46 protein-coding genes and 4 pseudogenes (1 of these 50 running past the window's edge) are annotated in these 57,671 nt (G+C 68.4%); 23 read left to right on the forward strand and 27 right to left on the reverse strand.

The window, feature by feature from the left end; genetic code table 11:
- Positions 1 to 695 precede the first annotated feature (695 nt).
- A complete protein-coding gene (locus tag AB0O07_RS06730; RefSeq protein ID WP_365628086.1) occupies positions 696 to 1,418 on the reverse strand; it encodes a hypothetical protein in 723 nt (240 codons plus the stop codon).
- Between the two features lie 795 nt (positions 1,419 to 2,213).
- Here AB0O07_RS06730 and AB0O07_RS06735 point away from each other — a divergent pair.
- The 7 genes from AB0O07_RS06735 to AB0O07_RS06765 all read left to right on the forward strand — a co-directional run bounded on the left by AB0O07_RS06735 (position 2,214) and on the right by AB0O07_RS06765 (position 13,310).
- On the forward strand, positions 2,214 to 2,360 hold the full coding sequence (locus AB0O07_RS06735) for a hypothetical protein (RefSeq protein ID WP_365628089.1): 147 nt from the start codon (positions 2,214 to 2,216) through the stop codon (positions 2,358 to 2,360).
- Between the two features lie 697 nt (positions 2,361 to 3,057).
- Positions 3,058 to 3,459 (forward strand): HNH endonuclease signature motif containing protein, encoded by a 402-nt coding sequence (locus tag AB0O07_RS06740; protein WP_365628092.1) that lies wholly within the window; start codon positions 3,058 to 3,060, stop codon positions 3,457 to 3,459.
- A gap of 558 nt (positions 3,460 to 4,017) precedes the next feature.
- Complete coding sequence (locus AB0O07_RS06745) at positions 4,018 to 4,932, forward strand: hypothetical protein (RefSeq protein WP_365628095.1); 915 nt, start codon at positions 4,018 to 4,020, stop codon at positions 4,930 to 4,932.
- Positions 4,933 to 5,367: 435 nt separating this feature from the next.
- A complete protein-coding gene (locus AB0O07_RS06750; protein WP_365628097.1) occupies positions 5,368 to 6,933 on the forward strand; it encodes a hypothetical protein in 1,566 nt (521 codons plus the stop codon).
- The gene (locus tag AB0O07_RS06755; protein ID WP_365628100.1) at positions 6,930 to 7,673 is read left to right on the forward strand and encodes a hypothetical protein; all 744 of its coding nucleotides are present in this window, start codon (positions 6,930 to 6,932) and stop codon (positions 7,671 to 7,673) included. The genes AB0O07_RS06750 and AB0O07_RS06755 overlap by 4 nt, the downstream gene beginning before the upstream one ends.
- Positions 7,674 to 7,677: 4 nt before the next feature.
- Complete coding sequence (locus AB0O07_RS06760; RefSeq protein ID WP_365628103.1) at positions 7,678 to 12,261, forward strand: hypothetical protein; 4,584 nt, start codon at positions 7,678 to 7,680, stop codon at positions 12,259 to 12,261.
- Entirely contained in the window at positions 12,258 to 13,310 is a 1,053-nt protein-coding gene (locus tag AB0O07_RS06765) for a hypothetical protein (RefSeq protein WP_365628106.1), read from the forward strand. The genes AB0O07_RS06760 and AB0O07_RS06765 overlap by 4 nt, the downstream gene beginning before the upstream one ends.
- A gap of 46 nt (positions 13,311 to 13,356) precedes the next feature.
- Here the strand turns inward: AB0O07_RS06765 and AB0O07_RS06770 are convergent.
- A pseudogene (locus tag AB0O07_RS06770) lies at positions 13,357 to 13,794 on the reverse strand (hydroxymethylbilane synthase); the annotation flags it as partial.
- A 55-nt stretch (positions 13,795 to 13,849) separates the two neighbouring features.
- Positions 13,850 to 13,999 carry a hypothetical protein gene (locus tag AB0O07_RS06775; RefSeq protein WP_365630401.1) on the reverse strand — a complete coding sequence of 50 codons (150 nt, stop codon included), beginning with the start codon at positions 13,997 to 13,999 and terminating at the stop codon, positions 13,850 to 13,852.
- On the opposite strand from AB0O07_RS06775, the gene AB0O07_RS06780 reads away from it, so the two are divergent.
- The gene (locus AB0O07_RS06780) at positions 13,953 to 15,566 is read left to right on the forward strand and encodes an ISL3 family transposase (RefSeq protein ID WP_365630220.1); all 1,614 of its coding nucleotides are present in this window, start codon (positions 13,953 to 13,955) and stop codon (positions 15,564 to 15,566) included. The two genes, AB0O07_RS06775 and AB0O07_RS06780, sit on opposite strands and share 47 nt — an antisense overlap.
- An 8-nt stretch (positions 15,567 to 15,574) precedes the next feature.
- Here AB0O07_RS06780 and AB0O07_RS06785 read toward each other — a convergent pair whose 3' ends face one another.
- The 4 genes and pseudogenes from AB0O07_RS06785 to AB0O07_RS06800 all read right to left on the reverse strand — a co-directional run bounded on the left by AB0O07_RS06785 (position 15,575) and on the right by AB0O07_RS06800 (position 18,012).
- Positions 15,575 to 15,853 (reverse strand): hypothetical protein, encoded by a 279-nt coding sequence (locus AB0O07_RS06785; RefSeq protein WP_365630223.1) that lies wholly within the window; start codon positions 15,851 to 15,853, stop codon positions 15,575 to 15,577.
- Positions 15,854 to 16,131: 278 nt separating this feature from the next.
- A pseudogene (gene hemC / locus AB0O07_RS06790) lies at positions 16,132 to 16,617 on the reverse strand (hydroxymethylbilane synthase); the annotation flags it as partial.
- A gap of 17 nt (positions 16,618 to 16,634) precedes the next feature.
- Complete coding sequence (locus AB0O07_RS06795) at positions 16,635 to 17,207, reverse strand: class I SAM-dependent methyltransferase (protein ID WP_365628109.1); 573 nt, start codon at positions 17,205 to 17,207, stop codon at positions 16,635 to 16,637.
- A pseudogene (locus AB0O07_RS06800) lies at positions 17,200 to 18,012 on the reverse strand (hypothetical protein). The gene AB0O07_RS06795 and the pseudogene AB0O07_RS06800 overlap by 8 nt, the downstream one beginning before the upstream one ends.
- 297 nt (positions 18,013 to 18,309) lie before the next feature.
- On the opposite strand from AB0O07_RS06800, the gene cutA reads away from it, so the two are divergent.
- Positions 18,310 to 18,636, forward strand: coding sequence for a divalent-cation tolerance protein CutA (cutA, locus tag AB0O07_RS06805; RefSeq protein ID WP_365628112.1), 327 nt, complete (start codon positions 18,310 to 18,312; stop codon positions 18,634 to 18,636).
- On the opposite strand, the gene AB0O07_RS06810 is transcribed toward cutA, so the two are convergent.
- The 7 genes from AB0O07_RS06810 to AB0O07_RS06840 all read right to left on the reverse strand — a co-directional run bounded on the left by AB0O07_RS06810 (position 18,633) and on the right by AB0O07_RS06840 (position 30,153).
- Complete coding sequence (locus AB0O07_RS06810) at positions 18,633 to 19,931, reverse strand: helix-turn-helix transcriptional regulator (protein ID WP_365628115.1); 1,299 nt, start codon at positions 19,929 to 19,931, stop codon at positions 18,633 to 18,635. The two genes, cutA and AB0O07_RS06810, sit on opposite strands and share 4 nt — an antisense overlap.
- 259 nt (positions 19,932 to 20,190) lie before the next feature.
- On the reverse strand, positions 20,191 to 22,491 hold the full coding sequence (locus AB0O07_RS06815; protein ID WP_365628118.1) for a DEAD/DEAH box helicase family protein: 2,301 nt from the start codon (positions 22,489 to 22,491) through the stop codon (positions 20,191 to 20,193).
- Positions 22,492 to 22,520: 29 nt separating this feature from the next.
- Positions 22,521 to 23,108: an XRE family transcriptional regulator gene (locus tag AB0O07_RS06820; RefSeq protein ID WP_365628121.1), complete on the reverse strand. Its 588-nt coding sequence runs from the start codon at positions 23,106 to 23,108 to the stop codon at positions 22,521 to 22,523.
- Entirely contained in the window at positions 23,093 to 26,428 is a 3,336-nt protein-coding gene (locus AB0O07_RS06825; protein ID WP_365628124.1) for a type II toxin-antitoxin system prevent-host-death family antitoxin, read from the reverse strand. The genes AB0O07_RS06820 and AB0O07_RS06825 overlap by 16 nt, the downstream gene beginning before the upstream one ends.
- Before the next feature lie 907 nt (positions 26,429 to 27,335).
- Positions 27,336 to 28,799, reverse strand: coding sequence for a UvrD-helicase domain-containing protein (locus AB0O07_RS06830; RefSeq protein ID WP_365628127.1), 1,464 nt, complete (start codon positions 28,797 to 28,799; stop codon positions 27,336 to 27,338).
- A 76-nt stretch (positions 28,800 to 28,875) separates the two neighbouring features.
- Entirely contained in the window at positions 28,876 to 29,676 is an 801-nt protein-coding gene (locus tag AB0O07_RS06835; RefSeq protein ID WP_365628130.1) for a DUF6083 domain-containing protein, read from the reverse strand.
- A 216-nt stretch (positions 29,677 to 29,892) separates the two neighbouring features.
- A complete protein-coding gene (locus AB0O07_RS06840; protein ID WP_365628132.1) occupies positions 29,893 to 30,153 on the reverse strand; it encodes a helix-turn-helix transcriptional regulator in 261 nt (86 codons plus the stop codon).
- A 794-nt stretch (positions 30,154 to 30,947) separates the two neighbouring features.
- Between AB0O07_RS06840 and AB0O07_RS06845 the strand changes: the two genes are divergently transcribed.
- Positions 30,948 to 31,355 (forward strand): hypothetical protein, encoded by a 408-nt coding sequence (locus AB0O07_RS06845; RefSeq protein ID WP_365628135.1) that lies wholly within the window; start codon positions 30,948 to 30,950, stop codon positions 31,353 to 31,355.
- Positions 31,356 to 31,376: 21 nt separating this feature from the next.
- Here AB0O07_RS06845 and AB0O07_RS06850 read toward each other — a convergent pair.
- Positions 31,377 to 31,481: pseudogene (locus AB0O07_RS06850) on the reverse strand (methyltransferase type 11); the annotation flags it as partial.
- Positions 31,482 to 31,525: 44 nt separating this feature from the next.
- Here AB0O07_RS06850 and AB0O07_RS06855 point away from each other — a divergent pair.
- Positions 31,526 to 31,849, forward strand: coding sequence for an IclR family transcriptional regulator C-terminal domain-containing protein (locus AB0O07_RS06855; RefSeq protein WP_365630225.1), 324 nt, complete (start codon positions 31,526 to 31,528; stop codon positions 31,847 to 31,849).
- Here the strand turns inward: AB0O07_RS06855 and AB0O07_RS06860 are convergent.
- From AB0O07_RS06860 to AB0O07_RS06885, 6 genes are all read right to left on the reverse strand, one after another.
- Positions 31,833 to 32,051, reverse strand: coding sequence for a hypothetical protein (locus AB0O07_RS06860; protein ID WP_365628138.1), 219 nt, complete (start codon positions 32,049 to 32,051; stop codon positions 31,833 to 31,835). The genes AB0O07_RS06855 and AB0O07_RS06860 overlap by 17 nt on opposite strands.
- A gap of 368 nt (positions 32,052 to 32,419) precedes the next feature.
- Complete coding sequence (locus tag AB0O07_RS06865) at positions 32,420 to 33,745, reverse strand: AAA family ATPase (protein WP_365628141.1); 1,326 nt, start codon at positions 33,743 to 33,745, stop codon at positions 32,420 to 32,422.
- Between the two features lie 11 nt (positions 33,746 to 33,756).
- Complete coding sequence (locus AB0O07_RS06870) at positions 33,757 to 35,205, reverse strand: hypothetical protein (protein ID WP_365628144.1); 1,449 nt, start codon at positions 35,203 to 35,205, stop codon at positions 33,757 to 33,759.
- A complete protein-coding gene (locus AB0O07_RS06875) occupies positions 35,202 to 36,344 on the reverse strand; it encodes a hypothetical protein (protein ID WP_365628147.1) in 1,143 nt (380 codons plus the stop codon). The genes AB0O07_RS06870 and AB0O07_RS06875 overlap by 4 nt, the downstream gene beginning before the upstream one ends.
- Positions 36,345 to 36,394: 50 nt before the next feature.
- Complete coding sequence (locus AB0O07_RS06880; RefSeq protein WP_365628150.1) at positions 36,395 to 37,183, reverse strand: hypothetical protein; 789 nt, start codon at positions 37,181 to 37,183, stop codon at positions 36,395 to 36,397.
- A 205-nt stretch (positions 37,184 to 37,388) separates the two neighbouring features.
- Positions 37,389 to 37,640 carry a hypothetical protein gene (locus AB0O07_RS06885; protein WP_365628153.1) on the reverse strand — a complete coding sequence of 84 codons (252 nt, stop codon included), beginning with the start codon at positions 37,638 to 37,640 and terminating at the stop codon, positions 37,389 to 37,391.
- Positions 37,641 to 37,764: 124 nt separating this feature from the next.
- Here AB0O07_RS06885 and AB0O07_RS06890 point away from each other — a divergent pair, with 124 nt between their 5' ends.
- The 6 genes from AB0O07_RS06890 to AB0O07_RS06915 all read left to right on the forward strand — a co-directional run bounded on the left by AB0O07_RS06890 (position 37,765) and on the right by AB0O07_RS06915 (position 46,217).
- Positions 37,765 to 39,006 (forward strand): exonuclease SbcCD subunit D, encoded by a 1,242-nt coding sequence (locus tag AB0O07_RS06890; protein ID WP_365628156.1) that lies wholly within the window; start codon positions 37,765 to 37,767, stop codon positions 39,004 to 39,006.
- A complete protein-coding gene (locus tag AB0O07_RS06895; RefSeq protein ID WP_365628159.1) occupies positions 39,003 to 40,925 on the forward strand; it encodes an SMC family ATPase in 1,923 nt (640 codons plus the stop codon). The genes AB0O07_RS06890 and AB0O07_RS06895 overlap by 4 nt, the downstream gene beginning before the upstream one ends.
- A gap of 22 nt (positions 40,926 to 40,947) precedes the next feature.
- Complete coding sequence (locus AB0O07_RS06900; protein ID WP_365628162.1) at positions 40,948 to 42,204, forward strand: SbcC/MukB-like Walker B domain-containing protein; 1,257 nt, start codon at positions 40,948 to 40,950, stop codon at positions 42,202 to 42,204.
- A gap of 458 nt (positions 42,205 to 42,662) precedes the next feature.
- Positions 42,663 to 44,264 carry a Mu transposase C-terminal domain-containing protein gene (locus tag AB0O07_RS06905; protein ID WP_365628165.1) on the forward strand — a complete coding sequence of 534 codons (1,602 nt, stop codon included), beginning with the start codon at positions 42,663 to 42,665 and terminating at the stop codon, positions 44,262 to 44,264.
- On the forward strand, positions 44,261 to 45,034 hold the full coding sequence (locus AB0O07_RS06910) for an ATP-binding protein (RefSeq protein ID WP_365628168.1): 774 nt from the start codon (positions 44,261 to 44,263) through the stop codon (positions 45,032 to 45,034). The genes AB0O07_RS06905 and AB0O07_RS06910 overlap by 4 nt, the downstream gene beginning before the upstream one ends.
- 115 nt (positions 45,035 to 45,149) lie before the next feature.
- Positions 45,150 to 46,217, forward strand: coding sequence for a hypothetical protein (locus AB0O07_RS06915; RefSeq protein ID WP_365628171.1), 1,068 nt, complete (start codon positions 45,150 to 45,152; stop codon positions 46,215 to 46,217).
- An 88-nt stretch (positions 46,218 to 46,305) separates the two neighbouring features.
- Here AB0O07_RS06915 and AB0O07_RS06920 read toward each other — a convergent pair whose 3' ends face one another.
- The 3 genes from AB0O07_RS06920 to AB0O07_RS06930 form a co-directional block, all read right to left on the reverse strand.
- Positions 46,306 to 46,770 carry a hypothetical protein gene (locus tag AB0O07_RS06920; protein ID WP_365628174.1) on the reverse strand — a complete coding sequence of 155 codons (465 nt, stop codon included), beginning with the start codon at positions 46,768 to 46,770 and terminating at the stop codon, positions 46,306 to 46,308.
- 1,134 nt (positions 46,771 to 47,904) lie between these two features.
- The gene (locus AB0O07_RS06925; protein WP_365628177.1) at positions 47,905 to 49,452 is read right to left on the reverse strand and encodes a DUF4041 domain-containing protein; all 1,548 of its coding nucleotides are present in this window, start codon (positions 49,450 to 49,452) and stop codon (positions 47,905 to 47,907) included.
- A 383-nt stretch (positions 49,453 to 49,835) separates the two neighbouring features.
- A complete protein-coding gene (locus AB0O07_RS06930; RefSeq protein ID WP_365628180.1) occupies positions 49,836 to 50,678 on the reverse strand; it encodes a DUF3732 domain-containing protein in 843 nt (280 codons plus the stop codon).
- An 18-nt stretch (positions 50,679 to 50,696) separates the two neighbouring features.
- Between AB0O07_RS06930 and AB0O07_RS06935 the strand changes: the two genes are divergently transcribed.
- Together AB0O07_RS06935 and AB0O07_RS06940 are read left to right on the forward strand one after the other, a co-directional pair.
- Positions 50,697 to 50,828, forward strand: coding sequence for a hypothetical protein (locus AB0O07_RS06935; RefSeq protein ID WP_365628183.1), 132 nt, complete (start codon positions 50,697 to 50,699; stop codon positions 50,826 to 50,828).
- A 97-nt stretch (positions 50,829 to 50,925) separates the two neighbouring features.
- Positions 50,926 to 51,486, forward strand: coding sequence for a hypothetical protein (locus AB0O07_RS06940; protein WP_365628186.1), 561 nt, complete (start codon positions 50,926 to 50,928; stop codon positions 51,484 to 51,486).
- Positions 51,487 to 51,748: 262 nt separating this feature from the next.
- Here the strand turns inward: AB0O07_RS06940 and AB0O07_RS06945 are convergent, their stop codons facing one another.
- Genes AB0O07_RS06945 through AB0O07_RS06955 form a run of 3 tightly spaced genes read right to left on the reverse strand, consistent with a single transcriptional unit; the run spans position 51,749 to position 53,444 of the window.
- On the reverse strand, positions 51,749 to 52,234 hold the full coding sequence (locus tag AB0O07_RS06945) for a three component ABC system middle component (protein WP_365628189.1): 486 nt from the start codon (positions 52,232 to 52,234) through the stop codon (positions 51,749 to 51,751).
- Positions 52,231 to 52,944: an ABC-three component system protein gene (locus AB0O07_RS06950; protein WP_365628192.1), complete on the reverse strand. Its 714-nt coding sequence runs from the start codon at positions 52,942 to 52,944 to the stop codon at positions 52,231 to 52,233. The genes AB0O07_RS06945 and AB0O07_RS06950 overlap by 4 nt, the downstream gene beginning before the upstream one ends.
- Positions 52,944 to 53,444, reverse strand: a complete 501-nt coding sequence (locus AB0O07_RS06955) for a hypothetical protein (RefSeq protein WP_365628195.1) — start codon at positions 53,442 to 53,444, stop codon at positions 52,944 to 52,946. The genes AB0O07_RS06950 and AB0O07_RS06955 overlap by 1 nt, the downstream gene beginning before the upstream one ends.
- A gap of 730 nt (positions 53,445 to 54,174) precedes the next feature.
- Between AB0O07_RS06955 and AB0O07_RS06960 the strand changes: the two genes are divergently transcribed.
- The 4 genes from AB0O07_RS06960 to AB0O07_RS06975 all read left to right on the forward strand — a co-directional run.
- Positions 54,175 to 54,714 (forward strand): DUF4365 domain-containing protein, encoded by a 540-nt coding sequence (locus tag AB0O07_RS06960; RefSeq protein WP_365628198.1) that lies wholly within the window; start codon positions 54,175 to 54,177, stop codon positions 54,712 to 54,714.
- On the forward strand, positions 54,711 to 55,919 hold the full coding sequence (locus tag AB0O07_RS06965) for a hypothetical protein (RefSeq protein ID WP_365628201.1): 1,209 nt from the start codon (positions 54,711 to 54,713) through the stop codon (positions 55,917 to 55,919). Before AB0O07_RS06960 ends, AB0O07_RS06965 begins: the two co-directional genes overlap by 4 nt.
- A gap of 848 nt (positions 55,920 to 56,767) precedes the next feature.
- A complete protein-coding gene (locus AB0O07_RS06970) occupies positions 56,768 to 57,472 on the forward strand; it encodes a hypothetical protein (protein WP_365628204.1) in 705 nt (234 codons plus the stop codon).
- Between the two features lie 55 nt (positions 57,473 to 57,527).
- Positions 57,528 to 57,671, forward strand: partial view of a hypothetical protein gene (locus AB0O07_RS06975; RefSeq protein WP_365628207.1) — the beginning only. It continues 276 nt past the right edge of the window; the window shows 144 of its 420 coding nt (coding positions 1-144); the start codon lies at positions 57,528 to 57,530; the stop codon falls past the right edge of the window.

Consider the following 57,671-nt stretch of genomic DNA (forward strand, 5'->3'; position numbering starts at 1 on the left):
AGTAGAAGGTCCGGAAGTCGTCAAGGACGTCCAGGGGGCTTCGGCGGGTGTCGTTGGCGAGGGTGACGGCCATGCGGTGGCTGGCGTAGGGGAGGGCGGTGGCTGCGCCACCCGTGTTGGGGCTGCGCCCCAACTGAGAAGTGCCGTGCTGCGCACGGTAGTTCTGGACTGCGTCCAGAACGCCCTTCGCTGCGCTCTCGGGCTCGCCTTTGGTGAGCAGGTCGCTACTTGCCTTCTGGCGTCTACGGATTGAGTGAGGAGCTGTCACAGACATGGCTGGCTAAGGAGGTCGGGGGTCGGCAGGGTCGGTTCCTGAGTGTTGATTCGGATCATCTCTGGCCTGGGTCGATGATGCGCTTTGGATGTGGGCCCCTCTCCGGCAAGAAGGGAAGCCGGCCCATCCAAGCCAGTGTGGCTTGCCTGTCCCGTCTCGAGTTCTCAAAATTCTATGGAACGAGGTGCGGCAACCTCCGTGGACGGAAGGCGATTTGGATTATATCCGCTCCGATCTCTGATCCCGTTTTTTGGGGTTGACCTCGACCGGCTTCGGTAACGCGAAGCGTATAGAAAGCTCTCCGCCGTTCCAGAAATCTACGAGATCGTCACACGAGTGGCTCCTTGAATCTCTCTTCCGGTTCTGATGCAAAGACAAACCTAGCAATCTGCCCCTTTCTAGAAGTCGATTTGTTGCACTGTCAGTAGGAGTGGGCCTTCAAAACCCTTCCTCGGATATGGAGAGTCTCCATCAGAAGGAGATGGATGACGTCTTCGTGCTCTTCTCTATGAATTGGAGCGACAGCACTCCGGCCAATGAAGCCTGTGGTGAGCTGCTGGTTCATGAACTGAAGTGCCTTGTGAGCTTCCTTCAGTTCGGCCAGGCGGGCAAGGGAGTCGCTCTCCGAGACCGGAAATGCTTCTCTTGTGGAAAAAGCTGTGTCGGCGGCCTTGTCGGATCGGTATTTCTCAACTTCGGAGAGCCTGACGGGCCAGAGACCCTTAAATCGAGGGCTCAGGGCTTCGGGCTGCTTTTGCGGTGTGCTGAGGTCGGGGTGAGCTGGGCCGCTGGCGTCGCTTTGTGTCGGTGCCTCAGCAAGGAGGGCTTCCTTGGCCAGGTGCCTGGGCCGGTGCTGGTGGGCGATGGCTCTCTTGGCGAGCATTTCCTTTGCCTGACGGCGTCCCTCCCCCGTCAATGAACAAAGGATCCTCGGTGGACGGCCTGGGTGCGGTCCCGGTTCGTTCCGGGTCACGATCCACGTCAATGCAGCAAGCCTGGTGAGGATCTGCGAGACCGTACTTTTGCCCAAGCCGGTCTGCTCGCTGATCCTCGCCGCCCACGGCGAGTCGTCGGCTGAAGCGTCCAGGAGCAGGCTCAGTACCTCGACCGTAGGAAGAGTCGCGCGGATCGCGAGAGTTGTCACACGCCTACCCGACCACACCGAAGAGCAACGGTCAAGAATGAACTATGGTCAGGCAGCTCTGTGTCGAGGGCTACGTCTGCGGGGCGCGCCGCGGCCTCGTGCTCGACCTCGCTCGGGCTGAAGGGAACCTCGGGAGGCGGGCCATCACCACTTTCTTCATGCTCGCTGGTACGACCGCCGCCGGCCCTGGGCTGGTACTGGCAGCTGAGCGGCAACGAAACCCTTCCCTTCACCGTCCACTCGACTATCGCCTCACACCTGCACCGCTACGCACGAACCCGGTGCGGCGGTGTCTGGCCTGCTCTCATGACGGGCCAGGCATCGGGAAGGATGACCGCCTATGCGGCGGTGCCGTGGTGGTGGAGGGCTCGAACGCCGTCAGCCCGCTGGCGAGGTAGGCGCTGAGGCGGTCGCGATGCGGGCAAGGTAGAAGAACTGACGCTCGTCGGCGGACTCCATCGTATGGAGGAGGCGGACGATGCCAGCCGCGAAGGCGCTCACAGCAGCCTGACCGGCCATCATACTTATGGGCTCGCGGCTACCACCCGGCTGCGCGCCTTCTTCCTGCCCTATGCCCAGCCCCAGGAGCCGCCCGTGCATCCCAACGACCGCGCCAAGAGCGATGCCGTCGTCCGCTCGATGAGATTAGGGTCGAGCCCTCGCGCTGGCGGTGTTCCTCACCCTGACCATCGCCGCTTGCCTGTACACACTGAGCAGTCTGACCGGCCCCGCACTGTTTTGGTGGCTCCGCTGGCAGCCCTGTGTCTTGGCCGGCCCCGGCCAAGAGAGGTACCCATGTCCCAAGGCCTTCCCGACCTCGCCGTGTTCGATTCCGATATGGCCGACGCCGTGCTGGCCCTCGACCTCACTGTGGCTCGCCCGGCTGCCGCCGAGGAGCAGTTGGCCGCCCGTGACGCCGCCCCGGGTGAGGCTGTTGAGTAGGCGCAGCAAGAAGGACCGGGCTCGCAGCTCTGGCACCCTGCCGTCCGAGTGGGACGGCGCCAGCTGGGTGACGAGCGTCGGCGTGAAGAAGCACGGTTGGTCCGATGCTGCGCGCAGCGCCCTGATACCCGAGAACCCGGCCGCGCCAGGAAGGGTCAGGATCTACTCCGCCGAGCAGATCGCTGTGATCGTCGGGCACCCCGAGTGGTCCAAGCGTGTCCATGAGAACGACCCGGACTACTGGGAAGACCCGGCCATCCGCAGTGCTCTCCGCGAAGCAGTCGCCCGGCACAGCACGGCGCAGCCGACCGAAGTCCCCTCCGACCGACCGACCTCGCCGGAGCCGCTGTTCCTTGCGCCGCAGATACAGCCCACGCAGCAGCCGTCTGTGAACAGTCGTACGAAGGACAAGCAGCAGAAGCACGGGGGGACTACGTCTGTTCGGAACCCCGGCCGGACGGCCGCGGAACGCAGAGCACTCCTGAAAGCCGCCGAGGCCGAGGCACGGGACCGCGCCGAGGCAACCCGCCACAAGTTCGCCCACCCGCTCCCTCAGCAGAAGCCTCGCACTTCACCCCAGCCGGCCCACACCCCGCCGATGGCCACGAGCTCTCTCGCGTATCCCCCGATCCAGCCCGGCCCTCGCATCGGCGGTACCCCTGCGGCCGCCCCGAAACCCGCGGCTTCCACCGCGCCGATGACGGAGGACGAACTCAGCACCGAGTACCGGCGCCTGGTCGCTATGGCCGAGCGTCGCGCCGCCACCACCACAGGCAGGCGCCGTACGGCCGGCGCACGTCCTGTACGGATCCCGGCCTCTCGAGAGGCCGTCGTGCTGCGCAGCCGGGGGAAGTGCGAGAACCCGCTGTGTGGCGGCCAGCCCTACGACGAGGGCTTGGACGGGCAACCGCTGCTGGATGTGGACCACATCGACGACCTTGCCCTGGGTGGCGCGGACCTCCCCGGGAACATGGTGGCACTGTGCCCGAATTGCCACCGGGTCAAGACGCTGGGCCGGTCCCGCGACGAGCTGCGCGAGGTGCTCCGCCGGGTCGCCGCCCAGGCGCACGCCGATACCTGGGCACACGGCCGTACTTGAACCTGCGGGATGTCTCCCCCCGCGGAGAGTCGCTGTGGCGGTGCTGGATTGGTGTCCTGCGGGCTGGGCCGCTGACATCGAGGGGGAGCCGCACGCGCGGCTATGTGCACCAGGGGTGTGACTGCAGTGGCCAGTAACTGCTTGGCTTTGTATCTCAGTGCGGGAGTTGTTCCGAGGTGACGGCGGGAGTCACCTCGTTGGGGCCGGAAGCGATGTCAGCGACTCGGGGAGTCACCTGGGCGCTGGTCGCCGGCGCGCGGCTCTCTGGCTCTTCCTCGATAGCTGCGGGGCCTTTGTCGGCGGCGAGCGACGGCCGCAATCGGCCCGCGAGGAAGGGCCGTAGTGACTTCCGGAGTCAGTGACATTGATCTTGCGGGACCCGTGGTGGCTGGCTCCCGGAATCGCGTCGAAACGACATCCCGGAGAGTGACACAGCCAGCTGTTGGACTCCGATCAGTGTGGTGATCTGGATCACATGAGGATTTTCGGGGTGCATGGTCGGATCGAGTCCTTGTCGGGACCGAGAGGAGAAGGATCTCCACCGACAAGGAGGCGACCATGGCCACCGAGAACCCGGCGCCCAGTTACACGATGCTCGAGGACGACGGTTCCACCGCCCTCGACCTGTATGAGCGGATCCACCGGATCAACTGTGATCCGGATTCCGCCACCCAGATCACGGCTCTGTTCCCGGTCCACTGGACCGGGAACAGCAATGACGTCGTGACCCTCCAGGCGGACGGGAGCGTCGCCGTCGACATGGACGGCACGTTCGAACCGCCCGAGCCGTTCAACCGTTCCCTTCCGTCGATGATGATCACCACCACCGACGGTCGCGTGGCGGTGTTCGACGCCGCCCGCCCGGCCGGCCAGACGATCGAGTCCGGGTTCCGGTCGCTGAACATCCCGGTCCCCGACGTGATCCAGGCGTTGAACGCCCGCGAGGCCGCACTCGTCGGCGATCGACCCGCGGTTGACGCCTTCACGTCGGGGGGGCTCAGGCTGTGGAGCGGATGGAATGAGCCGGTCTCCACCGCCCTGCTCGGCAGCTGGGCGGACCCTCTCCACGAGCAGGGCCACCTGACTCCTGACGCCTTGAAGGAACTGAGGTCCGAGATCAAGGCGATCAACCGGCAGCTCACCCCGGTCTGGCGCCGCAAGGTCAACAAGTCGCGGCTGTGGCTGCTCGACACCCCGCTCGGCGACGGGCTGACCTTGTACGACCTGGTCGCCGACCAGGCTGCAGACGCCGGCGTCGAGGTCGCCTTTGAAGACCCGCGTCTGGTCGAGGTTCTGGAGGCCCTCTCCCCGGTCGAGCGAGCGGTGACTCTCGCCCTGACCCACCCCGGGGTCACCACTTGGGCCAAGGCGGCCATAGCCGCCGGTGCCGCGCATCCAGAGCGCCTGGGCGAACAGGTCCGCCGGAAGGTGAAACGGCTCGCCAAGCGCTGCGCTTCGGCTGTTAGGCGCTGATCCACTGGCTGTCGCCTGCCCGGGAAACGGCTCGGTGGTAGCCGTGGTGCAGGAAAGGTGGATCTCATGGTGCACCGAGGGCGCGGCTGTGGCTGTGCGGGGCCGCTCGCCTGCCTCGGTTCCCTGGCGTGTCCCGGGGTTGCCGAAGGGTCGAAAAGCGAGGTTGGCGGCTCCTTTCACGGTCTGCCGGGTGATGTGCGGTAGGGGATCTTTCGCCGTACGGCCTGGTCTGGAAAAGACCCAGGTGAGAGATGGTGTGCTGGGGGTGAAGTTCCCTCTTTAGGGTGTCCGCCGTTAGAGGGAACAGATCGGTTCCTTCGGGGCCTGTGTGTCATACCCCCCTGCTGCACTGCAGACATGCGAGTTACACGCTCTTCTCGTCCTGCCCACCATGGGTCCGACGAGTACGACGAGTCGGATGACGTCCTGCGGTCTTTGCTGGACCGTGAGGAACTGCGTCTGCTGTCCGCCCTTTCCAAGACCGCGGCCGAGGACGGCACATGGCTGGACCTGGTGGCGGATCCGGGGTTCGTGCGGCGTACGTCGGTACTGGCACGTGCTGCTCCTTTGCACCGCATCGACCAGCGGCAGGCATGGCAGCAGTTCCCGGTCGGCCTCTACGATCCGCGGACGCTGGCTCTGGCGGCGCTGGAGGCCGTGGTGAGCAGGCAGGGGATGGAGGTCGAGGCGACCACGGAGGACGTGGTGGGCTTTCTGACTGCCCTGGCCGGGGCGTCGGCTCCGGAGCGGGAGGAGGACGAGCACCTGGCGGTTGCGCGGTTCGTTCTTCGTGAGCTGCTCAACGATGCTCAGGGCGGTGAGGAGTTCGACGTCTCCTACAGCGATTACCGGGCTGGTCATCAGCGGGTGACGGTGTCGCTGCGGTTTTTGGAGGAGGGGTTCGGGCGGCATGGTCAGGTGGTCTTGAAGGCCACTGCTCCGGCGATCAATCTGCTGCTGGCGGGGCTGGCGTACGACGTGGAGGACGAGCAGGCGGCGACGGATGCGATGCTGCGCCGGCAGGTCAGTACGGGGCGGTGGGGGCGTGCTGAGGAGAGTGCGGCCGACAGCCTGAAGTTGTCTTTGCTCTACGGCGAGCGGGTCCGTGCGGCGTTGGAGGACACCGGGCGCAATGTGCGGGCGGTGGACTGGAAGCATGAGGTGCCGCAGCTGCTGCGTGAGGCGCGGTCCCATCTGGGTGAGCGGCAGCAGGTGGAGCGCGAGTTGATGGAGTGGACTCGGCAGGCGCGCAATGAGGTGACCGACCCCGATGTGAGGCACACGTGCGTGCGGGTGCTGCGGTTGCTGGAGCGGGCCCATCTGCGTCACACGCAGTTGCTGGCCAGTGTGATCGACGCCCGGCCGATGTTCCTGCGTTCTCAGGCCGAGCAGCGGTTCAGGCCGACGCCTCGCCTGGGTGTGGTGGGTGTGCAGGAGGACCTGCTGGAGCCGCTGCTGGAGCTCAGCCTCGCGGAGGCTGAGGTGGTGGCGAGCCTGTTCGCGGACGGGGTGGCGGGGCCCGTGGTGCCTCGCCTGCCGAGGCTGCGGGAGTGGTGGGAGCTGCTCCTAGCGCCTGTGCGCGAGGTCCGGGAGGTGTTCGCGGACGAGGAGGTGGAGCTGGTCGCCGAGGAGGCGTGCGAGCGGGGGCTGTACAGCGAAGCGGACGTCGCGGCTGTGCGTGGGGTGCTGGAGGGGGCTCTGGGGGCTCCGGTGCGGCTTTCGGTCCTGGTGGAACAGGCGCTGGAGCGCGGGGAGGAAGCGGCGGACCTTTTGGCGGTGTCGGTTCTGCAGGCGTATGCGCCTGTTCCGGTGGACTCGGAGGAGGGCGTGGGAGTGGTGGAGCTGGAGGATCTGCTCGGGGAGCGGCTGGTGGTGCTGGACGACGGGGCGGAGTTTGATCTGGGGATGCTGAGTGGGAGCGATCTGTTGGTGGTTCCTGTCCAGCCGTTGATCCCGGATCCTTCGTCCGGTGAGCGGGACCGCCAGGGGGTTGTGGCATGAGCACGGGCTACGCCTACAGTGCGGCGGATCTGGTGGATGCCGCCCGTCTGGTCAGTTTCGGTTGTCAGCCGCGTCTGCGGCCGCTCGGGGTGCCCCAGTACCGGGACCTGCTGCAGCGCTACCGCAGGGACGGGGCGTTTCGTGATGCGGTCGACGCGATGGCCGAGGGTCTGGAGACGGACCTGGTCGAGGCGCATGAGGTGGAGGGGCTGGTGCTGCACCCGCGTAGCGGGTCGTGGCTCTCCTACCAGCTGAAGGACCATCCGAAGCTGGGGGTGCAGGACCGGCTGGTGCTGGGGCTGGCCCATGTGGCGATCGCGGCCCGGGCCTACCCGTATCCGGCGGACCTGGAGGAGGAGAGCGTCAAGCGTGTCTCCTTGGTAGAGATCGACGACTTTCTTCGGAGTCTGACCGAGCGGCTGCGGCGTGCCGCGGTCGATGACGAGGGGCTGGCGGTGCCTCATGCCGAGCTGGACGCGGCCTGGCGGATCTACTCCAAGCTCTCGCCCGGACGGCCCACGGCTTCCGGCCGGCTGGCGAGGTCCAGCACCCAGTGGGTGATCAGGGAGGCGCTGGAGTGGCTGGTGAGCCAGGGGATGGCTATGCGGGCGCCTGAGCTGGGTTCGGGGCACTACCGGCTGACTCACCGGTTCCGGCTGCAGGTACGTGAGAGCGCCTCCGCGGCCGCGTTCTGCGTGTTGTGCGACATCCGCCGTGCCCAGCTTGCCGAGGAGGCGTAGCCCTGTGTACCAGATGACGACGGTGCGGTTGGAGAACACCGGGCATCGTGACGCCGGGTTCAAGTCCCTGGTCGTAGACCTGATGGGCGGCACGGTTTCGGTGGACGGCCGCCGTGTGATGACAGCCCAGGACGCGGTTTTGTGGCTGCGCAATGGCGGCGGCAAGTCGACTCTGCTCGCCTTGATCTTCAGCCTTCTCCTGCCCCACAAGCTCGACTTCATCGGGCGTGCCGAGGGCAAGTCGCTGGCAGACTACGTGCCGGGGAACCAGGTCTCCCACGTGATCATCGAATGGGGGGACTCCAGTCATCCGGAGGCCGGTCCCGTGCTGGTGACCGGCGGTGTCTATCAGTGGCAGGGCGGGCAGCGCCCTGCGGACGTGGCCGCGAACTGGGAGCGGCTCGAGCGGCGCTGGTACATCTTCCGGCCGCTCGCCGGTGTCCTGGACATGGGGACTCTCCCGGTCCGCAACACGGAGGGGCAGCTCAGTCTCACCTCCTACGTCAAGGCGCTCGAGACTGCGGGCAAAGCGCACCGGCGCCTGAATCTGGTCGTGTCCTCGGACCAGTACACGTGGGCGGAGCAGCTGGCGAACAGCGGTCTGGACCCTGAGCTGTTCAGGGTCCAGCGGGACATGAACAAGGACGAGGGCGGTATCACCAGCCTGTTCGCGTTCAAGACGTGTGAGGACTTCTCGGATTTCCTCATCGACATGGTCGTCGATGAGGCGGTACCGGAGGCGGCGCGGTCGTCGCTCGCCAAGCATGCCGACAAGCTCGCCCTGCGGCCGGACCGGGAGCTGGAGGGGCGGTTTTTGGCAGAAGCCGTCCTGAGGCTGCGACCGGTGCAGAAGGCGACGGCCGGCCTGGCCGGGGCGCAGGGAGCTCTGGGCCGGCAGGTGGCGCTCGCGCGCAGAGCGGGTGAGCACGTTCGGGGGCGGGGCGGGCAGCTTGAGCGCGAGGCCGGGGAGCTGGCCGGGAGTGCTGCCGAGGCCGGAAGGGAGGCGGAGGCCGCGGTCGCCCGGGGCGAAGAGCTGGAGCGGGAGGTGGCGGGGCTGGACGAGGCGGTCTGCCGGGCCCGTGTCGCCGAGCGGGCGAAGGCGGAGGAGGAGTGCCGTCAGGCGGCTGCGGACGCGAAGGCGCACAGCGCCGGGTGGAAGCAGGTGCCGCGGGTCCTGGAGCTGTCGGAGCACGAGGAAGAGCTGCGGGAGGTGAACGAGATGCTGGAGGAGCTCAGCGCCGAGCAGGCTCCTTTGTGGGAGGCGATGGAAGCCGCCGGTGCCCGGCTGTTCACCAGGCTCACCGGTGAGCTGGAGCACCTGGGCATGGAGGCGCCGCGTCTGCGGGCGGTTCAGGCGGAAGCGGAGGCTGAAGCACAGCAGGCCGACGATGCCCGGATGGCCGCTGTGGAGGCAAAGGGAGATGCCCGGCGTCGGGCCGAGGCCGGGCAGGCGAGGTCCGAGGAGATCGATCGGTCGATCACCGCGGCGCGCGAGGAAGGTCTGCTGCGTGGGGCTGAGAGCGTGCAGCAGGCCATGGAGCGGGCCGCCGGGGAGGAGACGGTGGCCCAGGAGGAGCAGCGCGGTGCCGAAGCGCAGCGCGAGAGGGCCCGGGTGCGGCGTAGTGAGCTTGTCGCCGAGCGCGGGAGGTGCGAGAAGAGCCTCGGTGAGGTCCAGCGCCGGCATGAGGAGGTGTGGGACGAGCTGAGCGCGGCTTACCGGGAGCGGGACGCGCTGCGGGCGGAGCCGCGGCTGGGAGAGCTGGCTGGGGTGGAGGGTCAGGGTCTGGAACTGGCGGCGGTCGGTGCGGAGCTGGTGGACCTTCTGGAGGGGCAGGTCGAGGCTGCGGATGTGGCAGCGGCCGGCGAGCGGGCGCAGGCGCTGGAGGACCGGCGTATTTGTGAGGCTCTGGAGCGGGACGGGTTTTGTCCCGCTCCGCGGGAGGTGGAGGAAGCTGTCGCCGCTCTGCAGGCAGCCGGGGTCCGCGGTGCGGTGTCGGGTCTGCAGTTCCTGCGCGATACCGTGCCCGCCCACCGGCACGACGATGTCCTGGCCGCGGCTCCCCACCTCATCGGCGGCGTGGTGGTCTGCGATCCGGTTCCCGAGACCGATCTGGCGGCTGTGGTGCGGCGTGCGGGGCTGTTGTCCTGTGGTGTGGTCGCCGTGGGCACGCAGGAGCAGGTCACGGGCCTGGGCGGGAGCGAGGCCAGGTTCATGGTGATGCCCGTCCATCCGGCCGTGCTCGACGCCGACGCCGCGGACAGGGAACTGGAGCGGCTCAACAGCCTGCTGGAAGCGCTCGATGGCCGGCTGAGGGCACTTGCCGGGCAGCGTGAGAAGGACCGGGCTCTGGCCGCACGGCTGCGCGCACACCTAAGTGCCTTCTCGCCGGAAGCGCAGGCAGCGCTGGAGCAGCGGCTCGGTCACCTCGATGAGGAGGTGACCGAACTGACCGCAAAGGCACAAGACCTCCAGGCACAGGCTGGGGCCGTCGAGGACGAGGACCGGCGTGCCACCGCCCGGATCGACACGAGCGCCAGGACACTGGCTGTTCTCGCCACGCTGATGCCCCGCCTGCGGTCGCTGGCCGCCGATTTCGACGCGCTGCCCGGCTTGGTGGAGACGGTGCGGCAGGCACGGGGCACCGAACGCGAGCAGCAGGCGCGCCTCGAGGAGCTGGCGTTGCTCTATCAGGATGCGCAGCGGCGTGCGGCGGCGGCTGCCGACCGTGCGAAGGAGTGTGAGCGGGCCATCGTGCGGCGCAACGGGGAGGTGCAGCAGCTGCGCGGCGTTCTGCCTGAGGACCTTGTGGAGCGGGCCGCACGAGCGGAGCAGCCGTCCGCGAGTCTGCGGGCTCTTGGCGAACGGTGGACGCAGGCCCGGCAGGACTGGGAGAACGGCATCAGTGACAAGGCTCTGCAGGAGCGGCGGGCCGCCGAACAGAAGCAGGTGGCCCGTTTGAACCGGGAGCTCGACAGGGACCCCGGGATCCGGCGGCTCGCGCACGTCCTGGCCGAGAAGGCGGACGGGGCTGACAGTGAGCGTCTTCAGGAGCAGATCGGCGCTGCCGAGGCTGCGGAGGCGGCTGCGGTGGAGGCCGCGAGTGAGGCCATTGTGTTGCACCGCCAGGCCCGTGAGGCGCACCGGTGTGCTCGTGAGGCCGGGGAGAGGTTCGTTCCGGCTCTGGTGCCTTTGTCTGTCGGTTGTGTCGAGGAGGGCGAGCACAGGCTTGAACAGGTGAAGGTAGATCTGCAGCAGGCGTGGGAGACCGAGCGGTACTGCCGTCTGCAGGAGGCGGCTCTGGGCAGGAAGGCGGACAAGGCAGCGAGCGATGCCAGGCTGCTGGCTCAGATTGTGAGCATGCTCGGCTCCGCCGCGGACCGCCATGAGGACGTTGCCGCCGAGGCCGGCGTCGGAGAGGAGTCGGCCGAGGATCTCACTGATGCTGTCCTGCTGGAGAACCACGGTCTGTCTGCCACCACGGCGATGGGTCTGCAGCCTGCGGACGCGGAGCGCGTTGGCGTGGAGATCACCGCGGCGGTGGAACATGCCGGCCGTGAGCATGCGGTAGCGCTGAAGGCTCTCGACAGGGCGGTGCGGGCGGTGGAGCGCCTGGCTCAGGACCCTCAGTACCTGCAGGTCGTGGACGGCAAGGTGAGGGCCCGGCTGGAGCATGCCTTGTCTCAGCCCCGGCGTCTGGCCGAGCTCCTGGAAGACATTGAGGAACGGGAACGGGAGGTCACCGCGCTGCTGGAGGAGATGGCCGGGGACCAGGCCATGGTGGTGGGCAGCTGTATGACCTTGGTCGAGTCGGTTCTGGACGATCTGAAGGAGGTCGCCCGGCATTCTCGGCTGCCCCAGGGGCTGGGGAGCTGGTCGGGGCAGCATTTCCTGTCCTTCGAGGTGAGTCACTGGCCGCGTGAGGAGGAACTGGAGCGCCGGTTGGGCAAGGAGATCGACAGTATGGTCGCCGTGTTGCCGGCCGGGGCGGGCGGGAGGGCGAGTGCGCTGCCTGAAGGCATTGCGCTGGCCAAGCGTCTGGTGCTGGCGGCTCTCGGCGGGCGGGGTAACATCGTCGCCAAGATCATCAAGCCGGCCCAGAACCTCGACGCGGTCGAGCGGGAGTCCGTGACCGGGATCCGCAGGTTCAGCGGCGGAGAAAAGCTGACCGTGTCGGTCCTGCTGTACTGCACGCTGGCCCGGATGCGGGCCGCCAAACGCGACCGTCGTATTCCCGGCGGGATCGGCACGCTGATCATGGACAACCCGTTCGGCAAGGCCAACTACGGGCCGTTCATCGCGCTGCAGCGTCGCGTCGCCACAGCGCAGGGCATCCAGCTGGTGTACGCGACGGGCATCAATGATCTGCCGGTGCTGGGGCGGTTCCCGCTCATCATCCGGCTGCGCAACGGCCTCGATCTGCGGACTCGGCGCAGGTATGTGCAGGTCACCGAGCGCTATGGCGATGCGGTGGCGAGGGCGGCGGAGCAGGCGGTTGGTGAGGGTATCGCTGCGGCGCGTCTGCTGCGCCGCAGCGATACCGAACAGGGCGGAACGGAACCCGACTCCGAGGCCGGTAAAGCGGTATGACCGCGGCCGACCGCATGGCCGGGTTTCTGGCCCGGCAGTCCCGCCAGTGTGTCGACTTCGACGCGCTGGCGGGCGCCGCCGATGAAGGGGACTCCAGCCTGCCCTGCTCCCCCGGCCGGCGTCAGGTGCTCGCCGACGCCGCCCATGAGCTGGTGAGACGCGGCCTGGCCCGGTTGCCCGCCGGGCAGAACGGATGGGACTACTCCGCGCACCCGCCGCTGCCCCTGTGGGTCAAACGTCCCTCTCTCCCCCGCGCCGCGCGCACCAGGCCGGGGCCGCGGGCGTGGGTGCCGCAGCTGTCCGGGCTCGCGGCGGTGCAGCTGACGCCCGGTGACCATGTGCTTCTGGATCCGGTCAACGCGCTGCTGCGCGACCGGCCGGACGCCGAGGTCGTGCCGGTGGCCGAGCGGTCCTACGAGCTGTACGGCGACGAGAAGTACCTCCACGGCATCGAGCGCCACCGTCTGGTCACCCGCGGGATCCTCGACGTCACCGTGCATCTGCGGGCGCGACCGGCGCCTGCCCCGCTGGCCATGTACGAGCTCGGACCGGCGCCCTGGATGCTCATCGTGGAGAACAGCGCGGCGTTCACCGGTCTGCGCGAGGTCCTGGGCGGTTGGCCTGACCGCGATCAGGTCGGATGGCTCGGGTACGGAGCGGGCGACCAGCTGATCGCCTCACTGCCCACCGCCGTCGATGCGTTTCGCGAACGGGACCATCCCGTGGACCGGCTCCTGCTGTATGGCGACCTGGATCTCGACGGGCTCGAATGCGCCCGGCAGGCCGATGTGAGGGGACGTAGGGCGGGCTTGCCCGCTCTGTTGCCCGCCGTCGGTCTCTACCGGGCGCTGCTGACCCGAACCGCCCGTGTGGTACCGACGGCACCGGCGGCTCGGCTCCGCGAGGCTGTGTCGTGGCTTCCGCTGGACATGGCCGCAGAGGTCTTCGACCTGTTGGCCTGCGGAAGAGTGCTGCGTCAGGAGGCTCTCCCGCTGCCCGTACTGCGTGCTCGTCTCGACCCAGCAGTCCCTTTGCTGGCCCAGCTGTGACGGCAGGGGCAGGGAGCGTGCCTCCTCCAGCAGCTGACCTTCTGGGTCAGTGTGCGATGCCGTCGATCAGCTCGCGTGCGCCCTGCCGCAGGAGCGCCACGGCGACCGAGGTGCCGGGGGTGGCTGGGTCCAGGCGGCCGGCCCACTCGTGCGCATGGAGCATGGCCTTGCCGTCCGGCGAGAAAACGGACGCTCTCAGCGACAGCTCTCCACTGGCCCCGGCCCGGGCGAACCCGGCGATCGGGCTGTTGCAGTGTCCCTGGAGGACGTGGAGGAACATCCGCTCGGCCTGCGTCTCGCGGAACGTGTCGTGATGGCCCAGGTCGCTGATCAGGTCGATGAGATCGGTGTCGCCCTCGCGGCACTGGAGGGCCAGGACGCCCGCGCCGATCGGCGGCATCATCGTCTCGGTCGACAGGATCTCGGTGATCACGTCCGTACGGTCGATCCGTTCCAGGCCGGCGACGGCCAGGAGCAGTGCGTCAGTTTCGTGGCCGTGACGGTTTGAGTCGGGGTCTGGCACAAGTTCCGTGAGCCGGTCACGCGTTGTAGTTGTTGATCTTCTTGTGGTGGGTGCGGAAGTCGCCCTGAAATCGTTCCTTGTGCGGGTGACGCGGCCGACATTCGGTGGTCGTGAACGAGGTGTTGTCCTGGCTCCAGGAGCTGTTGTTCCCGTCGGTCCCCGGCATCGCCGTCGCGGCCGTAGATGCGCACGGCGAGGCGATACGAGTCGAGGCCCGGTGCACGCCCGCCGGAGCCGCCTGTCCCGACTGCGCCCACTGGACGGAACGGGTCCACAGCTCCTACCTGCGATTTCCGGCAGATCTGCCCGCTGCCGGGCGACGAGCACAGCTCGCGTTGCGGGTCCGACGGTTCTTCTGCACGGCCTCGGCCTGCGGCCGACGGACATTCGTGGAGCAGGTGCCGGGACTGACCCGCCGCCACGGCCGGGTCTCCGAGCGGCTGCGCCAGGCGATGAGTGCGATCGGGCTGGCACTGGCGGGCCGGGCCGGTGCCCGTCTCGCCCAGGTCATGGGCATAGCGACCAGCCGCACCACGCTGCTGCGACGGGTGATGGACCTGCCGGACCCGATAGCGACGCAGCCACGAGCCGTCGGCGTGGACGACTTCGCGCTCCGGCGTGGCCACGTCTACGGAACGGTCGTGATCGACGCCGAGACCCATCAGGTCCTCGACCTGCTGCCCGAACGCGACGCCGCCACCCTCGCCCCGTGGCTCGCAGCCCACCCCGGAATCGAGGTCATCTGCCGCGACCGCGCCGGCGCCTACGCCGAGGCCGCCGACACCGCCGCACCGCAGGCCTTGCAGGTCGCCGACCGGTTCCACCTCTGGCAGAACATCGCCACCGCAGTCGAGAAAGCCGTCGCCGACCACCGCTCCTGCCTGCGCGACCTACCGCCGCCAAGCCCAGAACCCGAGCCCGCATGGGAGAGACCCGCCGAGGCGGCACCCGGCCAGGAGGCCGAAACGGATGACCCGACCGGCAAGTTCGCCGAACGGGCCCGCGCCCACCACACCCTCGTCCACGACCTCCTCGCCCAAGGCATGAGCCTGCGGGGCATCGCCCACCACTTGGGCTGGGGACGGCACACCGTCCAGCGGTACGCCCGTACCGCCCGCTGGCAGGACATGGTCAAGGGCCGCAAGCGGCAATTCCCCAGCAAGCTGGACCCGTTCAAGCCCTACCTGGCCGACCGTTGGGCCGAGACTGACGGACACGTGACCATCCTCAGTCTCCACCGGGAGATCACCGCACGCGGCTTCCGCGGCCACTACTCCACCGTCCGCGACTGGATCCGCCGCGACCTTCCGCAGCAGGAAGGCTTCACGGCCGCCCCACCACCACTGTCGATACGACAGGTGACCGGCTGGCTCACCCGGCATCCCGCCACCTTGGCCGAAGAGGAGAAGCTACACCGCAAGGCCGTACTCGACCGCTGCCCGAAGCTTGCCTCCGCCGCAGAGCTGACCAGCTCGTTCGCGGAGATGCTCACCACCCTCATCGGCGACCGCCTGCCCGAGTGGATCACCGAGGCCACCGACGCCAACCTGCCCGGCATCAGCAGCTTCGCCGCCGGCCTGAACAGCGATCTTGACGCGGTGACCGCGGGACTAACCACCGACTGGAACTCCGGCCCGGTCGAAGGAGCAGTCAACCGGATCAAGATGCTCAAGAGGCAGATGTTCGGCCGCGCCGGCTTCGGCCTGCTGCGTAAACGGGTCCTGCTCTCCTGAGGCTGCGGTCAGACCGCGTCCGCCACCAGTCCGAAGCCCTCCGGGAACTCCTCCAGAAACGCTCGCCGCGACGGATCAGACTCCTCGCGGGCCATGGTAGCGAGGAGGCCGAGGAACTCGTCCTGCTGCCCACGCGACAGCTTGCTCACGACGTGAGCGACGCCCTCCAGGACCTTGACGGCGTCGTCCGGATCCATTTGCTCGTCTTCACAGCCTTCGACGAACCAGAGGACATCGACCAGAGCCTCGGCCAGAGCTCGCGTCAAGGAGGGGTACGCACCAGGCATCGAGACGATCTCCCAGCAAGTCGGCGAACAGAGTCCCGTCATCTCAACACAAGCCACTGACGTCACGGTCAGCAACCGGCTCACGGAACTTGTGCCAGACCCACTCAAGGTTCTGGCACAACTTCCGTGAAACCACGCCGGCCGGACTCGCGCCCGCCTCCGGGTAAGCCGCCGACCTGCCGGTTCACCAGGAACGCCGACCTCGAACACCGAGAATCGGCTCGACTTCACGGAAGTTGTGCCAGAACCCGACTCAAACCGTCACGGCCAGTTTCGCCTGCGGCCAGTTTCTCCAGGCGGCGGTTCGCGTTGCCGCGCATCGGGACGCAGTCCAGGTGCGGGTGAGAGGCGGCGAGCTGGGCGATCCGGCGGACGGAGGAGGTGCCGATCCGGGTGCCGGCGGGCAGCTCGTCCAGGGTGAGACCGCCTGGGTGGATCAGGGCGTCGCGGATGTCGTCGCGCTTAAGGAAGGCCGCGAAGACGGTTCCGGCCGGAGGTGGCCGGTCGGCCGGGACGTCCTTGACGCAGTGGACCGCGAGGTCGGCCTCGCCAGCGAGGAGCGCAGCGTCGACCTCCTTGGTGAAGGCGCCCTTGCCCTCCACCTTCGCCAGGTCGCCCATCCACTTGTCGCCGGTGGTCTTCACCGGCAGGACGGTCGTCTTCACGTCCGGGTGGAGCGTGGCCAGCTCGGTGCGGACACGCTCCACCTGGGCGAGTGCCATGGGCGAATCGCGGGAGACGATGCGAATCAGATCACTGGGCATGAGGGCACGATAGACCCTCAGATCCTGGCGGCGACCACCAGCCCGGAGGCCCAGTTCATCGGCGTGGCATGCCAGTTGGGCACGTCGGGCAGTCGTTCGAGGAAGCTGTCAACCCGGGACTGGTGGTCGTCCGGCCACGTGGCCTGGGGCAGCATGTCGTCCACGACGTACAGGGCGCCGGGCTTGAGCAGCGCCAGGAGGTCCGGCAGCCGGAGGTACTTCCCGGGCCGGCAGTCGACGTACGCGAAGTCGAACAACCCGGATGCCTGGTTGAGCCAGTCGTCCGCGTCCGCGTGGACGAACTCGATGCGGGAGTCGCTGCCCAGGTGCCGGCGAGCGATGGCCTGGACCGACGCGTCGGCCTCCACGGTGACGAGGCGGGCCCCGGCGGTCATTCCGGAGGTCAGCCACGCGGCCCCAGCCCCGACGCCAGTCCCGAGCTCCAGGAAACGGCCGTCCGGTTTGGACGCGGCAAGGGTGGCCAGGAGGCTCCCGGTGCGGTCCACGCAGGACATGGCGAACGAGGCGTGCGTGGCGGCCGCGAGGATGGCGTCGAGCCGCGCCGGGCGCTGGTACGGCTCGTCACGCACGGCCGGCCTCCAGGTACTCGGCGACGGTCTCTGCGGCGAAGGTGAGGATCTGGTCGGCGCCGGCCCGTACGAGCATGGCCAGGTACTCGGCCGTCCCGGCCGTGCCGAGGGCCTGCAGCGCGGCCCACTCGCCGGAGGTGGAGTAGGCGACGATCGGCACCTTCTGGTCGTCGCGCAGCCGTACGAGGACATCCCCGGTCGTCATGACGGGCTGGAGGGTGAGAGAGTCCGCGCCTTCGGCGATCCAGCGGCGGGCCTGGAGGAGGGTGTCCTGCTGCGCGCGACCGGGTTCGAGCTGGAGGCCGCGGCGGTGTCCCGAGCGGGGGTCGGTCTGCATGAGTGTCTTGAACGGCCCGTACAAGGACGTGTGGATGGCGAGGTTGGGGTTCACGCCGACGTCGCGGTGTCCCTAGGCGTCGAGCGCCTGGCGCACGGCCTGGATCGAGCCGTCGAGCATGGCCGTCGGAGAGACGCAGTCGGCGCCGGCCTCGGCGTGCATCACGGCCATGGTGCCCATGAGCCGGTAGGTGCCTTCGAGGTCGATCTCGCCGGAGTTGGTGCGGAGCACGCACTGGCCGTGGTCCGTCCAGGAGCAGCCGCACACTTCCGTCGTGACAGCCGTCGCCGGTGTCGCCTTCTTCACGGCGTGGATGGTGCGGATCATGCGGTTGTCTGGGGCGGTGGCGCCGGAGGCGTACCCGTCGCGGTCGTGTCCGAAGGCGAACACCTTGACGCCGCGGATGCCGAGGTCGGCCCACCGGGCTGTGGTCGCCGGGATGCCGGAGAGCGGGACTGCTCCAGGCAGGGCGCCCGCACGGGCAGGGACAGCAGGGGCGCGCTGAGGTCGGCGGCCGTCAGCGGCGGGCGGCTGTAAAGGGCGCGGACAACATCGCGCGCCCGGGAGGGGTTGATGCCATCAGGGGTCGGCGCAGAGCGCTCGGAGAGGATGGTCATGGCCGAAGTACATGCCGACGATGCGTCGTGAAAACAGCACTCGCTGGGGATCCCCATGGAGGGGAACACGCGCCACGAGCCGTGCACTGCCCAGGGGTTGCTGCGGAGTGATCTAGTGGTGGGAAGGCCTCGTGGCTAGGCTCCGATCATGAGCGACTACGTGCAGGTATCGACCGCCACGGAGACCGAGGAGCAGGCCATCGCGCTCGCGGGTGGCGCTGTTCAGAAGCGGCTCGCCGCTGGTGCGCAGATCGCCGCTGTGAAGTCCGTGTTCTGGCACCTTGGCGAGTACGGCACTGGTGGGGAGTGGCAGATCCTCCTCAAGACCACGGCCGAGCGGTATCCTGAGCTGGAAACGTACCTCCTGGAGGCGCACCCCTGGGACAACCCCGAGGTGTGCGCGGTCCCGATCACGCTCGGGGCCGAACGGTGCAAGGAATGGATCCGGGACTCGGTTACCGGGCGGCAGGGCTAGGGATCAGCGAGCTCCAGGACCTCACGGACCTCCGCGACCTCGCCGTACGGACGCAGCCGGGCGAGTACGACGTCGATCCGCTGCCGGGGCCGGATCGACGCGACCCCCGTAACCAGTTCGAGCGCCCGGCCCGTGGTCACGGCAGCCTCCTCGACCTCTCCGGCTGTGAGGTACGCCTCCGCCAACCAGGAAAGGTAGAGAGCCTTGTCGCGTGCGTGCTCATCCGGGAACGCGGCAAGCGCGGCGGACAGCACCGGTACGGAGCGAAGGGGGCGCTGAAGCTCCGTCCAGCAGCGGCCCGTCATGATGTCCAGCTCCTGGTGATCGGCCCACGCGGACCAGTGCGGTTGCAGCTCGCCGTCCGGCGCCTCGTCCAGGGCCTTGCGCGCGGCGTGGAGTGCCTGGTCGGTGCCGATCGGCTGCTGGTCGACGGCGCAGGCCCACGCGAGACGTTCGTAGAGGAGGGCACGGACGCTCGATGGTGTGCGCTCGGTGGCCGTGGCGCAGGACTCCTGCGCGAAGGCAACGGCGGCGCGCCGGTCCTTCGTGAGCATCCCGTACGCCAGGAACGCGAGGGAGTTGCTGTGGAGGTCGCTGGCCTGTGCCTCCCGGGCATAGGCCCGGCTCTCCTGGTAGAGAGAGGCGGCGTCCCGGCCGCGGCCGCTGTCGAAGGCCGCCCAGCCTGCTTGCTGGGCCTGCTCCGCGAGGAGCGACGTCAGCCGCAGACGGGAGCCGTCCGAGAAAGAGCCGGTGCGCAGGAGGGCCTTCGTCCGCTGCATCTCGCCGAGGTAGACCCTGAACGTGTCCCCGCCGCCCAGGGTGTCGTCGAGTCGGCGGAGGCGCGCGGTGCGCTCGTGGAGGCGGTCGACGTACGAGTCGGTGACCCGGACGGGCGGCGGCTCCGACTGGTGGAGCGTAGGGAGGGTGGCGGCCAGACCGCCGGCGACCTGGAGGACGGCACGGCGGTGCATAGAGGGTCCTGTCATGCTCGGCGCAGGAGCGACGTCCGCCTCCCACGGCCGGGGAGCGAGACCGATCACGTGACCCGGGACGCGTAGGGCGTCCGCGATCTGCACGATCTTCTCGAAGGTCGTGACGCGTCCGGTTCCACGTGCGAGCTGCCCGACGCGCTCGGGCTTGATGCCGCACTCGGCGGCGATCTTGGAGTAGCTGATGCCGGCCTTCTCGCGCACGATCCGGAAGACCTGCCCGAAGTCGTGGGCGCGCAGCGCGCGCAGTACGCCCTCGTCAGCGAGGAGATCTGGCGGTAGCGCCGTGGGGGGCTGGTAGATCACCGGTCTCTTCCTGCCTGCCTAAGCCTGCACCCCGGGGCGATACAAGTGCATACCCGTGATGGGAATACCCCGCGTGCGGACGCGGGGCTTCACTCGGATTCCACCCTGTCGACAGGGCCCGGAGGCAATGTCCCCGCATGCAGGGCAAGAGGGCTGGTGAGGAGTCGCCGTCTCGACAGTATCCAACTGGACTGTGAATGCAGACCAGTTGTTTCAGTCTTTACGCATGGCCCGATGGAGGTGCGTCCGGGCACCGTGATCAGGAGTTGACGCAAGCATGGTCGATGGCACGTAGCAAGTCGATCTGGTCTGGGGTGAGGTTGTCGCCAGGGTTGCGCAGCCACTGACGATAGGTGCGGGTGTCCCCGGGCTGGGCAGGTTTCTCGGCGCGGCTGTGCCGCAGGAGGGCCTGCTGGTAGTGGCGTTGCCAGACAAGGCTCCAGGGCGGGTTCCACCAGGGGTCGATCTCGAACAGGGTATCGAGGAGTTCGAGGAAGCCCTTCTGGTCGTGGGTGGTGGGGCCGGTGTCAGGGTCGAGTTTGCTGGCGCGCTGGCGCAGGTTGGCCAGGTCGCGGCCGAAGGCTCGGCCGTCGGGGGTGGTGTAGCCGGAGGAGACGGCGAGGCCGCCGGTTTCTTCGGCGCACTGGCGGGCGTAGGTGATCAGGAGTTGGCGGGTTTCGCTGCGGGGTTCCCATACCATGCCGATCTCGTCGAGGAAGTCGGTCTGCCAGGTCTTGAGTTCGCCGTTGCGGCGTGCGGCGCGTTGGGCGTCGAGCCAGGCGGGCAGTTCGAGGAGGCGGGGGTCGGTGCCCTGTCCGGGCAGGGTGCGGGGCGGGGCGAGGTGGCCGTGTTCGTTGTGGAAGTCGGCGGCGGCGGCGGCGCCGATGGCCCAGTCGGCGGTGACGCCGCTGGGGCGGGTGATGTGGAGCTTGATGACCTGGGCGACTTCGCGGGGGGTCAGGAGGATTCCGTCGGGGCCGACGATCTCCGGGGTGCCGGGGCTGCCGCTGAACGGCGGAGTGGCGGTCTGCTGCTCGGGCAGTTCCAGCACCGGCCCGCGGACCTCGCCGTCCTCGGACGGGCTGCCAGTGGCGGCGGTGGCGGCCTGGGGAGTGGGCTTGGGCTCGGCAAGCTGGGTGGTGGGCAGGCGGTCGCTGATGCGGCGGTCGTGGGCGCGCAGGGCGAGCAGGATGTCGTAGAGGGGCTTGTAGTAGCGGTAGTTGAGCAGGTCTTGGGGGTCTTCGTTGGGGGCGAGGTAGATGGGGACGAGGAGGGTAGCTTTCGAGCCGTCGGGGCGGGGGCGCAGGGCGCGGCCGAGGGCCTGGACGATGCCGACGACGTCGGTGCGGGGGGCGGCGAAGCAGACGTCGACGCTGGTGGAGTCCCATCCTTCGCTGAGGATTTTGCAGTTGGCGACGAGGGTGAGGTGGCTGGGGCGGTCGTCGTCGGTCAGGGGCTGGGGGCCGGTGAGGTTGTCGAGGATGGGGATGCGGTCGGGGTGGTCCATGTGGACGGTGTCGGCGCGCAGTGTTGCGGGGACGAGCGGCACGTCCGGGTCGCTGTGGGGTCCGGGGGTGGTTTCGCTGGTGAGGGCTGCGGCGGTCTCGAGGAAGGTGTCGGTGAAGGCCTGGGCGTCTTTGACGCGCTGGTGGAAGCTGATCCATTTGCTGGCTTTCCCGTTGTCGGCGGGGTAGCGGGCGGCGGTCTTGAGCAGGGCGGTGGACAGGCTGATCAGGGCGGCGGTGTCCTGGTCGGTGGCGTTGCGGGTGCGGCGCAGCTGGTGCTGCAGGCCGGGGTGTTCGACGACGACCATGGCGATGCGGTAGTCGCAGACCAGGCCTGCGGAGATCGCCTCGCTCAGTTCCATGCGGTAGACGACGGGGCCGTAGACGTCGGGGTCGTCCATGGAGACGGCGAGGTGGGGGCCGTTTTCGCCAGGGCGGAGGGTTTCGGTGTAGGCGGGGTCGGATTCCCAGATGCGGGGGGTGGCGGTGTAGTAGAGGCGGCGGTGGGCGGGGACTTTGGTGTCGTCGTGGACGGCGGCCCATGCCTTGTTGATGCTGCCTGAGGTGCGGTGGGCTTCGTCCGCGACCAGCAGGTCCCACGCCTGGATGATGCCGGCAGTGTGGGCGGCGAGCAGGGCTCCTTGCCGGTCTTCGGCGTCGGTGAGGGAGGCGTAGGTGGCGAAGACGGTGTAGTGGTCCAGGCCGTCGAGGAGGGCGGCGAGTTCCGTGGGGTCGGTGGTCTGGGGGATGCCGGCCTCGTCGAGGTCGGGGCGGGGGCTGCACACGGCCAGCAGGGCGCCGTGGTGGTCGTTCTGTTCCTGCCAGACGCGGGCGGTCTGGGCGAGCAGGTCCAGGGTGGGGACCATGACGATGGTGCGCCTCACGTGGCGGCTGTGAGCGAGGTGTTCGGCCGTGCGGGCGGCCACCAGGGTTTTCCCGCAGCCGCAGGGCATGACGACGGTCGCGCGGCCGCCGCCGGTGACGGCGGTGACGGATGCGTTCAGTGCGGTGCGCTGGTCACGGCGCAGGGTGTGGCGGGTAGGGGGGCGCATCATCGGGCAGTCCTTCGTCCGGCGAACCGGGGTCAGAGTTCGAATTTGATGTGGACCAGGTCGCGGACTTCGACGTCCATGCCGGTGCCGCGCAGGTCGAAGTAGGCCTCCCCCACGCCCTGGCCGACGATCTGTAGGGCCCGTTCCTCGTCGCCCGCGTCGCGGGCTGCCAGGAGCCGTTCGGTCTCCGAGGGGGTCAGGTCTTCGTTCAGACGGCGTTCGCGGCCGTCTTCGCTGGTGCCCGCGGAGGGGCTGTAGAAGGTGAAGGTGGCGGTGATGTAGGCGCGCAGGCCCCGGCGGCGCATCGCGTCGTCGGCCTGGCGGGCGAGGCGGGAGCGGAAGCGGGCCGCGACCTCACGGTGTAGCCGGTCGGCGAACTCGGGGGGTGGGTTGCGGCGCTGGCCGCGCAGGTAGCGGCGCACCGTTTCGGGGTGGACTCCGAGGAGCGCGGCAACCCGGGGGGTACTGCGGCCGAGGCGGCGGTGGAGGAAGGCGACCTGTGCCTGCGGGGACTTGGGCATCCCCTTCTGCGGAACGGCTGCGAGGCGGTCGCGTTCGAGGCGGTGGATGTTCCGCAGGGCGTCCAGGACGGGGGTGGCGGGCATTACTTGCCTTCCCATGCGGCGTCGGTGCGGCCGTCCTTGACGCGGCTGGCCGGGTTCTTGTCGAGTGCGGCGACCTGCAGGTACCACTCCATGGACTGCACGCCCTCGGCTTTCACGTGGCCGGGGTTGGGGCCGATGGTGAATCCGCCCTTGTGGCCGGTGAGCCAGCCGATGTCCTCGGTGGGTGAGGCGAAGACGATGCAGTCGGTGTTGACGGCCAGGGGGCGGGCGCCGGTCGCGCGGGCGGTGTTGATGAGCTTGCGGTTCATCACCGCCCGGTAGCGGGCGAGGATGGCTGCGCGGTGGTCGGGGCGCCAGTCGGGCCGGTCCAGGGCCTTCCAGCGGGCATGGGTGCCCTCAGCGCGGCGGCCGTAGTCCTGCGGGCCCTGCCGGTACTTGCCGATCGCACCCTTGATGGTCTGTTTGATCGCCTTGAGGACGAGGAGGTCGGTGACGTGCTCGGCTCGGAACGCCTCGTCGTGGTGCATGCGGTCCATCGCCTGCAGGAACTCCTGCGGGGACAAGGGGGTGCCGTCGTCGTGGCTGACCGCGCCGAGCGCGGTCATGGTCTCCATGTAGGCGGGGAGCAGGTGCTCGTACCAGCCCTTGAGGTAGGGGCCGTTGCCGAACGCCGGCACCGGGCCCGCGTCCGGGCGCCTGTCGTCGTAGCGGTCTGGGTGTGGGGCGATGCCGATCGCGGCCGCTTGTTTGTCGTTGGGCCGCAGGTAGGCCAGGGACGGGTGGGGGGTGTGGCCGAGTTCGGTGGCGAGGGCGAGGGTGTGGGTTTCGTGCCAGGCCGGTCCGGTCGGGCGCACCCCGTCCGGGGTGAAGGGGCTGGGCAGCAGGGGGTCGGTGTCGATGCCGGAGAGGTCCTCCAGCCAGATGCCGGGGATCTTCTTGTCGAAGCGGGGCCGGTCGGCCTTGTAGGGGGCGCAGGTGCCCATGGGGGTGGAGTTGCAGGCGGCGAAGAACGCCATCATCGTGTCCAGGCCGACGACGAACGGCAGTTCGCGCTCCTCGTCGGTAGGTAGACGCCACCATTTGAGGGCCTCTTCCTGCAGGGCCTGGCCAGGGTCCCGCTCGTCGCGGGCGGCGGCCAGCGGGTGGTCTTTGGTCGCCTCCGGCGGCGCGGGGTCCACCGGGAGGTGGAGGGATCCTTCCAGCCACTTGGAGCGGACCTTGCTGGTGCTCGCGTCTCGCCAGGCACGGGTGGACGGGCGCAGGGCGTTCATCAGTTCCTGGCCGGTTACGGCCGTGGAGCTGACGGGGGTCATGACGCGGTCGCTGTAGACGCGCAGGAAGCGGACCACCTCGGGCACCGTGGACGCCGGGCGCCTCGTCTCCGTGTCGACGGGCAGAGGCCAGCCGCCGGTGGTCAGGGCTCCCCAGGGCAGGATCGCCAGCTGTACGGAGCGCCGTCCGCGTTCGACGCGCTGGAAGAGGCGGACCCAGGCGGAGAACCACGGCTTGTTGCCGCGCTGGGGCATCTCCCATCCGTGCTCGGTCAACTCGGTGATGATCGGGTGGTCGACCGGAAGAGCCCTGCTCTCGCCTTCCTCGCGGTCGGGCAGCCCCAGCGCCGCGGCGGCCTCGGTGGTGAGCACGATCAGCGGGTCGCCGTCGCGGCCGCTCGGGTGCAGCCGGGGGGTGCCGAAGGGCCGGTCCGCGGCCCACGTGGCGAGTTCCCTGATGCTGGTGGCGGGGCAGGGGATGGTCTTGCCGCTGGCCAGGTGGGCACGGCGCTGGCCGTCGATGACGGCGAGCGGCCCGTAATCGAAGCCCTTTCCGCCGGACTCCTCGTCCGGCACTGGTTCTCCGTGCTCCGTGAGCATGTCGTCGGCGGCCAGATCCTCCGATCCGGTGCTGCCGGAGGGGTCGGTGACTGGTTCGCTGTCGGCTTCGGCCGGCATAGCGGCACTGGTGGCGAGGACCGTGTCATGGGCGAGAGCGGTGGCCGTGGCAGCCTCTGTGACTGCCTGGGGCCAGCTCCCGGGCCGCCGGCCGTCCTCCGCCCGTGTGACCGTGTCGGACACAGCCACGTCCGCAGCAGTGTGTGGTGGGAGCACCGGCGGAAGCATGTGGGTCTCCCCCGCAGCGTCGGGTGCCTCGTGCGGTGTAGGAGCGCCCGCAGTAGGTGCGGGCGAGGAGGCTTCGGTGATGGGGAACTCGGTGACAGGGGTGGTGTCCTCGCGCAGCAGTCGCTCGGCGATGTGTCCGGGCAGGGGCAGGAAGCGTGCCCGCGGGATGTCGGGTTCGACCGCCACCGATGCCAGGCGGCCCATCCCTCGTTCGGCGATGTCGATCCGGGCCGCTTGGCCCATGCGGGTCAGCGTCAGGGTGACGTCGGCGTCCAGCGCACCCAGCAGCCTGGGGTCGTCGCTGTCGATGACGGCCAGGACCGGCGCCTGGATCTGACGCGCCAGATGTGCGAGGCGGCGTGCGGCGCCGGGCAGCGCGTCTCCGGAGAGGGCGAGGTGTTCGTCGGGCAGGTGCTGCAGCCGGTCCACTACTACCAGGGCGAGCGGTCCGGCTCCCCAGTCCGTGGCGACTTCGCTGATCACGGTCGCGTCCAGGTCCTGGCCGTCATCGATGAGCAGGGTGTCCCTGCGCTCGCGCAGAGCTGCCTGTGCGAGGTGTGCGGCGGCCGCCTCCGGCTCGGGCAGGGTGCCCGAGCGCCACGCGTGGTAGCTGACGCCTGCGTGCGAGGCGATCACTCGGGCCACCACGTCGGTCTGCGACGGGCCCGAGGCGGCGTACAGGACGCTGCGGCCCTCGGTCAGTGCCGTGTGCCGGGCGGCGGCCACCGCGAGCAGGCTTCCGCCGGCGCCGGGGCGTGCTGCGATCAGGGTCAGGCGGCCGGGGCTGATGCCCTGTACGACCGCATCCAGCGCGGGCAGAGCGAAGGACAGACTGGGCATGTCCCTGGCGGAACTCAGGACGTCTGCTGCTGCCGTCAGGGGGCGCTTGCCCTGCATGCGGGTGGGTGTGTGCGGGGCGGGGGGTGTGCTGGGGCCGGGCAGCAGCACCGCCACCGGGCGGCCGTAGCGGGTCAGTACCTGGGGGGTTCCGTTCGCGGCGTCGCCCACCAGATCGCCGAGTTTGTTGCGTGCTTCGCTCACCGGGGTTTCCGCCCAGGCCTGGGGTGTGGCGGCCGTTGCGCTGAGCCAGTCCAGCGGCGCGAGGACCGCCAGCTCATCCTGGCGGGACAGAGTGACTGCATGGCCTTCCTTGGCCTGCCCCACCAGCTCGGACCACTCGCTGCGTGCCTGGTGGACGCCGACGGATCGAGCAGTGGGCGGCTCGCTTGATGCATTTGGAGTTTCAGGAGTAGTCACGTCGGCCTCACCCGGGTCATTTTGCATCACACAGCATCAGAATCGTAATGCATGGAGAGAAGTTGCGGACAACTCCCCTTTTTATCAGCAAGTTGACCACAGGAGTTGACGGTACGAACCGTAATGGGTGCTCTGGCGGAGTCTGCCGTTCCGGGGTCTGGCGGGAGTCTGCGGCAAGCCGTCCGGAGTCCCGGTTCAGGAGATGCACGTGGCCGGTCCGCCGGCTCACTTCGCCGGTCTCCCAGGACGTCATCGAAAGCGTCGGACCGAACAGTGACTCGCCAAGAACAGCGCCGGAGCCTTCCGTCCGGGTCCCGACGGGAGGCGCGTGCCGTTTGCCCCGTCGTACGAGCCTGCTTCCCCGGACTCGCGCGACGGGGCAAACGGGTCGGTTGATCCGTTTCATTCCCGGCTGATCGGCATGCTCCGCGACCCGCACGTACCGTTGGTTCGGCACGTCGGCGTATCACACCGCCCTCTCCGCGTCGACGCAGACGCAGATGCCGTCCGGCGCTGCGCCGTCCAGGCGCGCCCACCCCCGCTGCCCGGACGGGCTGCCGTCGGCTCCGACGGCGAACGTCACGAGTCCGCCACGGTGACCGTCGAGCTGTCCTGGGGGTCACCGCCGTCCCGTTGGGGAAGGCGAAGCCGCCCGCGACCTCGCGCACCGTCCCGTCCGCTGTGACCAGCGTGACCGATCCGGGCTGGAGCTCCTCCCCGGCCATCGGCCGGTTCATCTCCGTAGACCCGACCCTCTCGGCCATGTGGCCCGGCGGTGTGGGATGCGCCAATGAGCTTGCGCCCTGGTCGACGGCCGTGGGCCGGGGCGTTCCCTTGGTGCTGTACTGCCCGTTCTTTGCCTGGCATCGAACGGCTCGCATGGCGATCCTGGTTTCACCTGAGGTATTCATGGCCTCCCGTCTGGGTGGTCGTTGATCCAGCTCAGGCCGCCGATGTCGAGGTTCCTGCGTGCGCGGGTGACGGCGACGTAGGCGAGGCGGGCTTCGCTGGAGTCGATGGGCCCTGGGATGGGACAGCCGTTGCTGTCCTGCTGGTCGGTGTCCTTGGGTGGGGGAAAGTCGTCGGCGATTTGCACGCGGGCCCATTCGCGGCCTTTGGCCTTGTGGGCGGTGGAGACGGTGACCTGGGCGTGCTCTTCCGTGGTGAGGTGGTCGACGGCGGTGAGGATGGCGTCGGTTCCGTGGGTGTCGACGAGGTCGACGAGGGGTTGCAGGTCACGGCCGGAGGGGTCGTGGGCGGCGTAGTCCTGGACGGTTCCCCAGGTAGGGAAGAGGACGAGTTCGGGGTGGCTGGTGCGGCGTCCGTCTTTGAGGTCGCGGGCAGCGAATGCGAGGGAGCGCAGGCTCTCTCCTCCCCCGACAAGAGCGACTCGGGTGCCGGCGGCGAGAAGGTTCATGACGTGTTTCATGGCGCCGACGTTGGTGCGGCACAGGATGGCGTCTGGGTGGGCGAGGGGACCGAGTTCGGTGGGCATTGTGTCGGTTCCGGTCAGGCGGATGGGGGCTTCGGCGAGGGTGAGCCAGCGGTTGGCTTCGTCGGCGAGGGCGGGGCCGAAGCGGAAGGAGCGGGAGAGGGTCAGGTGGGTTCCGTCGAAGCCGGTCATGACGTCTTTGGCACCGCGCCACTGGTAGATGGCCTGGGCGGAGTCGCCGACGAGGACGAGCTGGGTGTGGTCGCGTTGGTTGTTGAAGATGTGCTCGACGACGGGATTGGTGTCCTGGGCTTCGTCGAGGAGGAGGAAGTCTGCGGGGATCCTGGGGTTGGTCAGTGACCACATTTTGAGGACGTGGTCCGGGTCGAAGCGGACCGCGCCGGTGTCGGGGTTCTGCAGGTCGGCCCAGGCTTTGTTGGCATAGGGCAGGACGAGGTCGGCGAGTCCGCGGTGGTGTTCGGGGGTGTCGAGGCCGCGCAGCGGTGGAACGTGGCGGCGGGTGAGGGTGGTGTCCGCGGAGTGGCAGAAGCGGGTCACGGTCCGCAGGACGGTGTTGGACAGCGTGGTGGGCATGAGGGTGTGGCCGGCAATGCGGGTCGGTTTGGTGATGCCGAGGTCTTGTCCGGTTTTCCAGGCGGGTCGGCGGGGTGCGCCGAGGCGGTGTGCGTAGCGGTGGCCGAGTGCCGCGTAGGCGAGTGAGTGGGCGGTTTTGCAGGTGACTGTGGGTGGGAAGCGGGTGGAAGCTTCCTGGGCGATGGCACGGTTGTAGGCGAGGTAGCGGCCGCGGCGGCCAGTGCTGTGAGCGAGGAAGGCGAGGGTGGAGGTCTTTCCAGTGCCGGCGCCAGCCTGGAGGGCCATGTGGTCTCCGGCGTGGAAGCGGTCGGCTGCTTGGGTCTGTTCGTCGGTGGGCGTGAACAACGTGAGGGTGCTCCGGATCGGGTAGTGGCACTCGGGCAGGCGGGGGTTCGGCGGCTGGTTGGTGGGGCGGTGCGGCTCAGCTGCGTCGTCGGCTGGCTGGTGGCAGCCGGGTGGCCAGGTGGGCGTGGTGCAGGAGCGGGTCGAGGGGCTCCCAGTCGGCGAGGGCGAGGTCGGGCGCGGCGCTGATGGTCGCGTGCGTGGGGCAGCGTTGTGTGCGCCAGCGGGCCTGCTCGCTGTAGGTGAGGTGGCCGAGGTCGTAGACGGCGATGTCGGATACGGGCAGGGCGAGTTGTCGGGTGCCGCGGCGGTGTGGGGTGGCCGGCATGAGGGTCCAGCGTCCTGGGGTGGTGCCGGGGGCGAGGACGGGGTTGTTGCAGCGGGTGCGGCGTACGGTCTGGGCGACACACCGAATGCCGTCGATGGGGATGGCGGCGATGTACCGGCCGTAGAGGAGCTGGACGACGGGGCGCGCGGGTGTGCACGGGTCATCGTGGCGAGGTTCGGTCTCGGGGCGGGGGCCGGGGCTGAGGAGGCCGGCGTCGATGAGGCGGCGGGTGTTGAGCGCGAGGCGTCGTCTGATGTCGCTCAGGGCGGGTGGAAGCGCGCTGGAGATGGTGCGGGCCGGACACAGGGTGAGGTGTGCAAGGTGGCACCAGGGGCTGCCGTCGCCCGCGGGGTGGGCGATGCCGGAGGCGAGGTGCCAGCGGTGCGGCTCGGGGACGATGGCGGTCGGCAGTTCGAAGGGGTGGAGCGGGATGGCCCGTCGGTTGCTGGTGGTGTGCCAGTTGATCGGGTTGCCGCAGCCGTGACAGTGGGCGGGCTGGGCGCTGCGGAGCAGGCAACTGGGGCTGTCGTGAGCGACAGTCAGGGAGCGCACGCGGCCATGGGACTTGGGGGTACCGCCCCAGCCGCGACCCGTGGTGTGGGTGGAGTGCATGGGCGTGAAGCTTCCAGGTGACACGCTGGGAATGCAGTGTCTGGTGCCGCAGGTTCGCCCGACCAGCCCAAAAGTTGGGAACGCGCGCCCGATGTGTCGGGATTTCGTTCGAGGCAGGTGACCGGTTCGGGTGTTCCTGGACAGCAGGGGCTCGCGCTACCCGGCGGCGCCCGGAGGCTCGTGGTTCTCACATAGAGCGGCGAAGAGGCCGACGCAGGGGACACCGAAGGCGTGACCGAGGGCGCGCCAGGTGTCGAGTGATCCGATGGTGCGGCCTTGCTCGATTTCGATGAGTGTGCGCCTGGATTTGCCGGTCCGTTCGGCGAGGTCGTCATAGGACCAGCCGCGCTCGCCCCTCAGCTGCGCGAGCCGAAGGCGGAGCGCTTCGAAGTTCGGCTCGGGCGGCAAGATCGTCACCCGACCATCCGACGGCGCAGGCACCAGCTCTGTCAGTGCAGACCTCTGCCCTACTTGACGGGCCGAGGAGTGGCGGCTTGACGGGCCGAGGAGTGGCGGCGAAGGGCAGATGTCTGCACTACGGTGTGCGGCCGTCACCCCCTCCCCGGCAAGGCCCCTCCAGCCCGAACGGGGCGGGGACGGAGAAGAGTCGAGGGAGCCGATGAGGCTGTGCAACATGCGCGCTTCCGTGCCGCGTACATGGGTGGTCGAGTTGCGCCCCCTCCCCCAGGGGCCGCTCCTCATCTGCCCCCAGTGCCCCTCGGGGTCGCGAGCACTGCAGGGACGGTCAGCTCGAGCCGTCGCCCTGGCGCACCTGGCGCAGCACGCCCGCGCCTGCCCCCTCCCCGAGCACCTGCGGACGTGCCAGTGTCATGAACGAGGCTGCCACTGGCATCCACGCCACCGTGGCTGCGCCGGCCCGGTCCTCCTGGTCCTCGCCCGCGGACACGGCGGTCGGCTGTGGCGGCTGACTGACGCATGCGCGGCCTGCGCACACGCCATGGCGGACGCCTCGGTCGTGCCGGAGACCAGGCTCGCGCGTCCTTCTCCGCTCCCCCGCCGCGTTTCGGCGCGTCATCGCCGGCCGCACGACGCCGATGCCAGTGCCCTGCTGGCCGGGCAGATGCTCAGTTATCTGGCCGCGTCCCCTTCCTGTCCGCACCACGCCTGAGGCACGGCTCCTCGCTCTCCAGGCCGTTCTGCGCGCCGCTCTCTCCAGCGACGTCCGCCTGCGCAAAGGGCTCGTCCACGGCATGGGCCACGGCCCCATGGAGGAGGCATGGGAGGAACTCGCCAGCAGCCGGTTCATCGCCCCCGGTCTTTCCGCCGACTCGCTCCTCACGGGCCGGCTCACCGACCCGGTGAGCGGCATGCCGGGCTCCACCGTTCGCCGACAGGCCGCCGACTGGGCTCTGCGCTCGGCACGTCAGGCCCGTGCCCGCGGGCTCGGGCCGACGGGACAACTCCTGGCGGTGGGACTGCACGCGCTCACCGGTCCGCCTCGATGTGACGGCTCTGCCGACACCGGACACGTGGCTCGCCTCTGCGGGCTCACAGCGAGCGGACTGCTGCGAGAACTCGATGACCTTGTCGCGGCAGGGACGCTGACACGCTGGGCGCCCGCCGACGCGGAAGAGGAGATCACCTGGAAACTGGGGTGAGCCGTTCCACTCACCCCTCACCGGGCAACGCAGGGTGCCGCGGCCGGGGTGCAGGTGGCGCGTACGGCACGTCGGGCAACGCAGCAGGTCGAGAGACAGATCGAGGGCAGGGGGGAAGCGACACAGGCACGAGGCACTCCAGGCAAGGGGGTGAGGGGAAGAGACCGTGCCTGCACGCGCACCCAGAACGGCCTGCCCGCGTCTGGGAATGCGGCTACGCCGTCGACGACATGGAGGACGAACTCGGCATCCGCTGTGTGGCCCCCGCATTCGTCCACAGCGGGGCCGTCGTCATCGCGATCAGCGTCTCCGGCCCTGTCTTCCGAGTGACGCCTGACCATCTCGCGGAGTTATCGGAAGCCGTTCATCGAAACGGCCCAGTCCTTCGCCGACCGCCTGGGCGGAATCGCTCCGCCATCGCGGTAGGGCGCCGATATCAGATGTCCGCGAAAGGCCTGCTGTGGACCTCAGCGAGGTTCATGCCGCCGCGGTAACCGCCACTGGACTGAGGAACACCAGGGAGACGGCCTTCCCGTCCTCGGTGCCCTGAACAAACCAGCGCTCCGCAAGAGCTTCGACCAGCTGCAGACCGCGACCATTCTGCTCTGTCGGACCGGGTGTCCTGGCACGCATGGCGCCGGCATCGGACTCAGAGTCACACACCTGCAGCAGGGTGCGGTCCTGGAAGATCTCCACGATCAGCCGCAGGGGGCCGGAGGCGTGCTACACAGCGTTAACGAAAATTCGTTTACCGCCAGCACCATGTCATCGACCTGCTCGGCCGGATATGAGGCCATGGCGTTGCGGATCGCTTCGCGGGCCACGTTGGTCGGCCGGGCACAGTGCGGTGATCTTGTCGCGGCTGCTGCGGATGGGGGCGGTGGCCTTGTGGGGTACGCCGGCGGCGCTGGCGTGGACGAGGGATTCTTTCTCGTCGGCGAGGTAGCGGCCGAGCCATGCGCAGGCCACGGGTTCGGTCCCGACGGCAGCGAAGCAGGTGAGCAGGCCCGCGCGGATCGGCTCGGGATGTGCTTCCGCGTGGCTCGTCTCCCGTGGCAACGGGCCTACGTCGGGGCGTGGATGGTGTGCTGGGCCAGATGGGCGAGGAGGGTGTGGTGGGCCTCCCAGCCGTCAGGGGCCTTGGCGGGTGTGGGGTGTACAGGGTCGTTGGAGGGGTGGGCGTCGAGGAGTTCGAAGATGCCTGCCCGGGTCACGATGATGCAGGCGTGACGGTGGCGTGTGGTGAGAACGCACAGGCGACCGGCGTCCAGGTGGAAGGCTGAGGCGTTGCTGCGGCCGGAGAGGGGGTGCAGGACGATGGTGACTGTGCGTTCGCAGCCTTGGAGCCGGTTGGCGGTGTCGATGGTGATGCCGTGCAGCAGGGGGTAGTGGCGGGCGAGGAGTGCGCGGAGGTGGCCGACCTGGACGCGGTGGGTGGCGCCGATGGCGATGTCTTTGGGGCGCAGTTTGTGTCCCCCGGGGTTTTGCTCGCAGGTGGCTGTGGCGCCTCGGATCAGCAGTCGTTCGGCGATGCGGAGGGCTGCGTGGAAGGCTTCGCTGTCGAGATGGTGAGTGGTGCGTGCTGGTAGTTCGAACAGTGCCCATCCGGTGCGGGCGGCGTGCTCAATAACGTGGTCGGTGGCAAGGCGTATTCCGGCGTTGAGGTACGTGAGGGTTCTGTCCGGTGCGTTGCTTCCGGCTTGGAAGGGTGTGAGGGGGTAGAAGGCCTCGCTGATGAGGGGGATGGCTGAGGCCGGCAGGCGCCAGGACACCGGCAGGGAGCGGACGGGCAGGTCGGGGTTGTTGGCGAGTGCGACGGCGACTGCGCTGCTCATAGGGTCGTGGGTCATGTCTGCGAATTGGTCGGTTTCGGCAGTGGAGAAGGGGTCGAGCTGTCCGGGATCTCCGACGAAGAGTGCCTGGTCGAAGAGGTGAGCGGTTCTCAGGAGGGTGTCGGAGCGCATCTGGTAGGCCTCGTCGATGACCCCCCATGGCCATCGCCGGTCGGTGACCGTGGCCCATTTCATGGCCGTTCCCACGATGACGTCTGCGGTTCGTTCGAGATCTTCGATGCGGGTGCCGACACGGATGCCGGTGTGAGCCTGCAGGTCGTGGGGGGCCGCGTTGTCGACTCCGGTGAACCGGGCGATTCGAAGGTGCGGGTGGTCGTCGGTGAGCCGCTGCACGAGATGGTCGGCCTGATTATTGGTCTGGGCGATGACGGGGCAGGGGCCGCTGGACCTGGCGAGCGTGGCGGCGGCCTGGGCGACCAGGGTGGTTTTTCCGGCGCCGGGTGGGGCTTTTACGACGAGCCCGTGGTGGGTGAGTGTGGGCAGTTGTTCCAGGACGGCGCGGGTGGCGTTGTCTGTCTGCTGCTGTGCAGACGGCATGCGGGGCGGTGTCACGGCTTGTCCTCGCTCTGTTCCTCGTTGCCGTCGTGCGTATGGCCGGCGGGCGGGCCGCCGTGGGTCCAGGGGGTCTGGTCGCGTGTGGGGAACTCCGGCATCCGGTGGTGGTCGGGTGCGCGAGTGAAGACGAGGATGGCGCCTGGTTCGGGCAGGACTGCGTGGTTGGGGCGGGCGATGGGGCCCATTCCCGCGGTGATCTCGAGGTCGACCAGTGTGTCGCTGTCTGTGTGGGTGACTGTGCGGATCCTGTAGCGGGCGTTGGGGTGAGTGTGGCTGGCCAGGGGCCGGCCGGGCTCCAGGAGCACGGGATCTGTGGTGGACACCGTGAACCGGGGGCGCCAGAGTCTTCGGCCGGTGGGCCCGCGGAGAGTGTGTTTCGCCTCGATCGTGGTGACGGGGCCTGCGAATGCCTCACCGGTGGTGCGCAGTTCGGCCCGTACGAAGGGATCGTCGGCGGCGCGTTCGGCGGCGAAGGCGGTTGCTGCGGGTTCGGTGCGGGCTAGGCGGACGGCGGTGGCGACGGCTTGTTCGCGGGCGGGGCGGGGGCGTCCGTCCTGGGTCAGGTAGTTGTGTTCCTCGGTGAATGCGGTGCGCTCGAGGGTACGGCGGCGTGCGGTGTTCGGGGCTTCGGGGAGGGTTTGGAGGAGGGCGTAAGCGTGCCACATGCGGTCCCAGGTGGGCTGCATGTGTTGGGTGAGCAGGCTGTTGAGTTCCTGCAGGAGGGGGGTCTGGTCCTGTCCCCGGGCACGGGCGTGGGCGTGGGCGTAGAGGATAGGGATGAGTTCGTCGTTGTCGAAGGCCGCGCCGGTGGTGGGTCCTGCGGGCCGGTGTGTGGCGGGGTCTTCTGCCTGGTCTGCGGCGTCGCGTCCGGAGGTTGTGTGACGCGGCGGGTCGATCCAGGCCACAAGGGTGGCGAGGTCCTCGTCTTCGAGGGGGCTCTGGCCTGTGATCCAGTGCATGCCGAGGAAGCCGGTCAGGGGGATGAGTGCGGCTGTTCCTGGGATTTCGGCACGGTCGGTGAAGTAGGTGAGCCAGTGTCCGAGGCGTTGGATGGCCCGGGAGCCGGGCGTCTGGTCGTCGGCACGACGCAGTCTCAGGTCGGTGCCGAGGTCTTTAAGGTACTGAACGCTCTGGGCGTTGGGGACGAGCAGCTGGGGTGCTTCGCCGGTGCGACGGCAGGTGTCGATGTAGGTGGTGACGGTGTCTGCCAGGGCGGCGAGCAGGGGTGTGTTGGTTCCCGAGAAAGGCGCGGTGTGGAGTTGGGGACGGTAGGGGTCTGTGCCCAGCATGACGGCCAGTGGTCGAGCTGTGGGGCCGGTTCGGTTCAGCGTGATCATCATCAGTGGCCGGTCACTGAGGTGCAGGTGGCGCAGCTGGCAGGCGTGTTCGGCGTGGCCGGTGGAGGCGGCCCGCGTCCGCAGGAGCGAGGCCAGGAGGCTCATGTGCTGTCTTTCCTGAGTGTTTCGTGGATGCGTTGTGCGTGGCGTAGCGCGTGGGCGATGTCTTCGTTGCCCGGGGAGGGGCGGATGCGTCCGTCGGCGAGGTCCAGGGCTGTGTGGATGGTGTCGATTCCTGCGAGGTCGTCGCGGACGGTGGGGCCGAGGGCCCCGATACTGCCCCGGTTGCGGGCTTCGGTGCGGCAGTGGGCAGCGAGGTCGCAGTGGTGGCGGCAGTCAGGGGTGTAGTGGGGCTTCATGGTGGCGAGTGTGGCGATGAGTTCGTCGCGGGGCCTGGTCGGTGTCCCGTCGGGTCCGGGTGCCAGGTCGCAGGTGGTGCCGTCGGGGAGGGTGTCGAGCAGGTCGGGCAGACGGTGGAGTCGTGCGAGGTGGCGGCTGAGGTGCTTGATCTGTGGGGCGGCGTTGTAGGGCGTGGCGGTGGGTTGGCGGGTGAAGTTTCGCGGGTTGATGAGGATGACGGTGTCGGAGACGCGGGCGGCGGAAAGGTTGCGGCCGGTGAGGAGTTCACGCAGGGCCAGGATGTAGGCGGCGGCCTGGGTCAGTGATGCTGCGACCTTGAGGGGGTCGGGCCTGCCGTGGATGACGGGGAAGGATTTGATTTCGACGATGTGGAAGACGTCGTCGTGGTGGAAGGCGATCGCGTCGGGCTCGAGGTATGTCTGATGGCCGGCGACGGTCAGTGTGAGCACGGGGTGGTCGAGCAGGGTGTGGGGCTCGGATCTGTGCTCTGCCGCGCCGAGGATGCATGAGCTGGTGTAGGCACGGCGCAGTCCCAGGGGGGATGTGCCGTCGTCGGTGGCGAGGTTGTTGATGTCCTTGTAGGACGCTTGGTGCAGGGGCAGTTGGAGGGCTTGGCGGAGCAGTGGCGCCAGGGCGCCTCGCTCCGGGTCGGTGACCTGGCGCTCGAAGGCGATGCCGTAGTCGAGGGCGAGCTGGGACTTCCTCAAGGGCTGCGGAAGGTCCAGGTGGGTGGCGAGGGCGGCTTTGTCGATGCCGGCGGCATCGAGCAGGGCGCGGCGGTCGCAGTTGGGATTGGTGGTCAGAGCAGCCAGGGTTCGTGCGTTGTGCGGGAGAGGCGGGGCGGGGCCGCGTAACACGCGCAGTCGTGTGTCGAGCGAACTCACTGTTTTCCTCGGAGGAACTGGGCGCATGCCCGGTGTGGTCGTAGGGGGGTTCACGCGGTGCGGTGTCGGCGGGAGACGACTCGCAGAGTGCTGCCGAAGTTCTGTTCTGCATCGCCGAGTTGTTCGCGGGCGCGTTGGGCCGCTTCGGTGCAGGTTTGGGCGTCTTCGTCTGCGTGGATCTCCAGCTCGGCTGTGGCGGCCTGGCGCAGGGCGGTCAGGTCGAGGGTGCCGGTCCGGGTGTCGTAGCCGTGGACGTTTTGGCTGTAGCGCAGGAGAAGAAGTTGGACGGGCTGGGGCAACTCGGGTTCGCCGCTGAGGTGTTCGGCGGCGTCTGCGAGGCGGAGGGCTGCGGTCAGGAAGTGGACCCGCTGGGTGAGTGGTCCCACGATGCGCCGCTCCAGGGGCCAGGTGCTCAGGGCGAGCAGGGCCCTGGTTGGTGCGAGCAGGTCGGAGGTCAGGGTGGAGCAGACGTAGTAGGCGCGGGCGTAGGGGGCGGAGCGGAAGGAGCGTTCTTCGTCGCGGCGCAGGGTGGTGAGACGTGCGGTGTTCAGGGGAGTGGCGAAGAAGGCCTCGTGGACCTGGCTGAGGAGTTTGGGGGAAGCGGGCACCGTGAGGAGAGTGAGTGCCTGGTGGGCCTGGTCACGGAGGGGCAGATTGTCCCGGGTGGGCTGCGGGGTTGCCGGTGTTGGTTGCGGCTGGCCCCTGTCAGGGTTGCTGTCCAGGCCGCACAGCACTTCCCAGGCTCGCTGGACGCGTCTCAACTCCTCGCCCAGAGTGCCCAGCTGGGCGTTGTCGCCGTGCGTGAGCGCCTGCCGGATCGCATGCTGCAGTTGCTGCATACGTTCCTCGAGTGCAACCAGATGCTCATGCATACTGGGATGCTAGCAGCCACCCACCCTTTCCCATTTTCTTCCCGCTTTATTGTGTCGGGTTTTCCTTTCGAACGACAGGTCGATCTGGCGTACGATTTCCGTCAGATTCCCGGAGGGAGCCTGGGGAGGCCGGGGTCATTCGTTTGGGTGAATATGATGCGGCAGGCCAGGGCTAATACCGACGGCCCAGGTCGCTGATGCGCGGGCCGCTCCAGTCACTCGGGGCCGACGGCGAAACAGGCTTCGGCGGTAGCCCGGACGGGGCGCCGTTCAGGCCGCACAGCACTTCCCAGGCTTGCTGAGAACGTCTCAACTCGGCGTGCAGAGTGCCGATCTGGGCGGCTTCGTGCTGTGCGAGTGCCTGCCGGATCGCGTGCCGCAGTTGCTGCATGCGATCCTCGAGTGCAACCAGATGCTCATGCATGGCACGACGCTAGCAGCACCCGCGATTCCCCTTTTTCTCCCGCTTTTTTGGTGTACAGTCCCGGCCTCATAAGGCACCACCGAGTGCCGTCCTACGCCTCGCTTCCGAAAGGGCGCATGCAGGCATGAGCAGACTGCTCCACACGTCCGACTGGCATGTCGGCCACACCTTGCACGGATATCCACGCACCGACGATTTCGACGCCGTGTTCGCCGAGATCGTGGAAATCGCCCGGGAAAGCCGGCCGGACCTGATCGTCCATACCGGGGACCTGTTTCACACCTCCCACCCCACGGCCGCGGACCTCATCCGCGCCATGGAGGTCCTGAAACAGCTCGCAGCCGTCGCACCCACCGTGGTCGTGGCCGGCAACCACGACTCCCCCACCTACTTCCGCTTCTTCGACCTCTTCACCGGCCCGTCCGTGGGACGGGGCCTGTTCTTCGTCGACCGGTTGCGCACAGCCGAGGAAGGAGGCGTGTTCACCTTCGATGCGTGCGGCGGCGAACAGCGCATCCGCCTGGCCGCCATGCCGTTCGTGCACCCGAACCGGTTCTGGCAGCGGCCCGCGCTCAGCACGTCGTACGCCGAGTACGCCGCAGGGATGCGCGGGTTGCAGCAGCAGCTGCTGGAGGCCATGGGAGAGGGGTACGACCCCGACCGGGACGTGCTGTTCTTCGCGGCGCACGTGTACGTCGCGGGCGCCACGCGCGCCGAGACCGAGCGGCGGATGGACGAGTCCTTCAAGGTCGCGGTCGAGGACCTCCCGCAGGTGTCGTACACCGCTCTGGGGCACATCCACTGCCCCCAGACCGTGCGTGGGCCCACGTTCCCGGCCCGCTACGCGGGCAGTCCGTTGGCCATGGACTTCGGAGAGGTGGGCGATCCCAAGAGCGTCGTCATCGTCGACGCCGAACCCGGGCGGCCCGGCCGACCGTTGCCCCGCCGCCTGCTCAGCGCGAGACGGCTGGAGGTTTTCGAGGGAACCCTCGACCGGCTGAGAGCCGAGGCCGCCCAGTACGACGGGACCTACCTGAAAGCGGTGATCTCTGGGGAAGAGCCCGACGTGCAGCTCGCCCGGAAGATCGCCGAGATCGTGCCGAACGCGATCGTCATCAAAGCGACGCTGGACCTGGAGCCGGCTGCCGACATCCTCCTGGACTTCGCCCCTGGCGAGGAACCGGAGCTTCCCGACGCGTTCCGCGTCTACCTCGGGCAGGAGGGTGTGAGTGGTGCCGCCGCAAATGCCACGGTCGCCGCGTTCGTAGAGCTGCTCAACGAGGTCGACACCGAGGCGCCATCGCCGGTCCCGGCCGAACAGCAGTTGCGCGCCGCGCTGGAAGACACCTGGACGGAGGAAACGTGAGGCTCAGGAAGCTCACCCTCATGGGGGTCCGCAGCTATACCGGCCCCTGCACCATCGGCTTCGCCGACAAGCGTCTGTTCGCCATCCTCGGCAACACGGGCGAGGGAAAGTCCAGCATCCCCGAGGCGATCATCTTCGCCCTGTTCGGGACGTGCTCCTGGTCGAAGTCGGCGCAGGGGCTGATCAGCAAGGGTGCTCACAGCATGCATGCGTCGCTGGAGTTCGAGGTGGACGGCCAGCCCTGGAACGTCCGGCGCGTCGAGTACGCGGACACCGCCAAGAGGCCGAAGGCGGTACTCGAGCCCCTGCCGGGAAACACCAAGAGCATGCGGGTCGACTACAAGAAGGCAGTGAACGAGGCGATCACCGACCTGCTCGGGGTGGACCGGGACGGTTTCATCGCCACGTTCATGCCGCGCCAGGGAGACTTCGACGCCCTGCTGAGGGCGACTCCGGCCGTCCGGACCGGCATCCTGCGCCACGTCTTCGGCATCAGCTCGCTCGAGCGCGTGCGGGACCACGCCGAAACACGTCTGAAGCGGCTCGAGGACCAGATCACCAATGCGAGGGCGGCCCGGGGAAATCTCGGGAAGGACCCCCGCGCCGCGGCAGACCAGGCCGTGCTGGACGTCGAACGCACCCGCGGCATCGCCCACAGCCGGCGCGCGAGGCTGGATGCTCTGCGTGAGGCCCAGAACCGGGCCGCCGAGCACCACCGTCACAAGCGCGACGTGGACAAGGCCACACAGCTGCTGTGTAAGCGTGCGGTCCCCGACGCGGGCGCCACACTTCTCGCCCTGACACGCACGAAGCACGAACTGGACGAGGAAGCCGCGTCCCAGGACGCCACCGAGGGTGAGCTGAACCTGCAACTGGACGCGGCACAGAGCACCCTGGACGCCTGCGAACAGGCGGGTGACACCCTGCCGTCCCTGCACGGCGCGTTCGCCGTCCTGTCCCGCCTGCCCGACCGAGCGGCAGGCTTGAACACCCTGCGGCAGCGGCGGGAGCAGGAACAGCAACAGCACGCCGAGCACGAGCAAGAACACGAGCAGGCACGACAGGCACTGGCCGAGCACAGGACGGCGATCGCGGAGCTCGCCGAGGCCGCCGCGCGTGGCAAGGACCTCGCAGCCCAGGCACGCACGCGTACCGAACACATCAAAGACGCCGTCCAGGAGGCGCTGCAGGAGGCGAACTCCGCGGCGACGCACCTGCAGTCGCACCAGGCCACGCTCAAAGCGGTCGAGGAACACCGTCAACGCTGCACCGCGCTGGCGGACACTCGGGAGGAACTGAACAGTGCCCTGACAGCAGCCCAGGACCATCTGGCTGCAGCCCAGCGCGGTGAAGCGGCCCACACGGCCGGCTCCGGCCTGGCCCCGGGAGAGGACTGCACCGTCTGCGCCCGGCCTCTCCCCGACGGCTTCACACCCCCAGCCCCGCTGGACGCCAAGGCACTGAGCCGCGCCAAACGCGCGGCCACCAAGTACGGCAAGGCCGTCAGGGATGCGGTCGTGGCTGAGGGGAGGGAAGTCGGCGAGTTGAAGGCCGCGGAAGAGACAGCCCACAAGCACCACCGTGCACATCTGGCCGCCACACAGCGCACCACGACGGCCCTGCTGCGGGTACGCGAGCTGGACGACGATCAGGCCGGCCTGCTCCCCCACGCCAGCCGTTGCCCTGGACTCCCTCCACGAGCGGACAAAAGCACGGGCGCACCTGCTCGCCGAAGGCGACCCGGCAAGCAGGCAGCAGATCACCCGGATGGTCAGCACCCTCGTCCAGCCTCTGCTCAACGCGGAAAGCGATGCCCGTACGGCACACACGCAAGCGGAGGCCGCCCTTGCAGCAGCGCAGGCCGCACACGAAGCCGCCAAGGCCGACCTCAAGCGTCAGCACGGTCGCCTGCGACGTGAAGGCAAGCGACTGGACGGGCTCGTGCTGCAATTCGACACGGAACTGCAGACGCTCCTGACGGACATCGCAGGCCTCCCGCCATCCCTCCGCCCCGCCCAGCCCGACCCGGACGCACTACCCGAACCGCACGCCATCGCAGCCGCCCTCGACACGGCCGGCCGACGGCTCGAACAGCTCGAGAAGACGACACAGGAGCGAGACGAGATCAGGCAGGCGCTCGCCGAACATGCCGCAAGCCGGCAGGCCCTGGACGAACGCCGTCGGTGCACCGTCGACACCCCCGCGCGTCATCTCGTCAAACAGCTGGAGCGCTGGGCTGACGCAGCCGACGATGCCGCAGGCCTTGTCGGCGACGAGACCACACTGCCCGCCGCACCGGACGGAACGGACCTGGCCACCGTCGACTCCTACCGTCTGTCCCTCGCCTCGCTGGACCAGAAGCTCGCCGAAGCGCTGGGTCAGGAGGCCCAGCGTGCCCGCGACGAGGTCGGGGCGTTCGAGAAGGAACTCGTGCGCCAGGGTGACGGGCCCGAGGACGCCGGCGACATCGCCCCTGGGTTCTTTGTGCCCTCCCAGGGCGATCTGCTCGACCCTTCTGTTCTCAAACCGCTCATCAACAAAACGGACCACGCGCACAGCGCGTATGAGCGGGCCAAGGACGACCTGCGCATCGCGCGCTCACGTATCCCCCATGCCGAAGCCCTCGACGCTGCCGTCACGGCCGGAGAGAAGCAGGCCGAGCTGTGGCGTAACGTGCGGCGGCTGCTGACGGAGGGCAAGTTCATCGGTTATCTCGTCGAACAGCGCACATATGCGCTGCTCAGTCACGCCAGCAGGAACCTCCTGGAGATCTCCGGAGGCAGCTACGCGTTCACCAACGGGTTCGAGATCGTGGACTGTGCCACGCACCTTGCACGCAATCCGCAGACTCTCTCCGGTGGCGAGTCCTTCCAGGCTTCGCTGGCCCTGGCCCTGGCTCTCGTCGAGCTGAACAGCCGCAGCCGCAGTCACCGCCGGCTGAAGACCCTGTTCCTGGACGAAGGATTCGGCTCGCTGGACGCTGAGCACCTGGATCTTGCCCTTTCCGTCCTAGGCCGCAGGATCGCCCCGGACACAACGATCGCCATCATCAGTCACATGTATCCGGTGGCCGACGAGGTCGACGACATCCTGCACGTCATGAAACCCGCCACCGGCTCCACGGCCCAGTGGCTCTCGCCAGAGGAACGCACCCGCATCATCCACGACGGCCTGCAGAAAATGCTGCACCACGCGTGAGCGCCGACGGGCTCCTGTCGGCACAGCCACGAGGAGCCCGTCCCATGGGGCAGTGTCCCCACGCTCCGAAAGCGCGGCCGTTGCGTGTCTCCTGCCCTCGCAGGACTCTGTCTGAAGAGTCTGCTGCCGGCCCCGGCCGGCAGACCTCCGTACCGGCGTCGATACCCGCGGCCTGAACCACGCCTTCGACATCCCGGCGCAAACGCTCCACCCGAGCCCGCAGCGTTGCCCCTGCCAGCCGACTCGTGTGGCGCGTACGGCACCCGGCCGTGTGTTTCCAAACAGCGGCTATCCGGTGGCTGACTCTCGGCCACGCCCGCCGGCACGACGGCGGCCCCACCGCCACAGCGCGGCCCGCGATCCGGCCGCGCGTACCTGAACCCCCCCTCTTCTCACCGGTCGGGCGCACCGCGCCATCGGCCCTTTCCCTGATCTCCTCGTCTGGAGGGAGCAGAACCGTGAGTGATGCCACGACGGACGGCGCCGACGGCGCCGTCACTCCACTCTTCACCGCAAGTACAGGAAGGCCGGCCGCGATGCCGCGGCTGAGGCATCTGGACCAGCACGGCCTGCTGACCAGCGCGCACGTGCGCCTGGTCGCCGCGACCGTGGGCCGCTCCGAGCGGACGGTGTGGAACTGGCTGGCCGATATGCGCGCCACCGGCCGCATGGGCGCCGTGGCCCGGCCACGGTTCACCGTCACAGCTGAAACCCGGCACCTTCTTGCGTTGTCGGGAGGCAATGCCTCCGCTGTGCACCGTGAGCTGGAGAAACGAGCCCAGGCCGATCCGGATCTGCCCAAGGCTCCCTCCCTTACGACGCTGCACCGCGCGCTGCGGCGGGACCTGACGCCCGGGGAACGGGCCGGCCTCGCCCGAGGGGAGGCCGCGCGGCGGGCCTTCGACGTGTTCGGCAAGCGCCCTCCCGGAAACCGCAACGAGGCATGGGAGGGCGACCACAAGTGCGTGCCCGTCAAGGTGGGGCTCGAGGACGAACTCGTACAGCCGTGGCTGACGTGGTTCATCGACTGCGCCAAGAACGTCATCACGGGTTGGGCCGTGACGCCCCACGCACCGAGCAGGGATGCAGTGCTGGCGGCCCTGCGCGCAGCGCTGAACCGCAGCGACCCGTTCGGCCCGGCCGGAGGGCTGCCTGGTCTGATCCGCGTGGACCGCGGCAAAGAGTTCCTGTGCGCCACCGTGACTTCGGCTCTGGGCGCCTTCGCCGTGCCGGTCATCGATCTCCCCGCCTACACCCCTCATCTCAAGGGAACCATCGAGGCACTCAACGACTCGGTCGAGCGGATGCTGTTCGTCTCCATGCCTCACTACACCGGCCAGCAGAAGCTCACCGGCGGGCGCACCGTTGATCCCGATGAGCCCGCGCTCACTTTCGAGGCCTTCGTGGAGCTGTTGCAGGAGTGGGTGCGGTGGTGGAACCACGAGCACAAACCCAAGAAGCTGGGCGGCCTCACTCCGATCGAGGCGTGGCGGGCCGACCCCACTCCCCTGTATAACGTCCCCGCCCAGCAGCTGGCCCACTTCGGGCTCGAGGACGACGGAAAGACCCGCGTCATCACCACCCGAGGTGTGCAGTGGCGCAACCACGCCTACATCGGCCCCTGGATGGTCGGCATGGGCGGCACCCGCGTCGTGGTGCGCTACCTCCCCCACCACGACGCAACCATCGAGGTCTTCGGCCTTGACGGCACCTACCTGGGCAGCGCCGTCCTTGCCGAGCAGGCAAGCCGGGAGCAGGTCCGTGCCGTGCGCAACGCCCGCAAGGCCAAGGAGCGGCGGCTTCGGGCGGACCTGAAGGCCGCCGCCCGGCTGCGGCGAGGAAAGTTCGAGGCCGTCACCTCGGCCACTCCGCCCCAGCGTCTTGGCTCGCTGACAGAGGCGGAAGCCGAATCGGAGCTGTCCGAGGCAGCCTCCACGGACCTGCGGAACGTCAATCCCGGCTACATCCCTCACCTGCCGGTTCCCGATGGCTGGGCCCGGCCGGTTCCGGCGGACCCGGACCAGCCGGGAAGCGACAACACCCCCGAGGAGAGCGAGTGAGCGACGATATGGACTACGGCAGCCTTCCGGCGGAGGAGGACGACCACTTCCATCGGCTGGACGCGCACCTGGTGGCCACTGACACGCTGATGACGACGCTGGACAACGTCCAGGCGACGATCGAGGCCAAAGGCATGATGGTCGCCTACGGAGCGGCCGGGTGCGGCAAGACGATGTCGGTGAACTCGGCGCTGCGGAAAGTGGCCCCCGACATCACTTACCGCCTGGAGCTGCGTTCGGGGCCGACCCCTCGCGACATCCGGCACGGGCTGTTCCGTGCTCTGGGGCTGCCCGGGGAACCTCCCACTCGTCCCATCGAGTTCGACACCCTTCTGAAGGACGCGCTGTCGCAGACGTTCCGGGTGTTGGTGTGTGACGAGGCCCAGTGGATGGGCCGCAGTTCGTTCGAGTACTGGCGTCACCTCTGGGATGACCGGCACACAGACATGGCGGTGGTCTTCGCCGGCGGGGACAACTGCTACAAGGTCCTCAAGCGTGAACCGATGCTGGCGTCGCGGATCTACATCTGGCAGAGGTTCACGCGCATGCCCGAGGGCGAGGTCGTCGGGACGCTGCCGGCATTTCACTCCCTGTGGTCCGGGGTCGATCCGAAGACGATCGTCGGCATCGACCGGGCCGCGGCGCACGGCAACTTCCGTAACTGGGCCACCATCACCAAGCACCTGATCGAAGGCATGCGGCAGAAAGGAGTGAGTGAGATCAGCCAGGACCTCATCGACTGGGTCTACGGCAAGCTGGGCGGCATGTAGCGCCCATCAACTGTGCGCCGGTTCTGCCACGGGGTGGCGGAACCGGCCGCCGGCCATCACACAAGGACACAGCACCTGGGGCGATCCGCAACCAGGCGGCCAGAGGGCGCGCGGCATGGATGAGGGCAGGGTGGTGGCGGCGGGCTACGGAGATGTGACCGTGGTGGTGGACGAGCAGGACGATCTGTTCTACACGCGGGCGGCACTCGAGGCGCACTGTCCTGGCGAGGGCCGTATCACGGTGCATCCGACACCGGCGAGCGGCCATCCTGCCGCGCTGGCGCACGACGTGCTGTACGCGCTGGGCAAGCGGCTGGCCCCAGGCCCCGACTCCCCCGACGTGTGGCTGGACTCGGTGAAGGCTGCATGGCAGGCCGCAGCCGCGTGGACGCAGGCGACCGGAGTACGGCACGTACTGGTCCCCCGTGCCCATCTGCTGACACCCCGACGGATCGACCAGCTTCTCACCTGGCGCACGGCAACGGGGGTGCAGCTGACGCTGCTGTGGCAGGAAGAGGCACGCAACCTGCCGCCTGTGCTCGCTGAGGTGGAGCGCCGCCTCAGCAGCAGAGACAGCTTCGAGGAGCTCCTCGCCGAACCGGGACCGATTCCCGCGCGTCCGTCCTTCCCCCCGGGGTCATCAATGCCGGCTGCGCTTGAGGCCAAGGTCGTGGCGGGGGTTTCACGGCAGCCGTCTGCGTGGCTGCCGCAGGAGCCCCGGCCGTCGTCGGCGAGGCAGGTGTGGCACGCGTTTCCCTGCGTCGGCGCGATGGCGACACCGCACCTGGTGCAAGCCGTGCCCGCAGTCGAAGTCGCAGAGCAGGATGCGGCTGTCCTGTCGGCTCTCGCTCATCCGCTTGCCGCCGGGGCGCTGAGCGTGCTGGCTTTCACCCGGGTCGGTCTCGGCAGGCTGCGGAGCACGCGTGACCTCGACATCGCCGGCGACGTGTCCGTCGTCAAGCTCCACGGCATCGCGCACCGGTCCTGTGCCTTGTACGCGGTCCCGGACTGGGCCCGGCCGCTGCTGGCGGCTGCCCGCGCTCATCACCGGCTGGAGCCACACCCGGCTGGAGACAGTGTGTTCGCCGTGGTGATGCGTTCCGAGGCGCAGCATCTGCGCGCGCACGCCGCGCATCTCCTTCCCCTCGACCTGGCCGTTCTTGTCGACAGCCTCACTCCTTGAGCGGTGGGGCAGCGGTCTCGGGCGAGGAGGCTCTGGTGACGCGGCAGCTCGTTGAAAGCCGGCGACGACCGAGGGGGTGATGCCCTGGTCAGTGCCGGCTGGTGGTGGCGTCTTTTTCCACTGCCATCCAGCTCCAACTCCGCCCGTCCATGACCCGGTTGTCTTCGAACAGGATTCTCCACCCCTTCATCCACTCACCGTGGGCATGGTTGCGGGCCTGGCACGAGCACGTGCACCGCGGGCTCTGGGCGTTCTGGCACCGCCAGTTGCATGCCTCAAGCGCGTTGTACTCGCGTCCCACCGACACCCGCTGATGGCGTTTGAGGAGAGTACCGACGAGCTGGAGGAAGTGATCGTCGGAGACGGTCCAGCACAGGTGCTCCCCGCCCTCCCATGTCGGACGTACGTTCTTGGCCAGCAGCTCTTTGATGACCTCCTCATGGTCCGCTTTGCCGACGTTCGGGAACCAGTAGCCCATCCGGCGCCGGGCAAAGAGAACAATCGACGGGTAGCTCTCTCCCTCCCATCGCGAGAACCAGGAGGGCATCGGCATGGCAGGCCCGGTCAGTCTGTGCTCAACTGCGATACTGGCGGTGAGGCGGCGTTGAACGCCACGGGGTGTCAGGCCGGATGCCCAGCAGGTCTCAGACGCGTCCGGTTTCGCATGGATGAATATCTTCCGCCAGTTGGCGGACGCTTTCGTCGGAGCGCCGCACACAACGCATGTGAACGGCGCAGCATACCTGTGGCCCACTCTCTGCCCCTTCCCTTCGTCCGGTGCCCAAGTCGTTCCGTGTCAGACCCCGATCTTCCACGTCCGGTGCCGATCCAGGCGGTGGAGTTCGACAGAAGCTGCCGAACAGGGCTGCGTTCGGAACCACCCCTCCAGGGGCGTCCAAGGGGCAGCGCTAGACTCCTTTTCTACAGGCGCTCATTGGGCAAGGGAGGAGCACAGCATGCGTTGCCCTTCGTGCTCCGCTCCCACTTACATCGTCGCGCGTCGCGTCGGTGTCGATGGCTCAGAGCTGCGGCGCCGACAGTGCGTAACCTGCGAGAGGCGTTTCACCACCCGGCAGGCCCTGGTGCTCGTCGCTTCTCAGCGATGCGGGGTGCACGAGCCGTTCTCGCGGCACAGCGTCATCACTCGTGCCCGCAGCGCTGTCCAGCATCAGACCCGAGCGGACGATGCGCGAGCACGGCGCTGCCGATCCCGGCGACAGCTACCTGGAACGCCTCATCATTCCGGTGTTCTCACACGCCGACTGCCCAGCCCCGGCACCTGCGCCACAAAGTCGCGTGTGCCGGGGTTGGCATCGGGCCGGGACTGACCCAGCACTCTTCTGTCCATTTCTTCTCCACGAGGGAGCGCGGTGCGCTTCCCGGCCCCGCTGGGCGCACCCATGTCTTCATGTGGCCTGTGATCCAGGACCTTTTCATCAGCACGCTCAGCGGTGCCCTTGTCGCGATGGCCGGCGCTGCAGGACGGGCACTGCGCCGGCGTCGCTCTGAGCGCCTCGCTGAGGAGGAGGGGCCTCGACCCGAGTTGGGCGGGAACGAGTAGGCCGCCATCTCTTCAAGTAGGCAGGGGACGGGCTCTGGGGACGCACTCTGCGATCCCGGGGCCCTTGTCTGGATCACCGCCGTGATCTCGTCAGGCGCCTCCTCGGCCATAAGCGTCCCGCCAAGGTCAGCCCGTCTTGCTGGCGCGCCATTCGAGTGCCTGCGGGGTCTCGGTGAACTCCACCAGGTGTTCGCCCGCGAAGCGTTCCAGTGCGGTGCGTACCTCGGCGGGGGTGACGTAGAAGAACTCCTTTCTGTTGTTGACACGGTTGACGCGGCGGTCGGCGAACTCCTGGTGGAGGCGGGTTTCCAGGCCGACGGCGTCCTTGCTGAAGATCAGGGCGTGGACGTCGAAGCGGAAGGGGACGGCGGCGCCGCTGAGCTCGTAGACCCGGTCGAGCGGTTCGAGGCGTCGGGTCATGCCGATCTTGACGATGCTGTCTCCGAAGGCGCCGATGTTGGAGACGACGTAGACGTAGCCAGTGCGGACATTCGCGGCGCGGGCGTCGACGTCCTGGAGTGCCTGCTGGATCTCGGCGAGTTTGGCTTCCATGTCGCGTACGGCCTCGTGGTCGCCTTGGGCGTGCATGCGTTCGAGGGCAGCCTCGTAGTGGTTGAGTTCCTTGTGTAGTTTCTCCCGTTCGCGGTCCAGTTCGCGCTGGGCGGCCGCTTCCTCGCGTTCGCGGGCTCTCGCTTCGCGCTGGGCTTCCTTCTCCTCGTCCTTCTTCTGCAGGAAGTCGGCGGTCAGCTGCAGTTCGCGGACGCGGGCGTCGTGGTAGGCGTCGGAGATGCGGATGTGCATGGTGGCGCCGAGCTTGGCGATGGTCTCCCGGCTCTTGTAGAGGCGGTCGACGAGTGAGGTGAGGCGGTGGGGGCGCATGGTGCGGACGGCGTATTCGGCTTCGGCGTTGTAGGCGCGGAGCATCAGTTTGGAGAAGTCCCGGATCATCTTGCGGCCTTCGCGGGCGGAGCCGTTGACGGTCCAGTCGGTGGCGGCGAGAACAGCCTGGTTGTTGCGTGCGAGGTTCTTGATCTCGGCCTTGAGGGAGTCGAGGCGCGTGCGGTAGGCGACCGCGTCGTGGAGCTGGTGGTGGTAGTCGTAGATACCGGCTTGTTGCAGCAGGACGGTCTCGTCGGTGGTGACGATCTGCGCGCGCAGCTCGGTCAGGCGGTTCTCGGCCTGGTAGATCTCTCCGCGGTATTGCTCGGCTTCCTTGCGGATCCGTTCGGTGTCCTTCGCAACCTGCTTGGCGTCGGCCTTGATGTCCTTGGCGGCCTGACGGGCCTGGTCGACGACGGCTTGGGCCTCTGTCTGCGCCTGCGTCCGCAGCGCGGCTGCCTCTTGGCGTGTCCGCTGCATGAGTCCGGCGACTTGGGCGGCGTCGGCGCCGCGGGTCTGCGCGATCCACTGCCTCAGTTCCTCCAGCTCGCTCGCCTCGTCACGTCGCCGACGGCCGAACCAGCCCCTCTTCCGCCCGGCGGGGACGCCGGGCGGAGGCGTGTACTGCTGGGGAACGGCGGGTGTCGGCGGCGCGTCTTCGGGTGCGTCGGGCAGCCACATCTGCCAGCCGGGAGGGGGCGGTGGCCAGGACGGGTCGGGCTGCCAGCCGACCGGCGGGATCCAGCCCTGGGCCAACGGCCAGTTCGGTGGTGGATTGAACCGAAAGCCGTTCACATTCACCCGTGCACTCCCCTCCCGGCACCGTCCGGTGCACCCTCGACAACTCGCGCGATCATGCCGTGCAGGCTGCTGGGAGGACGGCCGATCGAGAAATTCGGCGCAAAAGGCACCTTGGCCGGTCTACCGGCCCGGAACCTCAGATGACGGCCGAGACTGACCACGACCGGAACACGGCGGTCGTGCCAGGCCAGCGCCGACCGCCGGCTCTGCCACATGCGCGGCTCTCGCGCCTCCCCGTTGCCAGGCGTGCTCGCGCTGGGCATGGCAGTGTCTGGTTCGGCACGGACGGCCTGGCCAGCGGTGGCAGCGTCAGTCGAGCCAGTCCAGGGGAATCAGTGCGGTGCGATTGCCTTCGGCGTCGGGACGCCAGTTGCCGATCACGGCTTCCTGGACCAGTCTTCGGGCAGGTTCGCGTGGTCGCAGACGATGATCTGGAACGCTCCGTTGTTGAGCTGTACGACGTCGTCGAGGAGTTGGAAGTAGGCGGTGACGGTGGCCCAGTCGGCGTCTTCGATGGTGGAGGCGTCGCGGGGTTTTTCCGGGAAGAACGCCTGGGTGGGCTGGTCGAGCATGAGGAAGCCCGGGACGGGCCGGTTGTTGCGCCGCAGGTAGGTGTGCAGGGCGAGGTGGGCGACCAGGTGGTAGCCGATGTGGTTCTTGGCGCTGCCGATGCGGGTGAGGGGCAGGCGTCCGGAGGGTCGTCTGAGGACGACGTTGAGGAGCTTGAGGCTGATGGCCGCCTCGGTGGCGTCTGCTGCTCCTCCGAGGTTGAGCCGCTTGGCCCAGGCGGTCATGCCGATGGCGACGTCGGCGAGGCGGCACTCGGTCTCGGCTGCGACGTCGTCTTCATCGACGAGCCGCTCAAGCGTGGTTGCGTGCTCTTCGGCGAGGGCGAGGTTGTGGCGCAGCCGGGTGATGTCGCTGTCTGTGCCTGTGCGGGTGAGTGCTTCGGAGATCCGGCCCTGGATGTGAGCGACTCGCAGGTTGTGTTCCTGCAAGCGGCCCATGCGTTCGTCGCTTGCCAGGAGTTCTCTGAGCTGGGCGCCGTTGATCCCGAGGCGTTCGGTCACGGCGGCGCGCTCGGTCTGGAGGGCGCGCCGGTGTTCTGCGCGTACGGGCTGGAGTGTCTGTGCCTGGGCGAGTTCTTGGGCGAGGTGGTCGGTCAGCTCGGAGATGTCTTGCGCGGTGGGGTCGGGGTGTTGCAGAGGCTGGGTGCACATGGGGCACACGCTGGTGTCGTGCTGGCGTTCAGGGCCGAGGAGCGCGAGGGTTTTGAGGCGGTCGAGCTGGAGGTGGAGTTCTCCGGTGAAGGCGCGGCCCTGCTGCTGCCATCGGTCGACTGCGGCCAGTGCCTCGTCGAATTCCTGTAGCTGTTCGCGCAGGATGCGGCGTTCGTCGTTGAGTTCCTGGCGCCGGTCGCGCAGTTCCAGTGGGGCTGCGGTCTGGGGGGGCTGCGGCCAGGGCCTGGTGGAGGAGGTCGAGGACTTGCGAGTTTTCGGGGGCCGCGGGCACGTCGGCGAGGAGGCCTTCGGCCTCCGCGAGGCGTACGAGGGCCAGACCGTTTGCGTCCATGGCCTGCTGGTGGCGCAGGGCGTCGTCGAGTTTCCGCTGTGCTGCGCGCTGGGCTCGCTGGGCTTCGCCGAGGCGGTGACGGCGCAGCGCCTGTTCGGGGCCGGCTGCACCAAGGAAGTACGGCAGGGTGTCCTTGAGGGTCTGGGCCATGCCGGGTTCGGTCTGGCGGTGGAACAGGGCCGTCTGGGAGGCGATCTCGTTCTGGTTCTGGAAGCAGAGCAGGGCCGCTTGGCCGATGGAGACGTCGAAGGCGCTGCGGGCCGCGCCGGCGGGCGGCTGGAAGTGGAAGTCCTCGATCCCGAGGCGGGCGCTGAGTTCGCTGCGCAGGACCGCGACGTTGGAATTGTTGACGAGTTCGTCGGGCCGGGGGATGTCGAGGGTGGCGTCGCCGGTGCGGATGAAGGCGTGCTGGGTGGAGGCTCCGGTGGGGCGGGGCCGGGCCAGGACCATGCGTGAGCTGTCGGCGAAGGTGACCAGGAGGGCGTACCAGCCGACGGTCTGGTCGATCAGGTCGTCGGGCAGGTTGGGTGCGCTGCGTCCGAGGCAGTAGTCGACGATGGTGAGGACCTCGGACTTACCGGTTTCCGACTCGCCGGTGAGGATGTTGAGCGCCCCGGGGCGGAACCGCAGGACCCTCGGGGGTTTCCTGCCGTCTCGGTGGTACAGGACCAGGGCGAGCAGCTGCATGGCGGTTCTGGGGCTCCTTTGTAGGGGCGGGTCAGGGGCGGACGCCGAGGGCGGTGAAGGCTCGGGTGGGGTCGGTCACGGCGAGCCAGCGGCCGACGAGTGCGGCTGCGCGGGCGCAGTCGGCGACTTCCTCGCCGGGGGCTGCGGACGGGGGTCTGGGGGTGCGGGGGCAGATCAGTCCGGCGGGGGTGACGTCTATGGCGTGGTGGCGCATAGCGGTGCGCAGGCTGGCACGGGTGTAGGTGGTGAGTGCTGCGGCGCGTTCGGCGAATGCGGCCTGCAGACGCGGGTTGTTGTTGGCCCAGGCGGTGAGTGTGACGGTGGACTTGCCCGGCAGGGATTCTCTGGTGTCTGTGGGCAGGACGAGGGGCAGGATCAGGAACGCACTGGGCCAGGGCAGGGGGCGCTGCGCTTTTTTGGTGGCGGTGCTGACGGCGCTGGCCAGGAGGTAGGCGCCGAAGGCGGGGTTGAACAGCGCCTGCGCCTCCGACACGTTGCGGTGGGAGTCGCTCGTCACTGTTCCTGCGTTTCGTCGGGGTGCTTGCAGCGGTTCTGGTAGTCGGGGTGCCAGCCGAGCTGCCGGTCGGGCTGCGCGGTGTCGGCCTGGTCGGACAGGCCGTGGGTGCTTCCTTTGCCGACCCAGGGCGCGGTGACGGTGCCGGGGCGCAGCGGGGTGTCGGCGACGCGGTCCATGGTGGCGTCCAGGATTTCCTGCCCGATGGCCTGGCGCTCCTCTTCGCCCGTGTCATCGGGGATGCGGCGGGTGCGGCGGCGGAAGGCGGTCTCCCACTCGTAGTGGAGTTCGCCTTCGTATTCTTCGAGCCGCTCCGGGGTGATCTTGAAGGTGCGCAGCCATTCGGAGCGCTGGGCCCGTGCGAGGTGGTAGTCGCGCAGGTGCATCGCCACCTCGGAGTCGGGCAGCCCGATCCACCGCATCTGGGCGACGACCAGGCGGTCGCTGTAGCCGGCGATCTCCGCCTCGGTGAGGTTGCGCAGGGTCTCGGTGATCGGCAGGTGCTTGCCGGTGTAGCGGCCGGTGACCTCGTCGCGGCGGCACATGAGTTCCTGGGCGCTGACGGAGGCGCGCATGTGCTGGGGGTTCTTGCGTTCCAGCAGTTTGACCGCCACGCCGTACCACCACCCTTTGATCTCCTCGAGGGCGGCCTGAGCGTGGTCGCTCGGCGTGATCCCCAGTTCTTTGGCCAGACTAGGGTCGAGGTCTGACATCAGGGGGGGGCGCCGTCGTTGACGGTGATGGCACTGACGAGTTCCTGGCGCCGGGCCGGGGTGAGCCTCATGAACAGGCGGCGGTCCTTGGCTGTGGTGTCGGGCCCTTTCTCGTCGCCGGCGACCTGTTCCATGCGCTGCAGCGCCTTGGCTTCGTCCCGGTCCGGGCTGGCGCCGAGGTAGTGGAAGAAAGTGTCCCGCGGTGCGGTCTGGGTCGAGACGAGGCGCAGGATGGGCATGGCGGCGCCCGAGGGTTCGGAGAGCTTTTTGAGAGCGTCGATCCAGGACCCGACGGAACGCCAGAAGTCTTTCCCGGTCTCGCTCAGCGGGCCGGCGGCTTCGCGGTGCTTGGACTGCAGGAGCTCCCGTGGCGTCTTGTCCGGGTCGAGCAACTCGATGTCGTCGAGGAGTTCCATGCGGATCTCGGCAGTGGGGTCCTGCCAGCTGCGGCGGGCGAGCTTGAGCAGGGCGAGCTCGCACTGGAACAGGTATCCGGTCATCTGCCCTGCCGCCGAATGCGACCTTGCTCGCGCCACGTTCCCCACTACTGATCGTGCTTGTCCGAGCGGCGCAAGTCCCACCCCTGCGACCGACCACACCACACACAACGCGACCTGGGCGGTTTGGTTTGGTGTGATGTGTTGTGCCACTCCCCTGCGGCACAACGTAGCACCCGCCGCGGCGTCGCCGTCAGCCTTGAAAGGATCGCCGTCCGTGATCTTCGGCCGCTGTGTGGTGAGCCTGGTTGCAGGTCTGCCGCCCAGAGACCGCTGCGCTGCCCCTTAGCCGAGGGGGGCTCGCCGTTGTTGCTGTGGGCTTGCTGTAGACCGTCTTCCTATGACCGCGCCACAGGTGTGCCGGCAGGGGCGTGCCCCGCCCCTCTGGGGTGAGCTGCGGTGAGAAGCGTCGATCGCTTAGCGGACTCTCGGTGGGACCCGGGGGCCCGAGGGCCACAGCCAGTCGTTGGGTCTCCCGGCTCATGGGACGCCACCGGTTTGGCGAGGGCCGATGGGGGTGGCATGCGCGGGGTGGTGGGGTGGTGTTGCGGACGTGGATCGCCCCCATGTTCGGATGCCCGTGGCTTGCCGCTCGCCCTGGCGTCGCGGTCGGAGGCGTTCGCCCGCCGCGTGTGCAGGGGGCTTTCGCATTCGGGGAGGGCGAGCGGGGCATAGGGTGTGGCGAGGGTCGGGCGGTGCGGGTGGGCCCTTGGGGCGGGAGCGTGATCGGCGGGTGGACGAGGCGGGGTTTCGCCGAGCGGGTATCCCGGCGAGCGCGCACAAGGAACGCGCGAGCTATCACGTCCTGGGGCTTGTGGCCAATAGTGCGGGCTGCCAGTTGCAGGATCCGTGGCTCGACTACGACTGTCTCGACACGACGGTGCTGGGTTCGGGGCCGCACGCTCGGCGCGGTCCCCGGTTCGACGTCCAGCTGAAGTGCACCAGCAGCGTCCACACGGCGAGGCCGCTCACCAATGGCGACTACGCGATGAGGCTGCCGGCCGACCAGTACCTGAAGCTACGGGAACCGGGTTACGTGCCGGTGCGGCTAGTGGTGATGATCATCCCAGAGGGAGTAGAGGTTCCGCAGGTCAGGAACGACGGAAGCTCCTGGGCCCTGGACGGTTTCATGCTGTGGTCCGACCCAGAGGACTGGCCCGTGCTTGAGCCCGGGAGGAAGTTCGGCAGAGTGGTTCTTCCGCGGGAGAACGAGTTCACCCCGGAATATGTCAGAGATCTGATCAAGCGCCTGGGCAACGGAGGTGGGCGGTGAAGCTGGACAAGCTGGACACTGGGGCCTTCCGGCCTCTGGTTCCGTCTGTCTCCGTCGCGATGATCTCGGACTTCCTTCATGAGGCCGGATGGGTGCTGGCCGACGAACGTGAAGGACTAGCGGAGTACTGGCTGTCTCCCAACACGGAAGCCGATGGGACGGAGGATGACACCTATCTCCTGCCGCTGAACGACGGGATGCGCGACTACGACCGCAGGCTGGCCGAGCTGCTCGCGGGATTGGCCGACTACTTCGGTGATGACGCCTCGCAGCTTCTGCAGCGGATCAGTTCCGTGGACTGGGACACACTGCTGTTCCGCGTAAACCCTGTCGGCCCCGGCGAGTCCGTGCCGCTTGCCGAGGCGGCGAGCGTCCTCGCCGTGGGCTCGGAGATGCTGAGGCTGTCGGCTCTCTACACGGACAATCCCGAAAGGACCGGATGGGGCAGTCGCCGCAGTGCCAACGTGGCGGACTATCTGCGCGACGGAGTGCGGCTCGGCCACACCCGGCAGGGCAGCTTCGTCTTCCCTGTGATGTCTCGTACCGGGCCGTGGCAGGGGTCCCTGCCGCCATTCGGACGGCAGGTCATGATGAACCTCGCCGCAGCGCTCGACCGTGTTCATCGCTGGGCCAGTCCCGGTGCCCACGAACGTGAGGGTATGCCCCCGTTCGAGACCGCCGTTGCAAAGTCCTTGCGCCCGCTTGCACGAGCCGGAGACCTGTCGCTTCATCTGTCGTTCCAGTGGGCCGCAAATCCGCCCGCAGCAGAAGACATCCGAAACAGTTCCCTGGTCTTCGACGTCTCCGCCATACGGACACTGGACAGACGCGCACAGCAACCTGCAAAGGCCCTGCCGCGCAGCACCCAGGACGACCTGCTGGCGCCGGCAGGGACCGCTCTGCGGTCTCCTCTCACCATCACGCGCCGGCACCCAGAACAAGAGCTCACCGGCGAGGTCATCGCCATCGGCGTGGACGACCGGAATGCGGCCCGAGGGGAGAACCCCTACTTCATCGTGCTCCGTGTCAGGGAGAACGATTACGTCATGGCGGTCAACCATGACGAGCATGACTACGCGCTCCGCGCACGCGCGGACGGACGAGGGGTCACGGCCAGAGGGGAAGTCACCATTCGTGAGGCTGGGGCAACGATCCAGGGATCTCTGGTCCGGGACCAAACTCCATCGCTCCCACGTCGTCCCTAGGATGCACGGGCGCAGCCGAGAAATTGCTGATACCCGGCACCCGCGCCGACGATCTGTACGAGGTATGCGGTCAAGCAGCACGCGGCGCGAAATGGCGTCGCGAGTACGGAATCGACGCCCTGCTGCGAACAGTGGGCCGCGGAGCGGGCAAGCACGCCACCCACCATCCCGGCAAGACGCCTTACCTGATCGGCAGTGTCCAGGACGCTGTACGCGCCCGGGAACGCACACCCTGCCTTCGCCCGCACATCACCACTGCCAGCAGCCCGCAGCAGTGAACAGCAGCACCTCCTCGCCGGCACCTCCTACGTCAATGCCTTCACCGAAGGTACTTTCACCATCTGCTGCAGCCCATGGCCCGAGCAACTACACCGACCGCCCATTGCCACCGACGCCTGGCTGGGCTCGGCACTCGCGGACCCGGCTTGACCGCCGCCGAGTGGGTGCTAGACACCGACAGAGCGCCCTTCGATGGATCTACCAACTCCCCGCCCGGCGCATGAGGACAGCGGAGCACGTGACACTGCTGTGTGGCGGGAGCCACGAAAGTTGCAAGCCTATGGCGGTCATCACGGGACGTCGTCACGGCACGCTCTGCCGCTTCAGCCCTCCAGTCACCCCGTGCATGTCCGAGACCGGTCCTATGCTGATGACGTCTTGACCCGATGAGGCTTCGTCCCGGTCACTGTGCATGGGATGGAAGCGGAAACAGAGGTTCCGTGTCGGAGTCGTCCCTCGGCCCACAGGCACAATCCTCGGCAACGGCTTCAGGTGAACGGGCCGTTGCGGCCGCGGGCAGTATCACCACCGCTGTAACCGGCGACGGGAACGTCGTCATAGCTGGCGATGTGAACGTCATCAACTGTTACATGATCTTCGGCGGCGCCGAGAAGGATGGACCAGGGCCGGCAGCGGTGGCGGCGATGCCTCAGCCTCTGGCCGCAGCCAGGGGGAAAGTAATCGTTCCTGTGCTTGTCGGCATCGTGAACTGGGTGGGCCAGGACGTCTCGCTGCATCCCGGCCCACGCCTGGTGCGTTCCTATGTCGAACACGCCCTGCGCCAGGTAGGCACCGACGGGGTGATCGCCTACGGCCAGGAGCTCGACAATGGCGACACATTGCTGTTGTTCACTGGCGCCGATGATGTACGCGCGCTCGGAGCGCTCCTGCTTCGCGAGCTGGATCAGCTGATGGCGACAGACTGGCAACGAGCCACACGCAAGGAGGGCTATCTGCTGCCGCAGGTACGACTGATGCTGCATGCCGGGTTCGGGGAGTTCGACGGCTCCAGCATCTCCAGTCCGTCACTTGTTGATGCCCTGCAGTCACACTCCAGGACCACGGCGATGAACGACGCATACGCCGGGGACACGGTCGGTGTGGTGGCACTGGTCACGCGTGAAGCCTTTGATGCCGAGGTCTACGGGCTGTATTACGGCGAGAGGCAGCGCTGGCTTTCGTTCACACAAACGATGCCCGGTGCTCCCAGTCTGGACTTCTGGTCCCGCGGCGCGCTGGGCGTGGAACGTCGCGAGCCGCCTGCCGACACATGATGCGGCCGGACCCAGGATTCGCAACTAGGTTGCTTGGCAGTAGAGATGAGCAGGAGTGGTGATGCTGACAGGTTGGCGCAGGGGCGTGTTGTGGACGGTAGCGACGGCTGCTGGTCTGGTCGTTGTGGGTTTGACGCTGCTGCTGTGGCTGAAAGATCTTGGGACCGCGGGGACGGTGGCGGGTTTCGTCGCTGATACC

Source organism: Streptomyces sp. NPDC093085 (assembly GCF_040683935.1).
Classification (GTDB): Bacteria; Actinomycetota; Actinomycetes; order Streptomycetales; family Streptomycetaceae; genus Streptomyces.

Excerpts from the sequence above, each read along its gene's own strand:
- AB0O07_RS06735 (WP_365628089.1), top strand. The coding sequence starts at position 2,214 with ATGTCCCAAGGCCTTCCCGACCTCGCCGTGTTCGATTCCGATATGGCC.
- AB0O07_RS06740 (WP_365628092.1), top strand. The coding sequence starts at position 3,058 with ATGACGGAGGACGAACTCAGCACCGAGTACCGGCGCCTGGTCGCTATG.
- AB0O07_RS06745 (WP_365628095.1), top strand. The coding sequence starts at position 4,018 with ATGGCCACCGAGAACCCGGCGCCCAGTTACACGATGCTCGAGGACGAC.
- AB0O07_RS06755 (WP_365628100.1), top strand. The coding sequence starts at position 6,930 with ATGAGCACGGGCTACGCCTACAGTGCGGCGGATCTGGTGGATGCCGCC.
- AB0O07_RS06765 (WP_365628106.1), top strand. The coding sequence starts at position 12,258 with ATGACCGCGGCCGACCGCATGGCCGGGTTTCTGGCCCGGCAGTCCCGC.
- AB0O07_RS06775 (WP_365630401.1), bottom strand. The coding sequence starts at position 13,999 with ATGCCGGGGACCGACGGGAACAACAGCTCCTGGAGCCAGGACAACACC.
- AB0O07_RS06785 (WP_365630223.1), bottom strand. The coding sequence starts at position 15,853 with ATGCCTGGTGCGTACCCCTCCTTGACGCGAGCTCTGGCCGAGGCTCTG.
- cutA (WP_365628112.1), top strand. The coding sequence starts at position 18,310 with ATGAGCGACTACGTGCAGGTATCGACCGCCACGGAGACCGAGGAGCAG.
- AB0O07_RS06815 (WP_365628118.1), bottom strand. The coding sequence starts at position 22,491 with ATGATGCGCCCCCCTACCCGCCACACCCTGCGCCGTGACCAGCGCACC.
- AB0O07_RS06820 (WP_365628121.1), bottom strand. The coding sequence starts at position 23,108 with ATGGGAAGGCAAGTAATGCCCGCCACCCCCGTCCTGGACGCCCTGCGG.
- AB0O07_RS06845 (WP_365628135.1), top strand. The coding sequence starts at position 30,948 with ATGGGCCACGGCCCCATGGAGGAGGCATGGGAGGAACTCGCCAGCAGC.
- AB0O07_RS06865 (WP_365628141.1), bottom strand. The coding sequence starts at position 33,745 with ATGCCGTCTGCACAGCAGCAGACAGACAACGCCACCCGCGCCGTCCTG.
- AB0O07_RS06870 (WP_365628144.1), bottom strand. The coding sequence starts at position 35,205 with ATGAGCCTCCTGGCCTCGCTCCTGCGGACGCGGGCCGCCTCCACCGGC.
- AB0O07_RS06880 (WP_365628150.1), bottom strand. The coding sequence starts at position 37,183 with ATGCAGCAACTGCAGCATGCGATCCGGCAGGCGCTCACGCACGGCGAC.
- AB0O07_RS06885 (WP_365628153.1), bottom strand. The coding sequence starts at position 37,640 with ATGCATGAGCATCTGGTTGCACTCGAGGATCGCATGCAGCAACTGCGG.
- AB0O07_RS06890 (WP_365628156.1), top strand. The coding sequence starts at position 37,765 with ATGAGCAGACTGCTCCACACGTCCGACTGGCATGTCGGCCACACCTTG.
- AB0O07_RS06915 (WP_365628171.1), top strand. The coding sequence starts at position 45,150 with ATGGATGAGGGCAGGGTGGTGGCGGCGGGCTACGGAGATGTGACCGTG.
- AB0O07_RS06920 (WP_365628174.1), bottom strand. The coding sequence starts at position 46,770 with ATGCCGATGCCCTCCTGGTTCTCGCGATGGGAGGGAGAGAGCTACCCG.
- AB0O07_RS06930 (WP_365628180.1), bottom strand. The coding sequence starts at position 50,678 with ATGTGCACCCAGCCTCTGCAACACCCCGACCCCACCGCGCAAGACATC.
- AB0O07_RS06950 (WP_365628192.1), bottom strand. The coding sequence starts at position 52,944 with ATGTCAGACCTCGACCCTAGTCTGGCCAAAGAACTGGGGATCACGCCG.
- AB0O07_RS06955 (WP_365628195.1), bottom strand. The coding sequence starts at position 53,444 with ATGACCGGATACCTGTTCCAGTGCGAGCTCGCCCTGCTCAAGCTCGCC.